General features: G+C 68.7%; 45 protein-coding genes and 1 pseudogene (1 of these 46 running past the window's edge). 15 read left to right on the top strand and 31 right to left on the bottom strand.

Annotated features, from left to right (window positions below):
• Positions 1-219: helix-turn-helix domain-containing protein (locus IG04_RS45965; protein WP_157513096.1), on the bottom strand; the 219-nt coding region annotated here is incomplete at its 3' end.
• Between the two features lie 65 nt (positions 220-284).
• Here IG04_RS45965 and IG04_RS0138535 point away from each other — a divergent pair.
• The gene (locus tag IG04_RS0138535; RefSeq protein ID WP_030481696.1) at positions 285-1,145 is read left to right on the top strand and encodes a TIGR03619 family F420-dependent LLM class oxidoreductase; all 861 of its coding nucleotides are present in this window, start codon (positions 285-287) and stop codon (positions 1,143-1,145) included.
• A 62-nt stretch (positions 1,146-1,207) separates the two neighbouring features.
• Positions 1,208-1,582: a nuclear transport factor 2 family protein gene (locus IG04_RS0138530; RefSeq protein ID WP_084400985.1), complete on the top strand. Its 375-nt coding sequence runs from the start codon at positions 1,208-1,210 to the stop codon at positions 1,580-1,582.
• A gap of 57 nt (positions 1,583-1,639) precedes the next feature.
• On the opposite strand, the gene IG04_RS0138525 is transcribed toward IG04_RS0138530, so the two are convergent.
• Entirely contained in the window at positions 1,640-2,866 is a 1,227-nt protein-coding gene (locus IG04_RS0138525) for a cytochrome P450 (RefSeq protein WP_030481694.1), read from the bottom strand.
• Between the two features lie 127 nt (positions 2,867-2,993).
• Between IG04_RS0138525 and IG04_RS0138520 the strand changes: the two genes are divergently transcribed.
• Positions 2,994-4,121 (top strand): steroid 3-ketoacyl-CoA thiolase, encoded by a 1,128-nt coding sequence (locus IG04_RS0138520; RefSeq protein ID WP_030481693.1) that lies wholly within the window; start codon positions 2,994-2,996, stop codon positions 4,119-4,121.
• On the opposite strand, the gene IG04_RS0138515 is transcribed toward IG04_RS0138520, so the two are convergent.
• The 5 genes and pseudogenes from IG04_RS0138515 to IG04_RS0138495 form a co-directional block, all read right to left on the bottom strand.
• Positions 4,105-5,055 (bottom strand): BUD32 family EKC/KEOPS complex subunit, encoded by a 951-nt coding sequence (locus IG04_RS0138515; protein ID WP_030481692.1) that lies wholly within the window; start codon positions 5,053-5,055, stop codon positions 4,105-4,107. The two genes, IG04_RS0138520 and IG04_RS0138515, sit on opposite strands and share 17 nt — an antisense overlap.
• A 162-nt stretch (positions 5,056-5,217) precedes the next feature.
• Positions 5,218-6,348 (bottom strand): acetyl-CoA C-acetyltransferase, encoded by a 1,131-nt coding sequence (locus tag IG04_RS0138510; protein WP_030481691.1) that lies wholly within the window; start codon positions 6,346-6,348, stop codon positions 5,218-5,220.
• 13 nt (positions 6,349-6,361) lie between these two features.
• Complete coding sequence (locus tag IG04_RS0138505; RefSeq protein WP_030481690.1) at positions 6,362-6,958, bottom strand: TetR/AcrR family transcriptional regulator; 597 nt, start codon at positions 6,956-6,958, stop codon at positions 6,362-6,364.
• A 15-nt stretch (positions 6,959-6,973) separates the two neighbouring features.
• Positions 6,974-7,526, bottom strand: a pseudogene (locus IG04_RS43335) (SDR family oxidoreductase); the annotation flags it as partial.
• A 223-nt stretch (positions 7,527-7,749) separates the two neighbouring features.
• Positions 7,750-8,145 carry a helix-turn-helix domain-containing protein gene (locus IG04_RS0138495; protein WP_030481689.1) on the bottom strand — a complete coding sequence of 132 codons (396 nt, stop codon included), beginning with the start codon at positions 8,143-8,145 and terminating at the stop codon, positions 7,750-7,752.
• A 42-nt stretch (positions 8,146-8,187) separates the two neighbouring features.
• Here IG04_RS0138495 and IG04_RS0138490 point away from each other — a divergent pair, with 42 nt between their 5' ends.
• The gene (locus IG04_RS0138490; RefSeq protein ID WP_030481688.1) at positions 8,188-9,000 is read left to right on the top strand and encodes a class I SAM-dependent methyltransferase; all 813 of its coding nucleotides are present in this window, start codon (positions 8,188-8,190) and stop codon (positions 8,998-9,000) included.
• Between the two features lie 153 nt (positions 9,001-9,153).
• On the opposite strand, the gene hsaB is transcribed toward IG04_RS0138490, so the two are convergent.
• From hsaB to IG04_RS0138450, 8 genes are read right to left on the bottom strand one after another with little or no spacing between them, the layout of a single operon-like run.
• Entirely contained in the window at positions 9,154-9,726 is a 573-nt protein-coding gene (hsaB, locus tag IG04_RS0138485) for a 3-hydroxy-9,10-secoandrosta-1,3,5(10)-triene-9,17-dione monooxygenase reductase subunit (protein ID WP_030481687.1), read from the bottom strand.
• Positions 9,690-10,592, bottom strand: coding sequence for an iron-dependent extradiol dioxygenase HsaC (gene hsaC, locus IG04_RS0138480; RefSeq protein ID WP_030481686.1), 903 nt, complete (start codon positions 10,590-10,592; stop codon positions 9,690-9,692). Before hsaC ends, hsaB begins: the two co-directional genes overlap by 37 nt.
• Positions 10,592-11,401: a 4,5:9,10-diseco-3-hydroxy-5,9,17-trioxoandrosta-1(10),2-diene-4-oate hydrolase gene (hsaD, locus tag IG04_RS0138475; RefSeq protein ID WP_030481685.1), complete on the bottom strand. Its 810-nt coding sequence runs from the start codon at positions 11,399-11,401 to the stop codon at positions 10,592-10,594. Before hsaD ends, hsaC begins: the two co-directional genes overlap by 1 nt.
• Before the next feature lie 10 nt (positions 11,402-11,411).
• The gene (gene hsaA / locus IG04_RS0138470; protein ID WP_030481684.1) at positions 11,412-12,578 is read right to left on the bottom strand and encodes a 3-hydroxy-9,10-secoandrosta-1,3,5(10)-triene-9,17-dione monooxygenase oxygenase subunit; all 1,167 of its coding nucleotides are present in this window, start codon (positions 12,576-12,578) and stop codon (positions 11,412-11,414) included.
• A complete protein-coding gene (gene dmpG, locus IG04_RS0138465; protein WP_030481683.1) occupies positions 12,575-13,600 on the bottom strand; it encodes a 4-hydroxy-2-oxovalerate aldolase in 1,026 nt (341 codons plus the stop codon). The genes hsaA and dmpG overlap by 4 nt, the downstream gene beginning before the upstream one ends.
• Positions 13,551-14,444, bottom strand: coding sequence for an acetaldehyde dehydrogenase (acetylating) (locus IG04_RS0138460; protein WP_051771682.1), 894 nt, complete (start codon positions 14,442-14,444; stop codon positions 13,551-13,553). The genes dmpG and IG04_RS0138460 overlap by 50 nt, the downstream gene beginning before the upstream one ends.
• Before the next feature lie 9 nt (positions 14,445-14,453).
• Positions 14,454-15,224, bottom strand: a complete 771-nt coding sequence (locus tag IG04_RS0138455; RefSeq protein ID WP_030481682.1) for a 2-keto-4-pentenoate hydratase — start codon at positions 15,222-15,224, stop codon at positions 14,454-14,456.
• Entirely contained in the window at positions 15,218-16,675 is a 1,458-nt protein-coding gene (locus IG04_RS0138450) for an FAD-binding protein (RefSeq protein ID WP_144065244.1), read from the bottom strand. The genes IG04_RS0138455 and IG04_RS0138450 overlap by 7 nt, the downstream gene beginning before the upstream one ends.
• Positions 16,676-16,789: 114 nt before the next feature.
• On the opposite strand from IG04_RS0138450, the gene IG04_RS0138445 reads away from it, so the two are divergent.
• Genes IG04_RS0138445 through IG04_RS0138425 form a run of 5 tightly spaced genes read left to right on the top strand, consistent with a single transcriptional unit; the run spans position 16,790 to position 21,526 of the window.
• Positions 16,790-18,361 (top strand): FAD-dependent oxidoreductase, encoded by a 1,572-nt coding sequence (locus IG04_RS0138445; RefSeq protein ID WP_030481680.1) that lies wholly within the window; start codon positions 16,790-16,792, stop codon positions 18,359-18,361.
• Positions 18,358-19,485 (top strand): 3-ketosteroid-9-alpha-monooxygenase, oxygenase component, encoded by a 1,128-nt coding sequence (locus IG04_RS0138440; protein ID WP_030481679.1) that lies wholly within the window; start codon positions 18,358-18,360, stop codon positions 19,483-19,485. The genes IG04_RS0138445 and IG04_RS0138440 overlap by 4 nt, the downstream gene beginning before the upstream one ends.
• Entirely contained in the window at positions 19,482-19,721 is a 240-nt protein-coding gene (locus tag IG04_RS0138435) for a hypothetical protein (protein ID WP_030481678.1), read from the top strand. The genes IG04_RS0138440 and IG04_RS0138435 overlap by 4 nt, the downstream gene beginning before the upstream one ends.
• Positions 19,714-20,682 (top strand): ferredoxin--NADP reductase, encoded by a 969-nt coding sequence (locus tag IG04_RS0138430; RefSeq protein WP_030481677.1) that lies wholly within the window; start codon positions 19,714-19,716, stop codon positions 20,680-20,682. The genes IG04_RS0138435 and IG04_RS0138430 overlap by 8 nt, the downstream gene beginning before the upstream one ends.
• Positions 20,683-20,692: 10 nt before the next feature.
• Positions 20,693-21,526, top strand: coding sequence for a MaoC/PaaZ C-terminal domain-containing protein (locus IG04_RS0138425; RefSeq protein WP_030481676.1), 834 nt, complete (start codon positions 20,693-20,695; stop codon positions 21,524-21,526).
• Here the strand turns inward: IG04_RS0138425 and IG04_RS0138420 are convergent.
• From IG04_RS0138420 to IG04_RS0138395, 6 genes are read right to left on the bottom strand one after another with little or no spacing between them, the layout of a single operon-like run.
• The gene (locus IG04_RS0138420) at positions 21,506-22,648 is read right to left on the bottom strand and encodes a lipid-transfer protein (RefSeq protein ID WP_030481675.1); all 1,143 of its coding nucleotides are present in this window, start codon (positions 22,646-22,648) and stop codon (positions 21,506-21,508) included. The two genes, IG04_RS0138425 and IG04_RS0138420, sit on opposite strands and share 21 nt — an antisense overlap.
• Entirely contained in the window at positions 22,645-23,028 is a 384-nt protein-coding gene (locus IG04_RS0138415) for a MaoC family dehydratase (protein WP_030481674.1), read from the bottom strand. The genes IG04_RS0138420 and IG04_RS0138415 overlap by 4 nt, the downstream gene beginning before the upstream one ends.
• The gene (locus IG04_RS0138410; protein WP_030481673.1) at positions 23,015-23,899 is read right to left on the bottom strand and encodes a bifunctional MaoC family dehydratase N-terminal/OB-fold nucleic acid binding domain-containing protein; all 885 of its coding nucleotides are present in this window, start codon (positions 23,897-23,899) and stop codon (positions 23,015-23,017) included. Before IG04_RS0138410 ends, IG04_RS0138415 begins: the two co-directional genes overlap by 14 nt.
• Positions 23,899-25,026 carry an acyl-CoA dehydrogenase family protein gene (locus IG04_RS0138405; RefSeq protein ID WP_030481672.1) on the bottom strand — a complete coding sequence of 376 codons (1,128 nt, stop codon included), beginning with the start codon at positions 25,024-25,026 and terminating at the stop codon, positions 23,899-23,901. The genes IG04_RS0138410 and IG04_RS0138405 overlap by 1 nt, the downstream gene beginning before the upstream one ends.
• Positions 25,016-25,978 (bottom strand): acyl-CoA dehydrogenase family protein, encoded by a 963-nt coding sequence (locus IG04_RS0138400; protein WP_030481671.1) that lies wholly within the window; start codon positions 25,976-25,978, stop codon positions 25,016-25,018. Before IG04_RS0138400 ends, IG04_RS0138405 begins: the two co-directional genes overlap by 11 nt.
• Positions 25,979-27,880 (bottom strand): acyl-CoA dehydrogenase family protein, encoded by a 1,902-nt coding sequence (locus tag IG04_RS0138395; protein ID WP_030481670.1) that lies wholly within the window; start codon positions 27,878-27,880, stop codon positions 25,979-25,981. It abuts the gene before it with no gap.
• Between the two features lie 159 nt (positions 27,881-28,039).
• Between IG04_RS0138395 and kstR the strand changes: the two genes are divergently transcribed.
• Together kstR and IG04_RS0138385 are read left to right on the top strand one after the other, a co-directional pair.
• On the top strand, positions 28,040-28,615 hold the full coding sequence (gene kstR, locus IG04_RS0138390; RefSeq protein WP_051771676.1) for a cholesterol catabolism transcriptional regulator KstR: 576 nt from the start codon (positions 28,040-28,042) through the stop codon (positions 28,613-28,615).
• Positions 28,616-28,691: 76 nt separating this feature from the next.
• Complete coding sequence (locus IG04_RS0138385; RefSeq protein ID WP_051771650.1) at positions 28,692-29,093, top strand: hypothetical protein; 402 nt, start codon at positions 28,692-28,694, stop codon at positions 29,091-29,093.
• A 7-nt stretch (positions 29,094-29,100) separates the two neighbouring features.
• Here IG04_RS0138385 and IG04_RS0138380 read toward each other — a convergent pair whose 3' ends face one another.
• From IG04_RS0138380 to IG04_RS0138355, 6 genes are all read right to left on the bottom strand, one after another.
• The gene (locus IG04_RS0138380; protein WP_051771648.1) at positions 29,101-31,911 is read right to left on the bottom strand and encodes an nSTAND1 domain-containing NTPase; all 2,811 of its coding nucleotides are present in this window, start codon (positions 31,909-31,911) and stop codon (positions 29,101-29,103) included.
• Positions 31,912-32,015: 104 nt separating this feature from the next.
• The gene (locus IG04_RS0138375) at positions 32,016-33,383 is read right to left on the bottom strand and encodes a cellulose binding domain-containing protein (protein WP_030481666.1); all 1,368 of its coding nucleotides are present in this window, start codon (positions 33,381-33,383) and stop codon (positions 32,016-32,018) included.
• Positions 33,368-34,789, bottom strand: coding sequence for a beta-N-acetylhexosaminidase (locus tag IG04_RS0138370; RefSeq protein ID WP_051771645.1), 1,422 nt, complete (start codon positions 34,787-34,789; stop codon positions 33,368-33,370). Before IG04_RS0138370 ends, IG04_RS0138375 begins: the two co-directional genes overlap by 16 nt.
• Positions 34,786-35,607 carry a carbohydrate ABC transporter permease gene (locus IG04_RS0138365; RefSeq protein ID WP_030481664.1) on the bottom strand — a complete coding sequence of 274 codons (822 nt, stop codon included), beginning with the start codon at positions 35,605-35,607 and terminating at the stop codon, positions 34,786-34,788. Before IG04_RS0138365 ends, IG04_RS0138370 begins: the two co-directional genes overlap by 4 nt.
• The gene (locus IG04_RS0138360) at positions 35,604-36,548 is read right to left on the bottom strand and encodes a carbohydrate ABC transporter permease (protein WP_084400983.1); all 945 of its coding nucleotides are present in this window, start codon (positions 36,546-36,548) and stop codon (positions 35,604-35,606) included. Before IG04_RS0138360 ends, IG04_RS0138365 begins: the two co-directional genes overlap by 4 nt.
• On the bottom strand, positions 36,545-37,780 hold the full coding sequence (locus tag IG04_RS0138355; RefSeq protein WP_030481662.1) for an extracellular solute-binding protein: 1,236 nt from the start codon (positions 37,778-37,780) through the stop codon (positions 36,545-36,547). Before IG04_RS0138355 ends, IG04_RS0138360 begins: the two co-directional genes overlap by 4 nt.
• A gap of 179 nt (positions 37,781-37,959) precedes the next feature.
• On the opposite strand from IG04_RS0138355, the gene IG04_RS0138350 reads away from it, so the two are divergent.
• Positions 37,960-38,721 carry a GntR family transcriptional regulator gene (locus IG04_RS0138350; RefSeq protein WP_084400982.1) on the top strand — a complete coding sequence of 254 codons (762 nt, stop codon included), beginning with the start codon at positions 37,960-37,962 and terminating at the stop codon, positions 38,719-38,721.
• Here the strand turns inward: IG04_RS0138350 and IG04_RS0138345 are convergent, their stop codons facing one another.
• The gene (locus IG04_RS0138345) at positions 38,722-40,419 is read right to left on the bottom strand and encodes a cation:proton antiporter (RefSeq protein ID WP_030481660.1); all 1,698 of its coding nucleotides are present in this window, start codon (positions 40,417-40,419) and stop codon (positions 38,722-38,724) included.
• 85 nt (positions 40,420-40,504) lie between these two features.
• Between IG04_RS0138345 and IG04_RS0138340 the strand changes: the two genes are divergently transcribed.
• Positions 40,505-40,972: a hypothetical protein gene (locus IG04_RS0138340; RefSeq protein WP_030481659.1), complete on the top strand. Its 468-nt coding sequence runs from the start codon at positions 40,505-40,507 to the stop codon at positions 40,970-40,972.
• On the opposite strand, the gene IG04_RS44610 is transcribed toward IG04_RS0138340, so the two are convergent.
• Positions 40,969-42,936, bottom strand: coding sequence for a WD40 repeat domain-containing serine/threonine protein kinase (locus IG04_RS44610; protein ID WP_144065242.1), 1,968 nt, complete (start codon positions 42,934-42,936; stop codon positions 40,969-40,971). The two genes, IG04_RS0138340 and IG04_RS44610, sit on opposite strands and share 4 nt — an antisense overlap.
• Before the next feature lie 123 nt (positions 42,937-43,059).
• Positions 43,060-43,686: a class I SAM-dependent methyltransferase gene (locus IG04_RS0138330; protein ID WP_144065241.1), complete on the bottom strand. Its 627-nt coding sequence runs from the start codon at positions 43,684-43,686 to the stop codon at positions 43,060-43,062.
• A 70-nt stretch (positions 43,687-43,756) separates the two neighbouring features.
• Here IG04_RS0138330 and IG04_RS0138325 point away from each other — a divergent pair, with 70 nt between their 5' ends.
• Entirely contained in the window at positions 43,757-44,677 is a 921-nt protein-coding gene (locus IG04_RS0138325; RefSeq protein ID WP_051771636.1) for an AraC family transcriptional regulator, read from the top strand.
• Positions 44,678-44,752: 75 nt separating this feature from the next.
• Positions 44,753-45,238, top strand: a complete 486-nt coding sequence (locus tag IG04_RS0138320) for a GtrA family protein (RefSeq protein WP_144065240.1) — start codon at positions 44,753-44,755, stop codon at positions 45,236-45,238.
• A 1-nt stretch (position 45,239) separates the two neighbouring features.
• Here IG04_RS0138320 and IG04_RS0138315 read toward each other — a convergent pair whose 3' ends face one another.
• Positions 45,240-45,270: the 3' portion of a VOC family protein gene (locus IG04_RS0138315; RefSeq protein WP_051771672.1), read on the bottom strand. 314 nt of this gene lie beyond the right edge of the window; 31 of the gene's 345 nt are visible here — the last part of the coding sequence; its start codon lies off the right edge, out of view — the gene reads right to left on this strand; its stop codon occupies positions 45,240-45,242.

The following is a 45,270-nucleotide window of genomic DNA, read 5'->3' as shown; positions in this document are numbered from 1 at the left end:
GGACACCTCCGACAGAAACGCGAGTTCCTCGGTACGTTTCCACCCGGTCAGCGCCGCATCGGTCTGCCGGTACGACGTGCGCACACCCTCCGCGCGGTAGCGGTGGTTCCGCTCGCTCAAGGTCTTGTTCCACACCAGACGCACACACCCGAACGTGCGGTTCAGCACCGCAGTCTGTTCAGGGGTCGGGTAAGCCCGGCATTTGTACGCCGTTCGCACGAACCACAACCTACCGGGAGCACCATGACGACCACGACGCAGGACTGCCTCCGCCGGAGGCCATGGTGAAGTTCACCGTTGGCATCGCCATGAGCCCGCTCGACCAGCTGACCGAGTTGGCCCGGTGCGCCGAGGAGTGCGGCTACGCCTCGATCGCGCTGCCGGACTCCCTGTTCTTCTCGGAGAAGGTCTCCGCGGACTACCCCTACACCCCGGACGGCTCCCGCATGTGGAACGCCGACACCCCGTGGGTGGACCCGTTCGTCGCCGCGGCCGCGATGGGCGCGGTGACGTCCCGGATCAACTTCTACACGCAGGTCCTGAAACTGGGCTCCCGCAACCCGTTGCTGCTCGCCCGCCAGGTCGGCTCGGTCGCGCACATGACCGGCAACCGCTTCGGCTTCGGCGTGGGCCTCGGCTGGTCGCCGGAGGAGTTCGAGTGGTGCGGTGTCCCGTACAAGAACCGCGGCGCGCGCGTGGACGAGATGATCGACGTGCTGAAGCTCGTGCTCGGCGGCGGAATGGTCGAGTACCACGGCGACTACTTCGACTTCGACCGGCTGCAGATGTCGCCGGCACCCACTTCGCCGGTGCCGTTCTACGTCGGTGGCCATTCCCCGGCCGCGCTGAAGCGTGCCGCCCGCGTCGGCGACGGCTGGACGTCGGCGATGATCAAGTTCGAGGAGCTGAAGTCGGTGATCGCCCAGCTCACCGATCTCGGCTGCTTCGAGCGGCCGTTCGAGATCCAGGCCGTGTGCATCGACCGCTTCGGGCTCGACGGCTACAAGCAGCTCGACGAGATCGGCGTGACCGACACGATCGTGGTGCCCTGGCTGTTCTACGGCGTCGGCTTCGACGGCAGCCTGCAGGCCAAGAAGGACGGACTTCGGCGCTTCGCCGACGAGGTGATCGGAGAGTTCGCGTGACCGCAGTCAGTTGGACGGCTTCCAAGACCGAAACCCCTGCCCGTGTGGCCTCCTGGCGTTCCATGGAGGCTGTCTCGAGCGGCAAGAAGGACGAGTGGCTGGCCCTGTTCGCCGAGGACGCCGTGGTCGAGGACCCGGTGGGCCCGTCGATGTTCGACGCCGAGGGCAAGGGCCACCACGGCAAGGAGGCGATCGCGGCCTTCTGGGACCTCGCGATCGCCAACGTCGAGCGCTTCGAGTTCGCGATGCACGACTCGTTCGCGGCGGGTTCGGAGTGCGCGAACGTGGGCACGATCAGCGCGTTCCTGCCCGGTGGGGCACGCGTGGACACCGAGGGCGTGTTCGTCTACAACGTGGGCGAGGACGGTCTGATCAAGTCGATGCGGGCGTTCTGGGAGACCGAACGCGCGCTCGCGACTCTGCGCGTCGAGGCCTGACGCCACACAGCATGAGGCCCCTCCATCCCGCAGGTGGAGGGGCCTCAGTCGTCTCTCTCACGCGTACTGGACGCGGAACTCCTTGATGCCGTTGAGCCAGCCCGAACGCAGCCGCCGCGGCTCCGCGACCTGCTTGATGTTCGGCATGGCGTCCGCGATCGCGTTGAAGATCAGGTCGATCTCCAGCCTGGCCAGGTTCGCGCCGACGCAGAAGTGCGCGCCGCTGCCGCCGAACCCGAGGTGCGGGTTGGGGTCGCGGGTGATGTCGAACTTCTCCGGGCTGTCGAAGACGTCCTCGTCGAAGTTGGCCGACGAGTAGAACATCCCGATCCGCTGTCCCTGCTTGATCTCCACACCGCTCAGTTCGGTGTCGGCCATCGCGGTGCGCTGGAACGACACCACCGGCGTGGCCCACCGGACGATCTCGTCGCCGGTCGTCGCGGGCCGCTGGTCCTTGTACAGCTCCCACTGCTCGGGGTGGTCGAAGAACGCCTTCATGCCGTGCGTGATGGCGTTGCGCGTGGTCTCGTTGCCCGCCACGGCGAGCAGCAGCACGAAGAACCCGAACTCCTCCGACGCGAGCCCCGCACCGTCCACGTCCGCCTGGACCAGCTTCGTGACGATGTCCTCGCGCGGGCACTTCCGCCGGTCCTCGGCCATCGTCCAGGAGTAGCCGAGCAGTTCCGTGGCGGCGGTGAGCGGTTCGATCTCGAACTCGGGGTCGTCGTAGGCGATCATCTGGTTCGACCAGTCGAAGATCTTGCGGCGGTCGTCCTGCGGAATCCCGATCAGTTCCGCGATGGCCTGCAACGGCAGCTCACAGGCGACGTCGGACACGAAGTCGCCGCTGCCCCTGTCCAACGCCTCCGCCACGATCCGCTCGGCGCGTGCGGCCAGCGCCTCACGCAGGCTGTTGACCGCGCGCGGGGTGAAGCCGCGGGAGATGATGCCGCGGACCTTCGTGTGCGTCGGCGGGTCCATGTTCAGCAACAACAACCGCTGCATCTCGATGTTGTCGCGCGGCATGTCGTCCTTGAAGCGGATGATCGCGGTGTTCTCGCGGCTGGAGAACAGCTCGCTGTTGCGCGAGATCTCCTTGACGTCGCGGTGCTTCGTCACCACCCAGAAGCCCTCGTCCGGGAACCCGCCCTCGCCCAGCGGCTTGGAGTTCCACCAGATCGGCGCGGTCTGACGCAGTTCGGCGAACTCCTCGAACGGCAGCCGGTTCGCGTACATGTCGGGGTCGGTGAAGTCGAAGCCATCCGGGATGCGCGGCTTGCCCACAGGAACCTCCTAGGTGGAACGCGTTCTATCCGATTCAAACACGCTTGCGGCTTGTGTTGAAGCCCCCACACGGCCAATCTGGAGGAACACAGGAACGTGTTCTAGTTTTCTGGCGAAGGAGGCTCGCGTGGGCAGTCCGGTGATCGTGGGAGCGGTGCGCACGCCCATCGGCAGGCGGAACGGCTGGTTGTCCGGCCTGCACGCCGCCGAGCTCCTCGGTGCGGCACAACGGGGACTGCTCGACCGGACGGGTGTCGATCCGTCCACCGTCGAACAGGTCATCGGCGGCACCGTCACCCAGGCGGGCGAGCAGTCGAACAACATCACCAGGACGGCCTGGCTGCACGCGGGCCTGCCACAGACCACCGGCTGCACCACCGTGGACGCCCAGTGCGGGTCGGCCCAGCAGTCCACGCACCTCATCGCCGGTCTGATCGCGGCCGGGGCCATCGACGCCGGCATCGCGTGCGGGGTCGAGGCGATGAGCCGCGTGCCGTTGCGCAGCAACATCGGCGAGACCGGCATGCCCCGCCCCGACTCGTGGACGATCGACCTGCCCAACCAGTTCGTCGCCGCCGAACGCGTCGCGGAACGGCGTGGCATCGGGCGGGAGGAGGTCGACCGGTTCGGCGTCCAGTCGCAGAACCGGGCGCGGGCGGCGTGGGCGGCGGGCCGGTTCACCGCCGAGGTCGTGCCGGTGAAGGTCGGCGAGGACCTCGTGGACACCGACCAGGGCCTGCGCGAGACGTCACTGGAGGCGCTGGCGGCCTTGAAGGCCGTCGTGCCGGACGGCGTGCACACCGCCGGAACGTCGTCGCAGATCTCGGACGGCGCGTCGGCCGTGATGGTCGTGGACGAGGAGTTCGCACGGGCTCATGGGTTGCGCCCTCGCGCACGGATCGTCACGCAGTGCCTGGTCGGGTCGGACCCGTACTACCACCTGGACGGGCCGGTCGACGCCACCGCGCGGTTGCTGAAGCGCAGCGGCATGAAGATGGCCGACATCGACCTGTTCGAGGTCAACGAGGCGTTCGCGTCCGTCGTGCTGTCGTGGGCGGCGGTGCACCGGCCGAACCTGGACCGGGTCAACGTCAACGGTGGTGCGATCGCTCTTGGCCACCCCGTGGGCAGCACCGGGACGCGGCTGATCACGACCGCGCTGCACGAGTTGGAGCGCAGGGACGCGACGACGGCGTTGATCACGATGTGCGCGGGCGGGGCCTTGGCCACCGGCACGATCATCGAACGGATCTGAGGTCCGCGGCCGGGTACGGGGTCCGCCGGCTCTCGTGCTGGAAGCGGCGGTAGAAGTCCTTCATCACGGCGGCCGTCGCGTTGTGGCGACTCAGGATCGCCGCAACCCGTGGCGGAACTCCCTTCGTGCGCGACGCGTACGAGAACCACATCACCAGGTGCGTCACGGTGTAGTGGCGGTCGTAGTCCTGGTTCTCGACAAAGAACGCGGTCTCCTCCTCGGACAGGTCGAACCGGGAGGAGATCGCGAGGCCGTAGTCCGCGAAGTACAGTCGCTCGCCGTCGGCCAGGACGTTCCGGAAGTGGCCGTCGAAGTGCAGCAGGCCACGGGAGTTCATGAACTCCACCCCGGCCGCCATCTCCCGTTCGACCATCTCGCAGGCACTTTCGAGGTCGTCCTGGCCGTTCAGCCAGTCGTGCAGGTTCTGCGGGACGTACTCCAGGAACAGCGCGATGCTCGCGGTGGAGTCGCGCAGCGCCTCGATCCGGGGTCCGATCTCCGGTCCCCAGTAGTCGACGGCCTGCTCCAGTTCCTCGGACAGCTTCTGGTCGGCCTGCGGCAGGACCCGCCAGTGGTACATCAGCGGGAAGCCCTCGTGCTCGCCCGCCAGCACCCAGTCCGTCGTCATGGTGTGCACGGCCAGCTCACGCCAGGCGCCGAAGCCCGCCGCACCGATCAGGCCGACGCCGTAGTGGGTGTGCATGGGCAGGTCGAAGAGGTTCGCCGTGGACCTGACGTTCTCCGGCCGCAGTTCCAGGTCGGTCAACGGGAGTCGCTTCACGAACACCGGAGTCCCGCCGACGTCCAGCAACGCCGTCGGCCCGCCTATCCCCGATCCACTCGGCTCGGCGCGTTCCACCAGGTCACCGAGTTCACGGTCGCTGAGCAGCGACAGGGTGGCCGAGACGGCGGCGTAGGAGGCCAGACGGGTCACATGATCGAACCTACGCGGCTCCGTAGACCGGGGTCGGATGATCGTCAGGGACGCGGGCATGCTCGCATCGGGTCAGGTTCGCCGGGCTGCTGGGCGACCTGCCGACGTGCGCGGACCTGATCGAGGGGATCGTCAAGGACGCCGAGGCGGCGATCGACCGGCTCAGAGACGTTCGATGATCGTCACGTTCGCCTGACCGCCGCCCTCGCACATCGTCTGCAGCCCGAACCGCCCACCGGTCCGCTCCAGCTCGTGCAGCAACGTCGTGAACAGCTTCGTGCCCGTCGCACCGATCGGATGGCCCAGCGCGAGCGCTCCCCCGTTGACGTTCACGCGGCCCATGTCGATCTTGAGCTCCTTGGCCCACGCCATGGCGACCGACGCGAACGCCTCGTTGATCTCGAACAGGTCGATGTCCGAAATGGACATCCCGGCGCGCTCCAGCGCGTACCGGGTGGCCCGGATCGGCGCGGTCAGCATGTAGATCGGATCGGATCCGCGGGCTGACATGTGGTGCACGCGGGCCCGTGGCGTCAGCCTGTGCTCGCGCACGGCCTGCTCCGACACGACCAGCACCGCCGCGGCACCGTCGGAGATCTGTGACGACAACGCCGCCGTCGTGCGCCCGCCCGGCCGCAACGGCTGCAGCTTCGCCATCTTCTCCGCGCTGGTGTCCGGCCGCGGGCACTCGTCGGCCGCGACGCCGTTGACCGGGGCGATCTCGCGGTCGAACCGGCCCTCCTTGATCGCGGTGATCGCGCGCAGATGGCTCTGCAGCGCGAACTCCTCCATCTCGCGCCGCGACAGGCCCCACCGCACGGCGATCAGGTCGGCCGCACGGAACTGGTTGATCTCCTCGTCGCCGTACCGGTGCTGCCAGCCCTCGCAGCCCTCGAACGGGCTGACCGTCATGGCCGATCCGATCGGCACCTGCGACATGTTCTGCACGCCACCCGCGACCACGACGTCGGCCGTGCCGCTCATCACCGCCTGCGCCGCGAAGTGCAGCGCCTGCTGGCTCGACCCGCACTGCCGGTCGACCGTCACGCCCGGCACCTGCTCCGGGAAACCCGCCGCCAGCCAGGACGTCCGCGCGATGTCACCCGCCTGCGGGCCGACCGTGTCCACGCAGCCGAAGATCACGTCGTCCACGTCCGTCGGGTCGACGTCGACGCGGTTGAGCAGCGCCGTGATCACATGCGCACCGAGATCGGCGGGGTGCACGTGGCTCAGCTCGCCACCACGCCTGCCCGCCGGGGTCCGCACAGCCTCGATGATGTACGCCTCGGCCACGAGGGCCCTCCTTCTACGTCTTGGAGTTATTCCGCCGGCCAGTGGCGATGCCGTCGAGCAGGATCGCGAGGTACTGGTCGGCCACCTCGACCGCTGCCAGGCCGCCGTCCGGCCGGTACCACCGCACGGCCACCCACACCGTGTCGCGGATGAACCGGTAGGCCACGTCGACGTCGAGGTCGGGGCGGAACACGCCCGTGCTCATGCCCTCCTCCAGCAACACCGTCCACAGCTTGCGGAACTCCGCGCTGCGGTCCTCGATGTAGGAGAACCGTTCGAGCGGCGTGAGGTGCTTGGCCTCGTTCTGGTAGATCGCGACGGCGGCGTGCCGGGTGTCGATCGCCTCGAACGACGCCACCACCAGAGCTTTCAACGTCTGCTTCGGGCCGAGGCCTGCCTCGACGACCTCCCGGTAGCGCGTGAACAGCTCGTCCAGGAACGTCCGCAGGATCTCGTCCACCATCGACTCCTTGGAGTCGAAGTGGTGGTAGAGGCTGCCGGACAGGATGCCCGCCGCGTCCGCGATGTCCCTGACCGTGGTCTGCCCGTAGCCACGCTCGGCGAACATCTTCGCGGCGAGCTCCAGCAGCTCGGCCCTCCGGCTACTCATCGGTCGTTCCCTTCCTCACGGATGCTGACTGCTCACCGAGACGACCTCGCCCGTCAGGTACGACGAGTAGTCGCTCGCGAGGAACACGATCACATTCGCGACCTCCCAGGGCTCGGCGGCGCGCCCGAAAACCTCGCGAGACCGCCAGTTCCGTCAGCAACTCCTCACTGATGACCTTGGCCAGGAACGGGTGCGCCGCCAAGCTCGGGGCGACCGCGTTCACCCGGATGCCGTGCTCGGCCACGTCCATCGCGGCGCACCTGGTCAGCGCCATGACTCCCGCTTTCGCTGCGGCGTAATGGGCTTGACCCTTCTGGGCCCGCCGGCCGATCACACTGGAGTTGTTAACGACGACACCGCTTCGTTGGACGACCATTTGGCGTAGCGCGGCCCTGGCGCAGCGGAAGGTGCCTTTCAGCGTGACGTCACACGGGACGGCATGGTCGGTGCCCAGCGCCTCGTGGGTCTCCTTGAGGCGGCGCTCGTGCCAGTCGCTGATGACCACCGTGGCGCTCATCGAACTCACCGACGAGGTTGGCGGACAACCATTCCCGCACCTCGCGCCGGAAGGACTCCATGGGCCCTACTCTAACCTGCCAAGCACTTGCTTTGGAGGACGTAGCGGTCAACGTTCCAAGCAGGCAAACGGTTTCAGCCGCGCTCGACCGTGCTGCTGCTTCGTACATCGACGCGGAGGCGTTGGTGGACGGGGCCCGCTGGGCTGCGGAAGCAGAACCGCCCCGGTTTCGGCTGGCTGACCTGCCGCTTCCGGCAACCTGCTTGGACAGCGCTCAACCGCCAGAACCAGCCTCACGCAGAATGCGTCGAAACGTCGGACACTCCAGGTGGCTGGCCGCCGGACAGACAGCAGCGTGCCTCAACCCATCCCGCATCACCGTCAGCCGCACGATCGTCGCGTCCAACTCGTCCGCCTTCCCGGCGAGCATCGCCCGATCCAGCCGCGGCCGCCCATCGGCAGCGAACATCAGCGCGATCTCGTCCAGCGAGAAACCGGCCGAACGCCCGACGGTGATCAACGCCAGCCGCTCGAAAACGGTCTCGTCGAACACACGGGTGAGCCCGCGCCGCCCGACCGAGCCGATCAGCCCCCGCTCCTCGTAGTAGCGCAGGGTCGACGCGGGCACGCCGGACCGCCGCACCACCTCGCCGATGCCGAGTTCCTGCATGACACTTGACCTCAAGTCGACTTGAAGTAGGACGGTACAAGCATGACATCAGAGGTCAACAGCGAGCAGGCAGCCTGGTGGGACGCCGCGGCGCAGGGCTGGGTGAACGCCCAGGACATCGTGAGCGTGATGCTCCGGCCCTTCCAGGACCTGCTCGTGCAGGCTGCGGTCGAACGACCGCGCGACAGGGTTCTCGACGTCGGGTGCGGCACCGGCGACGTCACGAGGGCGATCGCCGAGGCGACCGGTGCGGCCTGCGTCGGCGTCGACATCTCCGGGACGATGCTGGCCGCGGCCCGTGAGCACGGAAAAGCGGAGTTCGTCCAGGCCGACGCCCAGGTGCACAGGTTCGAGGAGAGCTTCGACCTGATCGTCAGCAGGTTCGGGGTCATGTTCTTCAACGACCCCGCAGCCGCGTTCCGCAACCTCCTGCGAGCGTCGGCACCCGGAGGCCAGCTGTGCTTCATCGCCTGGCGCACCGCCGACGAGAACCCGTTCATGACCACCGCGACCCAGGCCGCCGCGCCGCTGTTCCCGGACGCGCCGGCGCCGGATCCGGACGGGCCCGGACCGTTCGCACTCGCGGACCCCGACAAGACCCGCAAGATCCTCGAACAGGCGGGCTGGACCGGGATCGACATCCAGCCGATCGACCAGATCCGAAGTGTGCCCGAGTCGCTGCTGGTCCCGTACCTGAGCAACCTCGGCCCGATCGCCCGTGCGCTGCGGGAGGCCGACGAGTCTGATCGCCCCCGGATCATCGCAAGCGTCCGGGGTGCGTTCGACGGCTTCGTGCACGGTGACAAGGTGCGGATTCCTGGCGCCTGCTGGCAGGTCACGGCGCGAGCGCTGTGACCGTCTGCCTTCGCCCCGTCTGTCGACGGGCAGACGGGCGCATCGTGGTGCCGGCCCCGCGCCCTCGTACTGGTTGTACGGGGGCGCGGGGCCGGTGCCGCGAGGTGTCCTGCTGAGCGCCGACAGACGCGGTGAAGGCAGGCGGTCACGGCGCTAGCTCCACTCTGACTGGCGCTGCCAGGTCAGCAGGTTATCCAGGACCTCTCCGGACCAGCCGCGGGGGTCCAGCTCGGCGTGCGAGGCGTAGCGGCCGCGGTAGAACAGCAGCGGCTGCGCCTCGCGCACCGGACCGAGTTCCACGACCGAGCCGACGACCATGTGGTGGTCGCCTGCGTCGTGCACGACCGACACCTGGCAGTCGACCCACGTCAGCGCGCCGTCGAGCACCGGAGCGCCGGTCGGCGAAGGCGTCCACGACACGGTGGAGAACTTGTCGGTGCCCGCCTTCCCGAACACCGTCGACACCTCGCGCTGGTCCTCCGCCAGCACGTTCACGCAGAACGAGCCGGCCGAGGCGATCGCCGCCCAGCTGCGCGAGGTCCGTTGTGGACAGAAGACGACCAGCGGCGGATCCAGGGACAGCGCGGCGAACGCCTGGCAGGCGAACCCGACCGGGCCGTCCTCGGACATGCCGGTCACCACGGTCACCCCGGTGCAGAAGTGACCGAGAACGGAACGGTAGCGGGCCGTTACTTCTGGACGCCCACGCTGAAGTCGTGTCCCCACAGGCTCACCGCCGTGCTCTCGCGTGCGATCCAGTCCTCATCGTCGACCTGCAGTCCCTCACAACCGAACTCGACGTCGAACCCGCCGGGTGTCTTCATGTAGAACGACAACATCAGGTCGTTGACGTGCCGGCCTAGAGTCGCGGACATCGGCACCTTGCGCCGCGTCGCCCGGTCCAGCGTCAGACCCACGTCATCGGTGTTCTCGACCTCGACCATCAGGTGCACGATCCCGCTCGGCGTCGGCATCGGCAGGAACGCGAGGCTGTGGTGGCGCGGGTTGCAGCCGAAGAACCGCAGCCATGCGGGCGGTCCGTCGGCGGGCCTGCCGACGAACTGCGGGGGCAGGCGCATCGAGTCGCGCAGCCGGAACCCCAGCACGTCGCGGTAGAAGTGCAGCGCGGCCTCGTCGTCCGAAGTGGACAGCACGACGTGCCCCAGCCCTTGCTCCTCCGTCACGAACCGGTGCCCGTACGGCGACACGACTCGCCGGTGTTCCAAAGCCGCGCCGTGGAAAACTTCCAGCACGTTCCCGGACGGGTCCTCGAACCTGATCAGCCCGTTCACGCGCCGCTCGGCCAGGTCCTCGGGCGAGCCTTCGACGTACGCGACTCCGGCCGAGGCCAGCCGTTTCGCGACCTCTTCCAGCTCTGCCTCGGTGGCGGCCTCCCAGCCGGAAGCCTGCAACCGATCGGCCTCTCCGGGCACGATCACCAGCCGCGCCGGGAAGTCGTCCATCCGCAGGTACAAGGCGCCTTCGACGGAACCCTTGCCCTCCACCATGCCGAGGACCTTCAAGCCGAACTCGCGCCACCGGTTCATGTCGGTGGCTTCGATCCGGAGATACGCCAGCGACCGAATGCTCATCACGCCTCCGTCAGGAAATCGAGGGCGAGCCTGTTGAACTCGTCGAACTTCTCGAGCTGCGCCCAGTGCCCGCACCCGCCGAACACATGCAGCTGTGCGCGGGGGATCAGCTTCGTCGCCAGCAACGCGCCGTCCAGCGGGTTCACCCGGTCCTCGCGGCCCCACACCAGCAACACGCGCTGGCGCAACCGATACGCCTCCCGCCAGAGCATGCCCTGCTCGAAGTCCGGGCCGGAGAACGACCTGCCCAGCGCGGCCATGGCGCGCAACGACTCCGGCTTCGACGCGGCCTCGAACCGTTCGTCGATCAGCTCGTCGGTGATCAGCGACTGGTCGAACACCATGATCCGCAGGAACTCCTCGATCTTCTCCCGCGTGGGTGTGCGAGCGAACGCGCTGAGCTTGCGCACGCCCTCGGTGGGATCAGGCGAGAACACGTTCAAAGACAGTCCTCCAGGCCCCATCAGGACCAGACGCCCGGCGCGTTTACCGTGGTCCAGAGCGAACCGGACCGCGGTGCCGCCGCCGAGCGAGTTGCCCAGGATGTGCGCCTGCTCGATCTCCAACGAGTCCAGCAGGTCCTTCAAAGCCCTGGAGGCGAAGGAGAAGTACTGGTCGTGCTCGGCCGGCTTGTCCGACTGGCCGTAGCCGGGCATGTCGACCGCCAGCACCCGGAACGACTTCGCGAACACCGGGATGTTCGCCCGGAAGTTGCTGAGAGCCGACGCGCCAGGCCCGCCGCCGTGCAGCAGGACCAGCGTTTCCGCGTTGTCGGTACCGGCTTCGTGGTAGTGCAACCGCACACTCATCAACGCCCCCTCAGAACAAGCCGTCGCGGACCTGGATGCCGAGCTCGTTCTTGCCGTACAGCACAAGGACGCGCTCCGGATCGTTGGCAGCGTGCACGCGTGCGGCGTGCGCGTCGCGCCAGAACCGGGGCAACGGCAGGCCTGCGTTGATCGCCTTGCCGCCCGCGCTCTCGAAAAGGCGATCGATCGCGGAGATCGCCCGCGCGCTGCCGAGCACCTGGTCGCGCCGGGCCCGCAGCCGCATCTCGATCGGGATCTTCGTGCCGGCGACGGCGTGTTCCCACTCGTCGTTGATGTCCTTCTCCAACTGCCACCACGCGGTGTCGATGTCGTTGGCCGCCGTGGCGATCCGCACCTGGGCGAACGGGTCGTCGACCGACTTCTCGCCCAGGTAGGCGGCCCGGACGCGCTCGCGGGTGGCGGTCACGTGCAGGTCGTACGCGCCGGTCGCCATGCCGATCATCGGCGCGGTGATCGCGTACGGGTGGATCGTCCCGTACGGCATGCGGAACAGCGGGCCGGGATTGACCTCCTGGCCAGGACACTTGCACCGCGCGGTGTGCGACATGCTCAGCGCCCGGTACTCCGGCACGAACACGTCGTCCACCACGATGTCGTTGCTGCCCGTGCCGCGCAGACCGACCGTGTCCCACACGTCGTTGATCGTGTAGTCGGCGATCGGCAGCAGGAACGTGCGGAAGTCGATCGGCTTGCCCTCGTCGTTCATCACGAGGCCGCCGAGCAACACCCACGTCGCGTGGTCACAGCCGGACGAGAAGCTCCACTTGCCGCTGAACCGGAAGCCGCCCTCCACCGCGGTCGCACGGCCTGTCGGCGCGTAGGAAGACGAGATCCGGGTGTCCTGGTCGTCGCCGAACACCTCGTCCTGCGCCGCCACGTCGAACAGGCCGACGTGCCACGGGTGCACGCCCAGCACGGACGCGACCCAGCCCGTCGAGCCGCACGCGCTGCCGATCATCCTGACCGCGGTGTAGAAGTCGAGCGGGTGCGACTCGAAGCCGCCGTACCGCACGGGCTGCAGCATCCGGAAGAACCCGGTCTCCTGCAACGACTTCACCGACTCCGGCGGCACCCTGCGCAGTTCCTCCGCCTCGGCCGCGCGGTCGGCCAGCGCGGGCAGCAGTTCCCGCACCTTGCCGAGGATTTCCTCGCTCATCGGACTTTCTCCCTGCTCAGCTCCAGTGCGATGTCGATCAGCTGGTCCTCTTGCCCGCCGACGAGCTTGCGTTCGCCTGCCCTCACGAGGATCTGCGCGCCGGACACGCCATAGCGTTGTGCCTGCGTGTACGCGTGTTTGAGGAAGCTGGAGTAGACGCCGGCGTACCCCATCATCAGCGCCATCCGGTCGAGCAGGCACTCGTCGGGCATGACGGGCCGGACGACGTCCTCGGCCGCGTCCACGATCTTGAAGAAGTCGACGCCGGTGTCGAAACCCAGCTTGTCGCAGACCCCGACGAACGCCTCCAGCGGTGTGTTTCCTGCGCCTGCCCCGAATCCGCGGACACTGCCGTCGATCTGCTTTGCCCCGGCCCGTGCGGCAGCAACGGAGTTCGCGACGCTCAGCCCGAGGTTCTCGTGCCCGTGGAAGCCCACCTGGGCATCCGAACCCAGCTCGGCGACCAAAGCTTCCACCCGCTCGGATACCTGTTCCAGCACCAGGGCGCCGGCCGAGTCGACCACGTAGACGCACTGGCACCCCGCGTCCGCCATGATGCGGGCCTGCTTCGCCAACGCCTCCGGTGGCTGCGAGTGCGCCATCATCAGGAAGCCGACGGTCTCCAGGCCACGTTCGCGAGCCAGCGCGAAGTGCTGCACGGAGACGTCGGCCTCGGTGCAGTGCGTGGCGATCCGGACGATCGAGGCGCCGTTGTCCTGCGACACCAGGATGTCGTCCTTCACCCCGACACCCGGCAGCATCAGCACAGCGATCTTGGCCTGCCGAGCCGTCTCGACGGCGACCTTGATCAGTTCCTGCTCGGGCGTGTGGCTGAAGCCGTAGTTGAACGACGACCCGCCCAGCCCGTCGCCGTGCGTCACCTCGATCACCGGTACCCCGGCGCCGTCGAGTGCCGCCACGATCGAGCGCACGTCCTCGGCCGTGAACTGGTGTCGCTTGTGATGCGAGCCGTCACGCAGTGACGTGTCGGTCAACCGCAGTGTTGGATTCTTTTGGTGCACGGGCGATCTCCTCCCCCACCTTGGTCGCGGCGGCCGTCATGATGTCGAGGTTCCCGGCGTACTCGGGCAGGAAGTCGCCCGCGCCCGCGACCTCCACGAAGATCGCCACCCGGCCGGCGTCGAACTGCGGTTCGCGCAGCAGCCGGAATCCCGGCACGTACGAACGGATGTCGGTCTCCATCCGGGCGATCGAGTCGGTGATCGGATCCGGATCGGTGTCCTCGGGAATCGCGCAGAAGATCGTGTCGCGCATGATCATCGGCGGGTCCGCCGGGTTGAGCACGATGATCGCCTTGCCGCGCCCCGCCCCGCCGATCGCCTCGATGCCACGACTGGTCGTGCGGGTGAACTCGTCGATGTTGGCCCGCGTGCCCGGCCCCGCCGACACCGACGCGACGCTCGCGACGATCTCCGCGTACGACACCGGAACCACCCGGGAAACGGCGTGCACCATGGGAATCGTGGCCTGACCACCGCACGTGATCAGGTTGATGTTGGGCGCGTCCTGGTGCTCACCGAGGTTCACCGGCGGCACGACGTACGGCCCGACCGCGGCCGGTGTCAGGTCGATCGCCCGGATGCCCGCCTCGGCGTAGCGCGGGGCGTTGGCCCGGTGCACCGCCGCGGACGTCGCCTCGAAGACGATGTCCGGCAGCTCGTCCTGACGCAACAACCACTCCGCGCCGTCGACCGAGACCTCAAGGCCCAGCGAAGCCGCGCGCTTGAGTCCCTCGCTGGCCGGGTCGATGCCCACCATCCAGCGCGGTTCCAGCGCCGGCGAGCGCAGGAGCTTGTAGAGCAGGTCGGTGCCGATGTTGCCGGAGCCGACGATGGCCGCCTTCACCCAGTCACCTCACTCGAATTTCAGGTCGACAGAACCGAGTCCGGCGAACTCGGCGCGGAACTCGTCACCCGGCCGGGCGTCGATGGCGCGCGTGCACGAACCGGGCAGCACGATGTCGCCGGCCAGCAACCGGACGCCGAAGCTCGCGACCTTCGCGGCCAGCCATGCGACCGCGATCGCCGGATCGCCCAGCACGGCGTCACCGCGTCCTTCGGCGACCAGCTCGCCGTTGCGTCGCAACGTCGCGGCGACGGCGCCGATGTCCAGTTCGGACGGATGGACGCGTTCGGAGCCGAGCATGAACCCGGCCGACGACGCGTTGTCGGCGATGGTGTCCTGCAGGCCGATCCGCCAGTTCTCGATCCGGCTGTCGATCAGCTCGATGGCCGGCGCGACGAACTCGGTGGCCTCCAGCACGTCCTCGACCGTGCAGCCCTCGCCGGGCAGGTCGCGGGCCAGCAGGAACGCGATCTCCACCTCTACCCGCGGGTAGAGGTACGCCGACGCGTCCGCGGTGCCGGCCAGCTGCATGTCGTCGAGCAGGTGGCCGTAGTCGGGTTCGTCGACGCCCATCATCTGCTGCATCGCCAACGACGACAGGCCGACCTTGTGGCCGATCACGTCACGGTTGCGGTGGCGGACGTTGAGCAACTGGATCTCGTACGCGTCGACCACGTCGATCTCGGGATACAGCTCCACCAGCGGTTTGATCGGCACGCGGTCGCGTTCCGCCGCCCGCAGCAACTCGGCGGCCGCCTCCCTGGACTGGATCGTCAGCACCTGGCCTCCTTCGCTGCGTGTTGCCCTGCGCGGCGGCCCGAGAAGACGCAGTCGGCGAGCGCGAGGCCGCTGACGTAGGACTCCGAGCACACCCCGACCGCCGACCGGCCCGCCGCGTACAGGCCTGCGACTCCTTGCACCTGACCGGTGTCCTCGTCCACGACGAGCCCGCCGAGCGTGAGCATCGGGCACGGGTAGCCGAACCCCGCGCGCACCGACACGTTGATCAACGAATAGGGCGGCGTCCCGAACGGTTCGGGCGGCGAGATGCCTGCCTTGGCCGCGACCTCCTCGATCGTCGGCGCGGTGACCAGGCCGCGTCCCAGCAGGTAGCGGACCTGCCAGCGCTGGAACGGCGCCGTCTGCGTCTTCACCTGGGCCCGTGCGGCCTGGAGGATCTCGTCGTCGATCAGCAGCCAGGCCTTGCCGCCGCGTTCGACGATCGCGCCACCGTTGGCGGCGCCGTACAGGGTCGCGTCGCCGAACCGCTGCCCGTCCGAGTCGACCAGGACCCCGCGCTGCAACGCGCTGGGCGGCGTGATGAACCGCCAGACCGAGATCTTGTCCATGCGCGCGGTCCTGCCACCGGCGGCGACGCCGAGCCGGATGCCGCCACCGTCGTCGCCGGGCGTGCCCAGCGCGAGGCCGCCGCGGTAGGCCGGGGCGTGCTCGTGGACCAGGGCCCGATCGGCGATGAAGCCGCCGGCCGCGATGATCACGCCCTGCCCGGCGTGGACCACCAGCGGCCGGCCGTACCTTTCGAGCCACGCTGCCAGCCCGAACAGCTTCCTGCCCAGTGGCGGGTAGTAGAGCCAGGGTTTGGCGCCCACCTTGGACAACGCGCTGTGCACGGCGCGAGGAAGACCGGTGAGTGTCCGGCACCGCACGCCCGTCACCCGGCCGTTCGCGACGATCAGCTCGACCGCGCGGGTCTGCGGCATGACCCGCACGCCCGCGCGCCGGACCGCCTCGGCCAGACGAGTGAAGAAAACCCTGCCCGACGTGCCTTTCGCCCTGGTCCGATGCCCGCGCGGCGCCGGATCGGGCCAGGCGTCCTCACTACCCGACAGGTACAGGTAGTGGTCGTCGGTCGGGTACGAGGTCTTGAACGGCGACACACGCGCGTCGAACGGGACGCCCTGGTCCTCCAGCCAGGCCAGCATCTTCGCGCTGTCCTCGCAGAACCGCCGCAGGGTCTCCGGGGACACCGCGTCCCGGACCTCGTGCCTCAGGTAGGAGTACATCGCGTCGACCGAGTCGGTGACACCGGCCTCGACCTGCTGCCGCGTCCCGCCGCCCGCGTAGACGACGCCGCCGGACAACGCGGTCGCGCCACCACCGGTGAACCGGTCCAGTACCACCACGGACGCACCGGCCGTCGCGGCCTCGACGGCGGCGCACGCGCCGGCCGCGCCGAAGCCGATGACGACCACGTCAGCGGTGACTTCCACGCAACCCTCCAGAAACAGGTTCTTGGTGAGTCGACTTGCCTGGAACTCCTACACCATAGCGCCAAACCGCCTCAGAACTATAACCTGTTCTAGTCTGGACTCCGGGGAGGTGCGATGTACGACGTGATCGTCGTCGGCAGCGGCGCGGCGGGCATGACAGCCGCGCTCTGCACCGCTCGAAACGGCCTGCGGACCCTGATCATCGAGAAGGCCGCGCACTACGGCGGCTCGACCGCGCGGTCGGGCGGCGGCATCTGGGTGCCGAACAACGCCGTGGTCGCCGCCAACGGCATACCCGACTCGCCGGAGCGGGCCAGCACCTATCTCGCGCACATCGCGAGTGAGGTCCCGGCCGAACTGCGGGAGGCGTTCCTGGACGCCGGACCCGACATGCTGGCGTTCGTCTGCGCCCACACGCCGCTGAAGTTCCGCTGGGTCCGCGAGTACTCCGACTACTACCCGGAGGCACCCGGTGGGCAACCACGTGGCCGCTCGGTCGAGCCATTGCCGTTCAACGCGGCGCTGCTCGGCGACGAGATCAAGGACCTCGAACCGCCATACGTGCCGACGCCCGCGGGCATCGTGATCACCCAGACCGACTACAGGTGGCTGACTCTGATCGGCAGACATCCGCGCGGCATCGTCACCGCCGCCAAGGTCTTCGCACGCCGGTTCCTGCCGGGCCGCAGGCTGACTATGGGCCAGGCGCTCTCCGCAGGGCTGCGCGCCGGGCTCACAGCACTGAACGTCGAGGTCAGGCTCAACACCGCGATGACCGACCTGCACTACGAGAACGGTCGCGTCGCCGGAGTTCTCGTCGGGGAGAAGCTGATCCTGGCGAAGCACGTGGTGCTGGCGTCCGGCGGGTTCGAGAACAACGAACGGATGCGCAAGCAGCATCAGGACATCGGTACGGAGTGGACAGTCGGCGCCAAGGCCAACACCGGTGACGGCATCGAAGCCGGTCAACGAGCCGGAGCGGCCGTCGGGCTGATGGACGACGCGTGGTGGGGCCCGTCGGTTCCGCTGCCGCGCGGCCCGTTCTTCCTGCTCGCGGAACGGTCCCTGCCCGGCTGCGTGCTGGTCGGCAGGACCGGCCGCCGGTTCGTGAACGAGGCCGCGCCCTACATCGACGTGGTCAACGCGATGACCGGCGACACCTGGCTCGTCTTCGACCACTCCTACCGCAGCCGCTACCCGTTCTGCGGCATCCCGCCCCGGCGGCCGCTTCCCCGGCGCTGGAAGGACTCCGTGCTCACGGCGCCGAGCCTCGAAGAACTCGCCCAGGAAGCCGACCTGCCGGAGTTGACCGAGACCGTCCGGCGGTTCAACACACTGGCCGTGGACGGCAAGGACGTCGACTTCCACCGCGGTGACAGCGCGTACGACCGCTATTACGGCGATCCGCGCAACAAGCCGAACCCCAACCTCGCGCCGCTGACCACCGGTCCGTTCTACGCGGTCAAGATCGTGCCCGGCGACCTCGGCACCAAGGGCGGCCTGCGCACCGACGCCCGCGCGCGCGTGCTGCGCGAGGACGGTTCGGTGATCGACGGCCTGTACGCGGCGGGCAACACCAGTGCTTCGGTCATGGGCCACACCTATGCGGGCGCGGGCGCCACCCTCGGACCGGCGATGACGTTCGGATACCTCGCCGGCCTCGACATCTCTGGAGGAGAGCGATGACGCAGGACAGCGTGCGGACGATCGACGCGGGCGCGCCGCCGGCACGGTTCGCGCGCGGCTGGCACTGCCTTGGTCTGGCCAGCAGCTTCCGTGACGGCAAACCCCACGCCATCGAGGCGTTCGGCACGAAGCTCGTGGTGTTCGCGACCGAGGACGGCAAGATCAACGTCCTGGACGGGTACTGCCGGCACATGGGCGGCGACCTCACCCAGGGCACGATCAAGGGCAACAACATCGCCTGCCCGTTCCACGACTGGCGCTGGGCGGGCAACGGCAAGTGCGTCGACATCCCCTACGCCAAGCGGGTCCCGCTGCGGGCGCGCACCCGGTCGTGGATCACGCTGGAAGAGAACAAGCAGCTCTTCGTGTGGAACGACCCGCAGGGCAACCCACCGCCCGAGCACATCACGATCCCGCGCATCGAGTCGGCGTTCAGCGACGAGTGGAGCAACTGGACCTGGGACTCGGTGGTGATCGACAACGCGAACTGCCGCGAGATCATCGACAACGTCGTCGACATGGCCCACTTCTTCTACATCCACTTCGCGTTCCCCACGTACTTCAAGAACGTGATGGAGGGCCACGTCGCCTCGCAGTACCTGACGACGCGCGGCCGTCCGGACGTGGCGATGGGCTCGAACTACACCGGTGACGTCGAAGTCCGGTCGGAGGCCGCGTACTACGGGCCGTCCTACATGATCGACTATTTGTGGAACGACTACAAGGGCATCGAGATCGAGACGGTGCTGATCAACTGCCACTACCCGATCTCGCCGACCTCGTTCAAGCTCCAGTGGGGCGCGATCGTGAAGAAACTGCCTGGTGTGGACGACATCCACGCGGACAAGATCGCGGCGAAGTTCGCGCGCGGCATCGGGGTCGGGTTCCTGCAGGACGTGGAGATCTGGCAGAACAAGTCGCGCATCGACAACCCCTTGCTGTGTGAGGAGGACGGGCCGGTGTACCAGCTGCGCCGCTGGTACGAGCAGTTCTACGTCGACGTCGAGGACGTCAGCGACGACATGGTCCGGCGCTTCGAGTTCGAGGTCGACACGAGCCGGGCGATCGAGGTGTGGGAGAAGGAGGTCGCGGAGAACCTCGCGCGCCAGGAGTCGGCGACGTGAGCGAGCGCGACGAGTTCCTCGCCGGTGGCATGGTGCCGGTGGGGTGCGACTGCGGGAACCGGGTGCTGGTGAAGAAGAACAGTCCACAGCACACGAGCGTGCAGTGGCTGTCCGACACCCGTGACTGCCCTGAACTGTGCGGTGCGCGGGCGGCGCTCGTGCCGACGTGCCTGCGGTTGCGTGACAGCATCGAGAAGGCCGTGCGCGAGGGAACGCTGGAGGTCGCCGATGGCTGAGGTGCACCGGCTGCGGGTCGACGCCGTGATCGAGGAGACCCCCGACGCGCGCTCGTTCGTGTTGTCGGGTGTGGACTTCGCGGTGAGACCCGGACAGTTCCTGACCGTGCGGGCCGGTGACGTGGCCCGCTGCTACTCGCTGTCCAGCGCGCCGGGTGAGCCGTTGAAGATCACGGTCAAGCGAACGCCGGACGGGTACGGGTCGCATTGGATGTGCTCGGCGCTGGCCGCGGGGATGGAACTGGACGTGCTCGCCCCGGCCGGGGTGTTCACGCCTTCGTCGCTGGACGGGTCGTTGCTGGCGTTTGCGGCGGGCAGCGGGATCACGCCGGTCATGTCGATCATCAGGGCAGTACTGACGTCCGGGTCAGGCCGGGTGTTCCTGGTGTACGCCAACCGCGACGAGGCGTCGGTGATCTTCGCGCGCGAGCTTTCCGACCTCGCCCGCTCGTACCCGGACCGGCTGACCGTGGTGCACTGGCTGGAGTCGGTGCAGGGTCTGCCCTCGGTGGCGGGTCTACGGGCGTTCGTCCGGGACTGCGACGAGGCGTTCGTGTGCGGGCCCGGACCGTTCATGGAGGCCGCGCGCAAGGCGTTACACGACGTGTCGGTCGTGCACGTCGAGAAGTTCGTGTCGCTGTCCAGTGATCCGTTCTCGACCGTGGTCCCGGTGATCGACGACCGGCCGGACGCCGTCGTCGAGGTCGAGCTCGACGGTGAACAGCACCGGTTTCCGTGGCCCGCGCGGACGAAGCTGCTCGACCTGTTGCTGGAGAAGGGACTCGACGCGCCATACTCGTGCCGCGAGGGTGCCTGCAGCGCGTGCGCGTGCCGGCTGGTCGAGGGCGAGGTCAAGATGCTCAACAACGACGTGCTCGACTCCGAGGACATCGCCGAGGGCATCGTGCTGGCGTGCCAGTCGGTTCCGGTCACCGACACCGTGAAGATCACCTACGAGTGAGGGGCGCCTGATGCCGATCGATCCTTCCGTCGCCGTCGGGGCGGAGCTCCCCGAGATCAAGTTCTCCTGGACCGAGTCCGACGTGCTGCTCTACCACCTGGCGCTGGGGGCCACCGAGCTCCGTTACGTCTACGAGCAGGGCTTGCGGGTGCTGCCGACGTTCGGCGTGGTGGCGCCGCGCTTCCACGAGACCGCGCCGCCCGCCGTGTCGTTCCCCGGTGTCGACATCGACCTGGCCCGGGTCCTGCACGGCACGCAGGAGATCACCGTGCATGCTCCTCTCCCCGCCGAGGGCGAAGCGGTGTTGCGGACGCGGATCGCGGATGTGTGGGACAAGGGCAAGGCCGCGGTGATCGTGCAGGAGTCGACGGCCGTGGCGCCGGACGGCACCGCGCTGTACACGACCCGGTCCAGCATCTTCGCTCGCGGCGAGGGCGGGTTCGGCGGCGACCGGGGGCCGTCGGGCAAGGTGGAGGTGCCTGAACGCGAGCCGGACTTCGTGATCGAGACACCGACTTTGCCGCAGCAGGCTTACCTGTACCGGCTTTGCGGTGACCGCAATCCGTTGCACGCCGATCCGGAGTTCGCACAGCGGGCCGGGTTCGACGCACCGATCCTGCATGGGCTGTGCACGTACGGCGTGGTGTGCCGGGCCGTGATCGACGCCGTCCTCGACGGGCCGGAGCAGGTGGCGTCGTTCGGGGCGAAGTTCGCGGGCGTGGTGTTCCCCGGCGAGACGCTGACCACGCAGGTGTGGCGGGACGGGCCCCGGCTCGTGCTGACGACTTCGGCCGGAGACCGTCCCGTTCTCGCTGACGCGGTGCTAACCCTGACCGAGGACTAGGCCGCTGGTCGGGACGCCGGTGCCGGCGGTGACCAGGACGTGCTCGACGTCGGCGACCTGGTTCACCGCGGTGCCGCGGATCTGGCGCACTCCCTCGGCGATGCCGTTCATGCCGTGCAGGTAGGCCTCACCGAGCTGGCCGCCGTGCGGGTTGAGCGGGAGCGTTCCGTCCAGTTCGAGGGCTCCGGACGCGACGAAGTCCTTGGCCTCGCCCCGTCCGCAGAAGCCCAGCTCCTCGAGTTGGACCAGGACGAACGGCGTGAAGTGGTCGTAGAGCACGGCGACGTCCACATCGGACGGACCGATGCCCGACCTCTCCCACAGTCCCCTGGCCACCACGCCCATCTCGGGCAGCCTGGTCAGGTCGTCGCGGTAGTAGCTGGTCATCGTGAACTGGTCCACGCTGCTGCCCTGCGTCGCCGCCCTGACGTGCGCGGGCCTGTTCGGCAGGTCGCGGGCACGTTCCGCCGACGTGACCACGAGCGCGACCCCGCCGTCGCTTTCCTGGCAGCAGTCCAGGAGCCGGAGTGGTTCGGCGATCCAGCGCGACGACTGGTGGTCGTCCAGGGTGATCGGCCGGTCGTGGAACCATGCGTGCGGGTTCGTGGCGGCGTGCTTGCGGTCGATCACCGCGATCCGGCCGAAGTCCTCGCTCGTGGCGCCGTACTCGTGCATGTACCGGCGGGCGAACATGGCGACCATCGCGGCCGGCGTGCCCAGGCCCATCGGGTACGACCAGCTGTTGTCGATGTTGGCCGCGGCCGCCGTCTGGACCTGCCCGAACCGGTGCCCGGAGCGTTCGTTGAAGGCCCGATAGCAGACGACGACCTTCGCCGCGCCCGTCTCGACGGCCATCGCGGCCTGCTGGACCGTCGCGCACGCCGCCCCGCCGCCGTAGTGCACGCGGCTGAAGAAGGTCAGCTCCGGGATGCCCAGTTCGCGCGCGACCGCGATCTCGGCGTTGGTGTCCATGGTGAAACTGACCAGTCCATCCACATCGGACGGTTCGAGGCCGGCGTCTTCGAGAGCGGCCCTGACGGCCTCGGCGGCGAGCTGGAGTTCACTGCGGCCCGAGTCCTTGGAGAAGTCGGTCGCGCCGATCCCGACGATCGCGGCGTTCACGCGGGCACCTCGATCTTCACGGTTCCGGTGACGTGGTCGCCGTGCGCGGTGCGGCCGACGACCTCGATGGTCAGGTCCTGCTGTTCGCGTTCGATGACCTGACCGAAGAACTTCAGCGTGTCGTAGGCGAAGCAGGGCGCGCCGAGCTTGATGTTCACCTGCCGCACCAGCACCTCCGGGCCCGCCCAGTCCGTGACGTAGCGCTGCACCAGGCCGGTGGTGGTGAGGATGTTGATGAAGATGTCCTTCGAGCCGCGCTGGATCGCGAGGTCACGGTCGTGGTGCACGTCCTGGAAGTCGCGGGTGGCCAGCGCGGTGCTGATCACGAACGTCGGGGTGGCCTCGACGTGCCACTCTGGCAGGGAATCACCGATCCGCACGGGGCCTCCAGCTCGGCATCGTCAGCTCGTCGTCGACCTTGGTGAACACGACCTCGACCGGCAGCCCGACGCTCGGCTCGCCGTCCAGTTCGCCCAGCATCCGCACGCCCTCGTCCAGTTCGACCAGGGCGATGACGAACGGTGTCTGCTTGCCCGGCACCTGCGGGTGGTGGTGCACGACGTAGCTGTAGACCACGCCATAGCCCTCCGAGACGAGGTACTTCGGCTTGGTGGCACCGCATTCCGGGCACATCGGGCCCGGCGGGTGGCGCAGCAGGCCGCAGCCGCCACACCGCTGGATGCGCAACTCGCCCAGCCGGGTGCCTTCCCAGAAGTACTCGGTGTCGCGGTTGACGGACGGCCGGATCGCTTGGGCTTTCGGGACTTCCTTCGGAGGTTCGGGCTTCTGCGCGGGCTTGAACTTCAGCACCCGGAACCGCATCTCGGCCACGGCCTCGTCCCCGACCCACCAGGTGCTGCGGGTCGTCACGAACCAGCCTTCACCCAGCCCCGTCTTCTTCGGCCCCGTCACGTCCTCCAGGCTCGTCGTCACCGACAGGTGCTCGCCGACCTTGAGATAGCGGTGGTAGGTCTGGTCACTGTTCGTCGCGACCACGGACGTGTACCCGGCTTCGTCCAGGATGGCCATCATCGCGCCGAGCGGGTCGTCCATCGCTCGTTGACCGTGCAGCCCAGCCATCGTCCACACCTGGACCATCGCGGGCGGCGCGACCTCGGTGTAGCCGGGGTGCTCGTCGCCGATGGCCTCCAGCCAGTTGTTGATCATCGGCAGGTTGACCGCGTCACGCGCCAGCCGCGGTGCGCTTTCGCCCTGTTCGGCGATGCGCGCGGCCTCCTTCTCGATGTCGATCATCGCACCACCCGCGGCAGACCGAGTCCGATGTTGGCGATCAGCTCGCGCTGGATCTCCTGCACTCCCCCGCCGAACGTCAGCACGAGGTTGCGCCGCGCCTGGACGTCCAGCCACCTGACGAGTTCCGTGTCCGCGCCGTGCCGTCCGACGAGCTCTTCCAGCAACCGGCCGATGTGCTGGGTCCGGTCGGCCGCGAACACCTTGGTGGCGCTTGCGTCCGCGACCTCGACCTCACCACTGGCGACCTGCCAGTTCAGCAGCTCGTTCACGCGGTGGACCGCCCGTGCCTCGGCCAGCGCCCGCCGCACGTCCGGTTCGTCGAGGAGCCGGCGTTCGGACGCCCAGCCGTGGACCCGCTCGACGAGCGCGCCGAGCCGGCCGGACGGGCCGAGCATCACGCGTTCGTGGTTGAGTTGGGTGGTGATCAGCCGCCAGCCCTTGTCCTCCTCGCCGACCCGGCGGGCTTCGGGCACGCGGACGTCGTTGTAGTAGGTGGCGTTGACGTGGTGCGCGCCGTCGCAGGTGATGATCGGCGTCCAGGAGTAGCCGGGGTCGGTGGTGTCGACGATCAGGATCGTGATGCCCTTGTGCCGCGAGTCCGGCGCTCCGGTGCGGCAGGCCAGCCACACGTAGTCCGCGTCGTGGCCGCCGGTCGTGAACGTCTTCTGCCCGTTGACGACGTAGTGGTCGTCCTCGCGGACGGCCTTGGTGCGCAACGCCGCCAGGTCCGTGCCCGCGTCGGGTTCGGTGTAGCCGATGGCGAAGTGCAGGTCGCCGCTGAGGATCTTCGGCAGGAAGAAGTCCTTCTGCTCCTGGGTTCCGTACGTCTGCAGCGTCGGGCCGACGGTCTGCAGCGTCACGTACGGCAGCGGGACGTCCGCGCGGGCGGCCTCGTTGACGAAGATCTGCTGCTCGACCGGCCCGAACCCCAGGCCGCCGTACTCCTTCGGCCAGCCGACGCCCAGCCTGCCGTCGCGGCCCAGCCTGCGCACGAGTTCGCGGTAGGTGGCGCCGTGCCGTTCGGTGAGCATCGCCTCGCGTTCGGCGTCGGACATGACGGTCGCGAAGTACTCGCGGAGCTCGTCGCGCAGCCTGCGTTGCTCCGCGGTGAGGTCAATGAACATCGATGGCTCCCAAGCGGTGCTCCACTCCGCCGACGAACCGCGTCAGCTCCTTGGCCATGCCGTAGTAGCGGTGCATCGGGTAGGTGATGTCGAGCCCGAGGCCGCCGTGCAGGTGGTGACAGGTGTGCACGGCCGGCAGGGTTTCCGCCGCGAGCCAGTAGGCAGCCGTGTCCAGGTCGTTGTCGTCGAGGCTCCAGGCGGCGGTCAGCGCGGCCAGATGCAGGGTGCGCGAGGCGATGTAGACGTCCGCGACCAGCAACGCGGCGGCCTGGAAGGTGGCCAGCGGTTTGCCGAACTGGTGGCGGGTGCCGACGTGCTGCACGGTGAGGTCGAGGGCTCCGGCCAGGACGCCGTCCGCGACCGCGCAGGCACCGGCCAGCGCGAACCGGCGGATGCCTTCCGCCGCGCCTTCCAGCAGTTCACCGCGGGCGCCTTCGAGTCGCACGGTTCCGTCCGATGTGGACACGCCGGGCTGTGCCGGGTCGACAACGAAGACGCCGTTGTTCGTGCTGACGAGGATCCTGGAAGCCTCGGCCACGTACGGCACGTTGATCTTCACGCCGAAGATGCCGTCCGGACCTGCTGTGGTGGCTGGCTCTGCCGGCAGGGGTCGCGACGGCTCGCTCAGTGCCGCCGTCAGCACCCCGTGCTGTTCGGTCACCAGCGGCAGCAACGCGTCCTGCTGCTCCGGCGTTCCGTACCGCACGATCGGCAGCACACCCAGCGCGAGCGTGGCCAGCGCCGGGACGTCCACCGCCCGCCGACCGACCTCGGTGAGCAGCACGGCCGTCTCCAGCACGCCGAGCCCGTCACCACCGAGCCGTTCCGGAACGGCCAGGGCCAGCAACCCCGCCTCTCCCAACGCCTTCCAGGGGGTGGCGCTCTCCCTGCCCAGCACGTCGGCCGCCAGGGTGGCGATCTCCTGCTGGGTCTCGTCGAGCTGGAAATCCATCTATGGCTCCCTCGGTAGACCGAGAATCCGCTCGCCTGCCAGGTTCATCAGGACTTGAGTCGTTCCGCCCGCGATGCTCAGGCACCTCGAAAGCAGGAACTCGTACATCAGTCCGTTGTCGGTGGCGCCGTCCGGCCCGAGCAGCTCGACCGCGAACTCGGCCACATCCTGCCGTTGCCGCACGCCGAGGAGCTTGCGCACGCTGGACTCCGCGCCCGGCTCCTGCCCGCTCAGCACTCGCAGGCTCGCCCGCAGGTCCAGCACCGAGACCGCGAGTCCCTGCGCCACCAGGGCGCCCAGCCGTTCGGCGTGGTCAGGAGCGGCCGGAGACTTCAGGACGTTCTCCAGGGGTTCGCCGAGCGACGAGCCCATCGCGACGCGTTCGTTCGCGAGGGTCGTGCGGGCCAGGCGCCAGCCGTCGTTCACCGCGCCGACCACGCAGTCGTCCGGCACGAACACGTCGTCCAGGAAGACCTCGTTGAACCGCGCGTCGCCGGTGATCTCCCGCAACGGCCGCACGTCGATGCCCGCAGACCGCATGTCGACCAGGAAGTACGTGATGCCCTTGTGCTTCGGCACGCTCGAATCCGTGCGGGCCAGGCAGATCGCCCAGTCGGCCTGGTGCGCGAGCGACGTCCAGACCTTCTGCCCGGTGAGCTTCCAGCCGCCGTCGACCTTGAGAGCCTTGGTGCGCAACGACGCCAGGTCCGAACCGGCCTCGGGTTCGCTGAACAGCTGGCACCAGGTCAGCTCGCCGCTCAACGTCGGTGGCACGAACCGTTCCTGCTGCTCAGCGGTTCCGTGCCGGAGGATCGTCGGCCCCGCCCAGCCGCCGATGATCAGGTCCGGCCTGCGCACCCCGGCGCGGGCGAACTCGCTGTCGATCACCAGCTGCCGCGCCTGGCCTGCGTCCTGCCCGTACGGCTTCGGCCAGTGCGGCACCAGGAACCCGCTGCTCGCCAGCCGTTCCCGTTGAGCGACGGGGTCGAGTCCGGCGATCTCCTCCGCGAACGCGCGCACCTCCGGATCGGACTCGACCTGGACGGCGAGCGACCGGCGTGCACCGGCCAGCGCCAGCTCGGCGACTCGCCGCCGCCACCGCGCGACACCGCCCGCGAGTTGCTGCAGCGCCAATGCCCGGCGCAGGTAGCGGTGCGCGTCGTGCTCCCAGGTGAAGCCGATGCCGCCCAGCACCTGGATGCAGTCCTTGGCGTTGCGGACCGCCGCGTCGAACGCGACGGCGCCCGCCGCCGCGGCCGCCAGCGGATGTTCGTCGTCACCGACCGACCGGGCGGCGTCCCAGGCGACCGACGAGGCCTGCTCCGCGCGGCACAGCATCTCCACGCAGAGGTGCTTCACGGCCTGGAACGACCCGATGACGCGCCCGAACTGCTGACGCTGTTTCGCGTACTCCACAGCGGTGTTCAGGCACCACGCGGCGACTCCGCTCGCCTCGGCGGCCATCAGCGTCACCGCGAGATCGGTCGGGTCGGCCACCGCCTCGCCCGGCTCGCCGACCACCACCGACCCGAGCGAACGTGAGTGGTCCACGGCTTCCAGCGGGGTGACGGCAACCTGCCCGGCGGGCACGAGCATCCAGTTGTCCGTTTTGAGCAACAGATGCGTCGCTTCGGCGGCACCGACCACGTGCCGGGACGAGAATCCGAACCCGGCGATCCCCTCGAAATCCGGGAACAGCACCGACACCAGCGCCGTGGGCAGCAACGGTCCCGGCACGAGGTTCTCGGCCGCCCGCTCCAGCATCACCGCGAGATCGGCGACCGTGCCGCCCTCCCTCGTCACCTCGAAGAACCCGACCTTGACGAGATCTGCCCACTCACCCCTGGCGGCGTCGACGCTGTCGCGCAGGGCGCGTTGTTCCCCGGTCGTGGCGATCGGCATGCGGCCTCCTCCAGTACATGAAGAAGTTTATAGAACGTGTTCTATTTCCGGCAACAGATCATGGCTGCGAAACCGATCGAGTATGATGCGAAGGCAGCTGCAACACGTTCCAGGAGGATCATCTCCGTGTCACCTTCGAAGTCGCGCACGGACGCGCTCATGGCGGGCGACGAGCTCAGCTCGGCCGCCCAGCGCGAGCGTCGCAAGCGGATCGTCGACGCGACCATCGCGCTGGCGTCCAAGGGCGGGTTCGACGCCGTCCAGATGCGCGCGGTGGCCGACCGGGCGGACGTCGCGCTGGGCACGTTGTACCGCTACTTCCCCTCGAAGGTCCACCTGCTCGTGTCGAGCCTCGCCGTGGAGCTGGAGCGCGCGCAGGAGAAGATGGACCGCACCACCGTTCCCGGCGATTCGCCGTACGAGCGCGTGCTGTTCGTGCTCGGCCGCATCACCAGGGGCCTGCAGCGCAACCCGCATCTCACCGAGGCGATGACGCGCGCGTTCACCTTCGCCGACGCCTCCGCGGGCGCCGAGATCGACAAGGTCTCCTGGCTGATGGAGAGCATGTTCACGAAGGCGATGAGCGACGACGCGCCGACGGACGAGCAGAAGGCCATCGCCCGCGTCATCGGCGACGTGTGGCTGTCGAACCTGGTCGCCTGGGTCACGCGCCGCGCCACGGCCACGGACGTCGCGAACCGCCTCGAACTCACGGTCCGCCTGCTGCTGAAGTGAGTCGTCCTGCGGGATGACCCGCGAGTCACACCGCCGAACGATGCAGGCGCACACGCCCACCACTACCGTCTGTCCTATGAAGACGCTCGTGGTCGTCCTCGCCGTACTGGCCGTGGTGGGCGGCGGAACCGTGCTGCTGGTGAACCACTACGGCGGCTGGAAGACGCTGACCGGCAAGGCCTGGGCCATCACCTACGAGGTGTCGGCGGAGCCCGCCGAGACACTCGTGGAGGTGACGTACTCCGAGTCGGCCACGCGCTACCGCAACGAGACACCGCAGGTCATCACCACCGAGAAGCCGCTGCCGTGGACGTTCGAGGTCGTGATCAACGCCGGCGAGAGGGCTCAGGTCTCCGCCACGCCCAAGGCCGGCCAGGTGCTGACGTGCCGCATCCTGCTGGACGGGGTGAAGGAGCTCGCGTCCGCGACCGGGAAGCCCGGCGAGACGGTGAGCTGCGATTCCGTGACCGGTACCTGATCCAGGCTCAGTTGCGCGCTGTCGTCGTGGGCAGGACGAGGTTGCCCGGGCAGGGCGACGTCAGGTGTGGCCAGCCGTCGAGGTACCGGTTCCACTCCTCGCGGGAGATCCGGAGGCCGGAGACCTCGTTGCACACGGCGTAGGCCGCGTTCTGCGGGTCGAGGTGCCATTGCCTCAGCGTGGTGTCCTCGCCGGCGGTCATCAGCGACGTGCCGCGGAACTCCATCTTCACGATCTTGTCGCTGGTGAACTCGGCGCCCTTCTTGAACAGGTCCCACACGAAGACGCGCCCGTCGTCGCCCGTGCTGGCCCACTGACGTTGCCCGTTGGCGGCGATGGCGGTCACCGGACCGCTGTGCGCGACAGCGGCGTGCCGCTCCCGGCCGTCGTGCAGGCTCCAGACCCTCACTTCGCCTGCGGCACCACCCGTCAGGAGGAATCCGGGGCTGCCGGTCAGATGCCCGAAGCTGACCGGTGCTCCGCCGGAATGGGCGATGTCCCGCAACGGTGCCGAAAGATCCGCAGTCCTCCAGACGTGGATCACCGCGCCTTCCACGGTGATCAGCATGTCCGAGACCATGGTGTCCGAAGTGGACAGGACACCGCGGCCACCCGGCACCGTGGCGAGGAGCCGGGGAGCACGGGGATCCGCCACGCTCCACAACGCGGTCGAGGTGTCACCGGAGGTCAGGAGCGTCTGCCCGTCCAGGCTGAAAGCGGTGCTGGAGAACCGTCCAGGAAGCGTCGCGAGCTCCCCGCCCGAAGACCACAGCCGGACGACCTGCTCACGATCGACGGTCGCGAAGTGCTTGCGCTCCCGGTCCGCGCTCGCCTGGACGCCCCCGCGCAACGGTTCCCCGAGGCCGGGAACCCGCGTGGTGTCCGCCGCCTGGTTCGTGAGCACATCGGCGGGAGCGACGCCGAGGGCCACGTTCTGCCGCACGGAGGGCGTGTTCGGCATCTCGGCGACCGTCTCACCGTCCTTTCCGGCCACGACGCCTGTCGCCATGGCGGTGGACTGGATGAGCGCGTCCTGCGTCGCCGGCGACTTGTTCAGCTGGTATCCGGCGAGCGCGACGTGCGCGGCCAGTTCGGGGCTGGTGCCGGCGAGCTGCATGGCCTCATTCGCGGCCGTGTTCGCCCGCGCGACGGTCCCCGCGCGTTCGTCGGAATAGCTCCTGAAGGTGAGCAGGCTCAGCAACACGACGATCAGCAGCGCCAAAGCTCCCTGGAGCAGCATGAACGTGCGCGACCGCCGAGCAGTGCGCTGCGTGCGCGAGTACTCCTCGTCGTCTGCGGCAACGCTTTCATCGAGGAACGTCTGCTCGTTGCCGTTCAGTGGCGGATTGCTCTCCCACGACCAGTCCGCCAGCACTTCGAGCCGTGCGCCGCGCAGCAGCGAACCGCGATCACGTCCGTGCCGTTCCCACGTCGCCGTCGCCTCCGTCAGCTCGCGATGCAGCCGTTGTCCGTCACGGTCGTGCGCCAGCCAGTCGCGCAGCCGGGGCCACGAGCGGATCAGCGCCTCGTGCGTGATCTCGACACCTTCACGGGTGCGGGTCAGGAGCCGTGCGGCGGTCAGGCTTTCCAGGACGGTGGTCATGGCGGCGTCGTCGTCGATCTCGGCCATGGTGACGCGGCGTTTGGTGTCCTCGGTGCCGTCGCCGAGGGCGGACAGCCGCAGGAACAACGCCCTGGCGATCTCCTGCCCCTCCTCGTCGAACCGGTCGAACACCGCGTCGGCGCTCTGTGCCAGAGCGCCTTGCAGGCCGCCGGCGTGCTGGAAGGCGGCCGTGGTCAGCGCGTTGCCCTGACGCCTGCGCCACGTCTCCAGCAGCGCGTGGGACAGCAACGGCAGCATGCCCGCGTGGCCGTGCACCTCGCTGACGAGCGTGGCGACCAGGGCGTTGTCGACCGTGCACTGCGCGGCGCGGGCGGGCTGGACGATGCAGCGCCGCAGTTCGTCCGGTGTCATCGGGCCGACCGTGACCATCGCGTCCTGCATGGCCTCGACCAGTCCGGCGTGGACGCCGCAGCGGGCGTAGAAGTCGGCTCGCACGCCGATCAGCACACGGGCGCTCGTCCTCGCGGCCAGGAGCACGGTCAGGAACCGTTCCCGCTCCTCCTGGTCCTGACACAGGGTGAAGACCTCCTCGAACTGGTCGACGACCAGCACCGGTTCGCCGTCGAGCTGCCGCACGAGCAACGCCACGCCGTCCGGATGGGCGACGAGATCGCCGTGGACGGACGGCGCGCTCAGGCCTGCGGCGCGGGCCAGCTGCACGGCCAGTTCTTCGAGAGGGTGCGCTCCCGGTGTGAAGAGCAGGACGGGGCCGGGCAGCCGGGGAACGAGGCCTGCCCGCAACACCGACGACTTGCCCGATCCGGACGGGCCGAACACGGCGAGAAATCGGTTCCGCGCCAGGCGGAGTTCCAGATCCGCCACCAGTTTCTCGCGTCCGAAGAACCGTTCGGCGTCCGCGACCCCGTAGGCGGGCAAACCGCGATAAGGCGGTTCTCCGCTCTCCTCGGAAGGAGCGGGAGTGGCGTTCCTCTCCTCGGCCGCCAGCGAATGCCAGCGCTGCTCCCATTCATCCTCGTCGCCGCCGCAGGCCTGCACGAACGCCCGCGTGACCGCGAGGCTGGGCAGCCTTTTCCCGCCGGCCGCGTCGGACAGGGCCGATGCCGAGTAGTGCGTCAGCCTGGCCAGTTCCCGATAGGTCGGGGCGTTCGCCTTGTCTCTGAGCAACCGCAGGTCGACCGCGAAATCGACGAGAGAGGACCCATCACGTTCCAGCGGACTTTCCCGGCGCGGCACTGCACTCCTTCGAGAGATGAACGGCGCCGATTGTCCGGAAATAGTTGTCAGGTGTCCAGGACCGCGACGGGCCCCAGGCACACGTGCCTGGGGCCCGTCGGTGGTCAGACGTTGTCGGTGTGCGTGACGCCCGCGTTGCGGTAGTCCTGCACCGCCGTCCTCACCTGGGCCGGGCTCAGCACCTGGTCCTTGGCGAAGTACACGTAGTCGACCTCCTGCTGGTAGGCCCGCTCGGCACTGCTGCCCTGCAGGCCGCCCGAGATGAACCACAGGTTGAAGTTGATCGACATCGGCGTCTCCGGGTAGTACTTGTCGCCGTGGTCGGCGACCAGGTTGCCGTCGATGTAGTACTTCACCCGGCCGTTCGCGACCTGGAAGACGAGGTCGTGCCAGCCGTGGTAGCTCTGCCGCTGTTCGTTGTGGATGTTGTCGGCGACCCACGGCTCGTTCTGGTAGGTCTCCCACGTGGTCTCGAACATGACGTTGGCCGGCTCACCCCAGCCGCCGTTGGGCAGGTACTCGAAGTCGATCTCGCCGTAGTTCGGGGCCATCGGCGCGTCGAGCGGGGTGATGGTGAAGAACGTCTGCACGACGTGGTCACCGTCCGGGCCGAACACCGGCGCGTCGCTGAACTTCACCCTGGACGCGTAGGTGCCCTCGAAGAACTTGCGCTGGTGGTACATCTCGGTCTGCTTCGCCGCGGAGCCGTTGTTCCACGAGTCGAGGCGCATGACCTTCTGGCCGTCGACCGTCGGGAACGTGACGCGCGAGGCGTCCCATTCGGCGCCGGGGACACCGGGGCCGCCACCGCCCGACCGGACGGTCCAGCCGCGCTGGCCGATCCGCGAGTCGCTCGAGTTGTTGTAGGAGAAGTCGTCGAACAGCTTGGGGCCGTTGGGGTTCGGTGCCGTCGTCGTGGTGGTCGTGGTGGTGGGCGGGCTGCCGCCGGGCGGGGTGCCCCACAGCAACGTGCTGCCGCGGTAGACCGTGATGTTGTTCCACGCCGAGTAGGAGCTCTGGTTGCGGAACGAGTAGTCGTCGGACTGGGCGATCGGGCCCCAGTTGGTGCGGTAGAAGCGGAGTTGCAGGTCGCCGGAGTCGGCGCCGGGGTTCAGCGAGCCGGCGCCGGAGGTGAAGCCGACCTCCAGGTAGCGGTCGGCCGGGCCGCCGGTCAGGGTGCCGAACTGGCCGGTCACGTTCCCGCAGCCGCGCACGGCCCACGAGCAGGCGAACCGGTAGCCGACGTCCGGGGTGTCGCTCTTGAAGTAGTAGCGGATCTTCACGTCGGACAGCGGCACGCTGGTGCTGCCCGAGTTGACCAGCTTGAACCACGGTTCGGCCTGGTCGGTGGTCGCACCGGACGCGCTGGTCCGGTACTGGGCGGTGATCGCGTCGGCGGCGAACGCGTTCGGTGCGACGGCCAGCGCGGCCACCGCCAGTGCCGCGCAGGACGCGGCTAGGAGTGCTCGCAACGTTCTCTCCTCATTTCGGCAGGGACGGACAAGGCGGCGAGCCTGGACGAGTGGAGGCGCATCCGGGTGGTGAAGCCCTCCCACTCGGGGCGCTGGGACCACAGGGTGTCGGCCAGCGCGGCAAGACGGGGAAATGCCAGGTACTCCAGGTGGTCACGGGAGCGAACGTGCTCGGTCCACAGCTGGCACTGGGCGCCGAGCACGCCGTCGGGCAGCGGCACGTGGTAGACGTCGCGAGCCGTCACGACGAACCCGGGCTGGCCGGGTGGTTCGTGCGGGCCGTCCGACTGCGGGTAGTCGAGGTAGGTGGAGGTGTGCGGGGCCATCACGACGGGCTGGCCCTGGTCCAGTGCCTTGACCGCCTGGGTTTCGTCCTTCCACGGCATGAGGACGCAACGTTGGTCGCCGCTCGGTTCCCACGCGGCCGGCACGCGGCCCCGGTCGAGCAGGTAGTTGCTCGCCTGACGGAGGAACTGGCCGTGCACGTCCTCCGGTAGCAGGCATTCGTCACCGCCGAGGTGAACATGCTCGCTGGGGAACACCTCCAGCACCTCCGCCAGCACCTCGCGGACGAAACCGATCGCGTGCATGCCGAACGCCGCGTCGCTGATGCCCCATCGGGTCCACACGGGCAGCGGTTCCGGCGCTGTGCCGAGGTCGGGATAGGCGGCCAAATGGGGATAGGCGGCCAGTGCCGCGCGGGCGTGGCCGGGCATCTCGATCTCCGGCATGATCCGGATGCCGCGTTCGGCCGCGTGCGCGACCAGCCCTTCCAGCTCGGTGCGGGTGTAGGTGCCGCCGTGCGGGACGCCGTCGCCGTTGGTCTCGGTGCGCCAGCCGCCGATCGAGGTCAGCAGTGGGTGCGCGGGCACCGGCATGCGCCAGCCCTGGTCGTCGGTCAGGTGCAGGTGCAGGACGTTGAGCTTGTGGAACGCCATCAGGTCGATGAACCTGCGCAGCACGTGCACCGGCTGGAAGTGCCTGGCCACGTCGAGCATGAACCCGCGCCACGGCAACCTGGGCAGGTCACGGATGTCGACACCGGGCAGCGTCCACTCCACATCGGACACCCTGCCCGGCCGGAGTGCCTGCGCCGGCAGGAGTTGCCGGATGGACTGCACGCCGTGCGCCAGGCCGTTCGGTGTGCCGGCGCGCAGGAGGACGCCGTGTTCGGTGACCGTGAGCGCGTAGCCCTCCGCGCCGAGTCCGACGAGCTTGGCGTCCAGGGCGATGAAGATCTGGCCGTGGCCGGCGATCGGCAACGGGAGTCCGGTGGCGGGTCTGAGGAGTGCGCGCAGGAGTCTCGCCGCGGGTTCGGCTCCGGGTGTGACGCGCACGCTCGTGCCGTCGTCCAGCGTGAACCCCTTGCCGCGGCGCACGATCCTGGTCGGGAGTGGAACGATCACCCTTTCACCGCCCCTCCGACGATGCCGGTGGTGACCCGGCCCTGCAACACGATGAAGATCAGCAGCACCGGCAGCATGAACAGCGTCGACGCGGCCATGGTGGCTCCCCAGTCGGTGCCGAAGGTGTTGTTGAACGAGGACAGCCAGACCGGCAGCGTGCGGTCGTCCTGGTCCTTGATGATCAGCACGTTGGCGAAGGCGAACTCGTTCCACGCGGTGATGAACCCGAACAGCGAGGTCGCCAGCAGACCGGGTGCGAGCAGCGGGAACACGACCTTGCGGAACGCCTGCGCGCGCGTGCAGCCGTCGACCTGCGCCGCCTCCTCCAGATCGGCCGGGATGGCGGCGAGGAACCCGCGCAGCGTCACGATGGTGAACGGCAGCGTCATCATGAAGTAGACGAGCGTGAGGATCCAGAGCGTGTCGAGCATGCCGGTGTCCCTGGCGATCACGTAGATCGGGATGAGCAGCGCCTCCCACGGCGTCATCTGCGCGACGAACACCATCAGCACGAACGCCCTGCGGCCCTTCCACTGCAGCCGGGCGATCGCGAACGCCGCCAGCAGGGCGACCAGCAGCGCCAGGAGCACCGCCCCGCCCGCCACCAGGAGGCTGTTGCGCCAGAACGAGAAGAACCCCTTCGCGGCGATCGCCGTGCCGAAGTGGTCGAACGTGATCGGGAGGGGCAGGAACGTCGGTGTCGCGCTCTGGATGTCCTTGGTGGGCTTGAACGCGGTGAGCACCATCCAGTAGACGGGGAACACCGAGAGGACGAACACGACGAGCGCCGCCGTGGTGCGCGAGATCCGGCCGATCATGCTTCCCGCTCCTGCCGGTAGAGCTGGCGGAAGTACGCCAGCAGTGCGAGCACGAGCAGCAGCACCATGAGCATCGACACGGCCGCGCCGAGGTCGTAGCGCTGCAACGACTGCGCGACCTGGAAGGCGTAGACCGGCAGCGTCGTCGTGGCCTGGCCCGGACCGCCCTGGCTGATCACCCAGATCTGCACGAACGCCTTGACGACCCAGATCACCTCCAGGCACGTGATCAGCCCGAACATGGCGCGCAGCATGGGAAAGGTGATGGTCGAGAACACCCGCCACGCGCCGGCGCCGTCCATGCGCGCGGCCTCGTACAGCTCCTGCGGCACGGTGATCATCGCCGCGTACAGCGACAGCGCGGCGAACGGGATCGACTGCCAGACGATCAGCGTCACGAGGATGCCGAACGTCGCCTCGCCGTCCGCGAACCACGTGTAGTCGCGGTACTCCTCGAAGCCCAGCGCGACCAGCGCCCAGTTCACGACGCCGAGGCGGGACTGGAAGAGCCACTGGAACACCGTGGTCGCCGCGATGCTCGGCGTCGCCCAGGTGAGCACGAGCCCGCCCATCACGAGGAACCTGAGCCACTTGCCGAGGCGGACGAGCAGCAGCGCTACCAGCGTGGACAGCACCATGATCAGCACGACGTTGATCGCGGTGAACCACAGCGTCCGCCTGACCACGGCCCAGAACTCGGGGTCGGACAGCACCTTCACGTAGTTCGCGAGACCGACGAACTTCGCGTCGCCGCGGACCAGCTGCGGCAGCCCGAACTCCTGCAGCGAGATGATCACGTTGCGGATCAACGGGTACACCAGCAGGTACGCGGTGGTGAGCAGGGTGGGCGCGATCAGGAGGTACGGCAGGACCGGTCGTTTGCGGCGCTTCGGCGGGGCCGGCGCAGTCTCCTGCACCGGCCTCTCGGCGAGGAGCGTCATTTGCCGGAGTTGAGGGCTTGGGTGATCACTTCGTCGGCCTTCGCCGCTGCCGTGCGGGGATCGGCGCCGGTGAGGACCGCGGTCTGGAACTCCTTGATCGGGTTGCGGGCCTCGACCGCGGCCCAGTTCGGCGAGTTCGGCGTGGCGAACCCGTTGGCCGCACCGGCCGCCATCGCCGCCGTGCCGGGATCACCGGCCACCGAGGACGCGAGCGACTTGCGGTTCGGCACGTAGTTCATCGCCTTCGCGAGCTCCACCTGCCACTTCTCGCCGGCGAGCGCCTTGACGACCTCGTACGCGCCGTCCTGGCGTGAGGACGCCAGCGGGACGATGAGGTCGGAGCCGCCGGTGAACACCGCGCCGGGCTTGTCCGCCGACCTGCCGGGGATCGGGAAGAAGCCGATCTTGCCCTCCAGCGCCGGGTTGGCCTTCGTGACGAGCTTCGCCGCGCCGGGCACCGCGATGAACTGCGCGACCTTGCCGCCCGCCACGACGTCCGTCTGCTGCGGCTTGGCCTCGTCGGAGTCCTTCGGACCGTCGCCGAGCGCCTGGAGCTGCTGGTAGAAGTCCATGCCCGCCAACGCCTCCGGCGTGTTGAGCGAGCCCTTCCACCTGTCGCCGTCCTGCTTCGCCAGGTCGCCGCCCTCGTCCCAGACGAATCCGGACAGCGTGTACCAGTTCTGGCCGGGCAGGTAGATGCCCTGCTGATCCCCCTGGTCGAGCTTGGCGGTGGCGGCGAGCCACTCCTCGCGCGTCTTCGGGGGCGTGACCTGGGCGGCCTCGAACAGGTCCGTGCGGTAGATCACGACCCGGTTGGCCGCGTAGAACGGGATCCCGAACTGCTTGCCGTCCACCGAACCGGGCTCGCTCAGCCCCGGAATCCAGTCGTCGCCCTGCAGCTCGGCCTTCTTGGCGGACAGGTCCGTGACACCCTTGCTGGCCACGTACTGGGCGACCTGGGTGTTGCCGACCTCGATCACGTCCGGCGGATCAGTGCTGGCCAGAGCACTGGTCACCTTCTGCGTGATGCCGTTCCACTCCTGGATCTGGATCTTCAGGTCGAGGTTCGCGTGATCACGTTCGAACTCGCTCTCGAACTTCGACACAAACTCCTCGGTGGCCGTGTCCTTCATGAGCCACACGGTGATCTCCTGCTTCTCACCTCCGCCCGCGGACGAACCGCAGGCGGACAACGTGAGCGCCAGGACGAGTAAGGCAGCGGAGCGCGACACGACTCACCTCTCGCTGAGATGTGACCAATTGGTCAGGTCCGATGGGAGTGGATAGAAAGTGGCATAGACCACTTCTCAGGTCAATACCCTGGTTGGACGCGTGGGAGCGCTCTCGATCTTCACCAGACCGGTTACTTACCAGTGGTATGCCATACTGGCCGCCGACCGAGCGGAGGGGCATGGCCGAAGCGATCCTGAAGCGCGAGCGCGTCCGCGACTACCTGCTCGAGCTCATCGAGACCCATCCGGCGGGCGCCCCGATCCCCGCCGAACGCGTGCTGTGCCAGCAGCTCTCGGTCTCCCGCCCCACCATCCGCTCGGCCGTCGAGGAACTGGTCAACACCGGCCTGCTCGTCCGCCAGCACGGCCGGGGCACCTTCGTGGCGCGCGCCAAGATCACCCAGGAGATGGTCTCCGACACGGGATCCATGTCCCTGCCCCAGGCCGGCGGCACGTGGTCGTCCCGCGTGCTCGAACACGCCCGCATCCCGGCAGGCGCCAGGGTGGGCCGCCGCCTGCACCTCTCCCCCGCCGCCGACATCCACTACATCGCCCGCCTGCGGCTGGTCGACGGCGAGCCGATGGCGTTGGAGTACCTGCACGTGCCCGCTCAGGTCGCGCCCTCGTTGACGTTGCACGACATGGAGTCCGGCGACTTCTACGAACGGCTGCGCGAGCACGGCGTCCACGTTTCCGAGGCCGTGCAGTCGATCGAGCCCACCGTGGTGAACGACTCCGAGGCCTCGCTGCTCGGCGTTCCCGTGCTGGCACCGGCTTTGCTGTTCGAGCGGCTGACCACGGACGCCGAGGGGCGGCAGGTCGAGTACGTGCATTCGATCTACCGCGGCGACCGGTACCGGATCGTCTCGCGGCTGACGCTCGGGGCCTCGCCGCGCAACACCGTGGACGTGCAGGCACGGGTCAGCGGCAATCCGTTCTGATCACATGAACCGGGTGCTCTGGCTGTCGACGAAGTTCTGCGCCTTCTCCAGGGTGTGCGAGGCGTAGGTGCCACTGGCGCGCGCGTCCAGCAGGGCGTTCTGCTGCGCGTCCGCCATCATCCGCTGCAGCTCGAAGCGTTGGTGCATCGACATGTCCGGGTCCTGCTCGGTGAGCTTCTTCTCGATGCCCTCGCTCATCGCGATGATCCGCTCGAGCGTCTGTTCCAGCAGGTGCTCGTCGAACGGCTCCCCGTTCTCGCGGCACAGCGTCGAGCTCTCCAGCAACGTCCGGCTCGCCGTCACCAGCTCACCCGCCAGCCGCGCGTACTCGCGGCGTTCGTGGTCCTGGTCGTTGCCGCGGATGCCCAGCCACCTGATCACCAGCGGCAACGAGCCGCCCTGCACGACGAGCGTGAGGATCGCGACGGTGAAGGCGATCAGGATCAGCTCGGAACGGTACGGCAGGTCCTCGGGCAGCGTCTGCGCGGCCGCCACCGTCACCACGCCGCGCATACCCGACCAGGCGAGCACCGCGCCACCGCGCCAGCTGAGGCCTTCGCTCGCGTAGAACGCCACGTCGGCCTGCTTGCGTTGCAGCATGCGGATGCCGCGGTCGTACCGCTTCTCCTCACCGGGCGTGGGACCTCGCGCGGTGAAGCGATCCACAAAGGACTCCAGCTTACCGGTGAACGCGTCCGCGCGGCGTTGCTGGCTGCGCAGCAGGGCGATCACCGGGATCGTGAACGCCACGCGCAGCACGACCAGCGCCACCGTGGCCAGCGCGCCGAGCACGAGCGTCCGCGCCATCTGGTCGTCCGCCACGGCACCGATGACCGACGTGAGCTCGAAGCCCATCAGCAGGAAGACGCCGTTCTCCAGCAACAGCTGGATCGTGCGCCAGTTCGTTCGTTCGGAGATGCGGTCGTGCGCGGTGAACCTGCGCGCGCTCTGGTGGCCGGTGATCAGCCCGGCCACCACGACGGCGATCACGCCGGACGCGTGCACCTCCTCGGCCGGGATGAACGCCAGGAACGGCACCACGTAGGAGATCGCGGTGGTGAGCACCGGCTGGCCCTGGATCCGCGCCCGCGCCCACACCGACACGATGCCGACGGCGGCACCGACCGCGACGCCCACCGACACGGCATAGGCGAAGTCACCCAGCGCACTGCCGAACGACACGCTGGCGGTGATCGCGACGATGGCCGTGCGCAGCAGCACGAGCGCGGTCGCGTCGTTGACCAGCCCTTCGCCTTCGAGGATCGTGACAAGGCGGGGCGGCAGGCCGAGCTTCTTGCCGATCGACGTGGCGGCGACCGCGTCCGGCGGGCTGATCACCGCGCCCAGCGCGAGTGCGGCGGCGAACCCGATCTCAGGCAGCAGCCACCAGATCAGCAGGCCGGTGCCGAACGCCGACACCACCACGAGCAGCACCGACAACGCGCCGATGGTCGCGAAGTTGCGTCTGAAGTCGACCACCGGCACGTTCACGGCCGCCGAATACAGGATCGGCGGCAGCACGACCACCAGGATCCACTCCGGTTCGACGAACAGGTGCGGCGCTCCCGGCAGCTGACTGCAGCCCATGCCGACGAGCACGAGCAGCACGGGTGCCGCCACGCCCAGTTTGGGCGCGACGTACGACACCACCACGATGATCAGCACGGCCGCGACGGCGAGCAAGGCCCATTCCTGCATGGCGTGCAGTTTGTCTGATCGGGACGGACCCCGCCCGCGCAGCCACGCCGATCCGACGACGGCGGGTGTCCTATATTCACCGATCATGGATGATCTCGTGACGTTCATGAAGCAACGCAAGCTCGACGACGAAGAAGCCGCCGAGATGTGGGCCGCGAGGTCCGCGACCATCTCCGAGTGGGCGCGCAAGGTCGTGGTCCTGCTGACGAACCACCAGATCCCCGCAGAGCACACGCTGCACGACACGGTCGGTGGCCAGAAGGTGCGGATCGCGTCCGGCTGGCTCGTGCTGGCCGCCAGGACCCCGAGCGCGACCCACCCCGGCGTGTTCAAGGAGGCCGGGATCTTCCTGACCCCGGCCGCGGAGCTGTGGCAGTACGACAACGAGTGGCCGACGGCCGCCCGTCTCACCGCGACCATTCCCGCGTTCAGGACGCCGGACGGCGCGGTCATGCGGGCCCGCTGCGAGTGGATCCTCGACAACGTCATCGAGGCGTTCGCGGACACGCTGGAACGCCACGGCATCGACGTCTTCGAGCTGGAAGGCGTCTAAAGCTTCCAGATCCGGACGGACTTGTCGTCGCCACCCGCCGCGATCCGCCTGCCGTCGGGCGAGAACGCCACCGTCTGGATCTGGCCGCCCGCACCGATCACCGTGGCGCGGACCTTCTTGGCCGCCACGTCCCACAGCTGCACGAAGTTGCCCTGTCCCCAGGTCGCGACCGTCCTGCCGTCCGGGCGGAACAGCGCGCTCGAGATGGTGAGGCCGTCGTCGGCGCGCGGGAACACCGCCTTGCTCTGGCCGGACTCCACGTCCCAGAGCTGCATGCTGTTCCTGCCGTCGCCGTCGACGACCGCCAGGCTCTTGCCGTCGGGCGAGAACGAGCCGCCGTCGCCGGTCGAGTCGTTGATGGTCTTGACCGTCCTGCCCGTGGCGGGGTCGACGATCTTGATCTCCTGGTACTTGGTGCCCGCGTAGGCCAGCAGCTTCCCGTCCGGGCTGAACGACAGCTCGCTGCTGCCCTTGGCCTCGGTCAGGCCGATCTTGACCTTGCGCGTCGCCACGTCCCAGACCAGCAGGCGGCCGGTGTGGGTGATGCCGACGAGCGTCTTGCCGTCGGGGTGGAAGCGCAGGGTCTTCATGATGGAACGGCTGTCGTCCAGACCGCCGATCATCGAGCGGTCGGCGATGTTCCACAGGTACGTGGTGAAGCCGCCGGTGCGGTTGCCGCCCGCCGCGAGGATCTTGCCGTCCGGGCTGATCGCGACCGCGCACGCCGACGCGCCGCCGGGGCCGTCCGGGTTCTGCACGGTGCCGATGAGCTTGTTCGTCGTGGTGTCCCAGATGCGGACGAGGGCACCTCCGGCACCCAGGCCGTCCTCGGCGCTGGCGAGGATCCTGCCGTCCGGGCTCCACGCGACCGACGACACCGATGCCTTGTGGTCGACCAGCTGGACGTGCTCGGTGAACTCCTCCGGCCGTCCCGGCTCGGTCACCGACGAGGTCGCCGACTGCTCGGAGCCGCCCTCCTTGTCCGAGGCCGCCTTGTTGTCGCCGGTGGACGGCAACTGCGCCCCCTCACCGTCGTCCTTCCTGGTACCGAGCCACCACGCGGTGCCGCCGCCGGCCGCCACGACCACGCCGACCCCGGCCAGCAGCGCCGTGCGCCTGCTGACGCCGGACTTCGCCGCGACGGGCAGCACGACCGGCACGCCGGCGAGCATCGCGAGAGCCTGGTCGACGGAGGCTCGGTCGGCGGGGTTCTTGCGCAGCAGCCCACCGAGCAGCGACGTGAGGTGCCCGGCGCGTTGCGGGGGTGGCGGCTCCTGGGTGAGCAGCATCGACAGGGTCGTCATGAAGTCCTGGCCCTGGTACGGCGGCCTGCCCTCGACGGCGGCGTAGAGGGTCGCGCCGAGCGACCACATGTCCGTCGCCGGGGTGATCGCCGCGCCGGTGCCCTGCTCGGGCGCCATGTACGCGGGCGTGCCGACGATGGAACCGTCGGTGGTCAGCGGGACGTCGCCGGTGAGCCTGGCGATGCCGAAGTCGGTGATCACGACCCGGTCGCCGGACAGCAACACGTTGGCGGGCTTGAGATCGCGGTGCACGATCCCGGCCTGATGCGCCACCCGCAGCGCGCTCAGCATCGACGTGGCGATGTAGGCGACCTGGTCCGGGGGCAGCGCGCCCTGCGACCTGATGGCGTCGGACAGCGACCCGCCGCGGACGAACTCCATCACGATCATCGGGGTGCCGTTGTACTCGACCACGTCGTGCACGGTGACGATGCCGGGGTGGTTGAGCTGGCCGGCGAGCTGCGCCTCACGCATGGCGCGCTGGCACAGCAACGCCCGCTGCTGCGCGTCGAGCCCGGCGGGCAGCAGCAGTTCCTTGATGGCCACCTCACGGCCGATGACCTCGTCACGGCCGAGCCACACCCGGCCCATGCCGCCGGTGCCGATCACCTGAACGAGCCGGTAGCGCTGCGCCACCAGACTTCCCGTCGCATCTGTCACGGCGCGCAGCCTAGATGGGAGAACACGCTCCCACCACGGCGACCGGCAAGTTCGTAATCTACTGGAACTGTTGGCAGCAAAGAAACATCGTGCGCAGTCAATCGGTCGACAATGGATCTGTCCCTAGTGGACTCTCGCGACCTCGATTCCGACCGCGCCGAACATCCGCAGCTTCCGCCTCCTGGTCGGCTCGGTGGTGAACCCGGCCTCCGCGATCCGCTTCGGCACGGCGTCGCCGACGTTGTCGCGCAGGTGGTCCTTCGTCGGCCCGTGGTCGTGGAACACGGCGTCGGCGAGCACCAGCACGCCGCCGGGCCGCAGCACGCGCCGGACCTCGGCGAGCATCTCGTCCTTCGACGCGGTGTCGAGGTGGTGCAGCATCAGGCTGGAGAAGACGGCGTCGAACGAGGCGTCCGGGAACGCCAGCTCCTGCGCGAACCCCTTGTCCAGCCTCGCGCGCAGCCCCGCACGACGCAGTTTGCGCTCCGCCCGCGCGAGCATCTTCAGATCGGGGTCCACGCCGAACAGTTCGACGTCCCGATGGCGCTTTCCGGTGGTCCGCAACAGGTTTCCGGTGCCGCAGCCGACGTCCAGCACGCGCTGCCCGCTGCGCAGCCCGGCCGCCGCGACCATCTCGTCGTGCACACCGGCGAGCCCGGACACCAGGTGCACCACTTCGTAGAGGGGCAGGAGGTAGTGCTTGCCCATTCCCGGCAGGTAGTCCCGCTCCTGGGACGATACTTCGGTCATGCTTCGATTCTGACTGCTGTCAGGGCAGTATTTCTGTGCCGATCCACGGTTTGAATGGGATGATTTGACGGTGCGAACCCAGCGAACACCCCTGAAGGGCGCCGAGCCCGCGCAGTACGCCTGGCAGCCGGTTCCCGGTGAGCTGTCCGTGGCGGTGGTTCCACTCGGGCACGGCGCGGACTTCGACGGCGCGCACGAGGCCCACTCGCACGACTTCCCCGGCATCGCCTACTTCTCCGCCGCGGGCGGCGTGGTCCGCCACGGCCGGCAGGTCAGGCAGGTGGAGGCCGGCGACCTGTTCGTCATCGCGCCCGGCGACGTGATGGGCCAGGCCCGCAGCGACGACCTCCTCGGCGCCCACGGCTGGAGCGTCTTCTTCACCGCCGACGCGCTCGGCCCCGATGCTCCCGGCGCACACCTGGCGTGGCGCACGCACCCGTTGCTGTTCCCGTTCGTCCACGGCGGCGCGACCGGTGCGTTGCGACTCAAGGTCCCCCAGGACCAGCGCGCCGAGTGGACCGCTCGCATCAAGGCGCTGCACGACGAACTGCGGCACCGCCGCGACGGCTACCGAGAGGCCGTGTCGGCGCATCTGACGCTGCTGCTGGTCGCGGTCTCGAGGCTCGCCGCGGACGTCGTCGGCGACCTGCGCGAGAACGCCGAACCACTGCTGGCCGAGGTGTTCGACGTGATCGAACGGCGCTACCCGGAGCCGTTGTCGCTGCGCGAGGTCGCCGCCGCGGTCAGCATCTCCCCCGGCCACCTGACCTCGACGGTGCGCAGGCGGACCGGCCGCACGGTGCAGGAGTGGATCACCGAGCGCCGGATGGTCCAGGCGCGGCGACTGCTGGCCGTCACGGACCTGCCGGTCGGCGACATCGGGCGGCAGGTGGGCTTCTCCGACGCGGGCTACTTCGCGCGGACGTTCGGCAAGCTGCACGGGATGAGCCCCACGCGCTGGCGGCGGTTCAACCACCTGAACGCCCGCTGAACTCCTGTGGACGGCCTGTCGATCATCAGGCGTTTCGCCGGATTCGTCCCTCTGCGCCGTGGCACTGTCGTGACCATGACCGGCGGGACACCCACGATGAACGACAAAGCCCTCGGCACGAGGTTCCACGACCTGATGGAAGTCGTGGTGAGGTGGCTGCCGTTCGGCCTGTCCCGCGTCGTGGCGCCGAGCCTCCTCGGGTTCGCCCTGATCAACGGGTTCACGTTCGGCATCGACCTGCTGCTGCTCACCGCGTTCCGCAGTGGTCTCGGCCTGCCGGTGCCGCTCGCGTTCACGATCGCCTACGTGCTCGCGTTCGGCCTGAGCTTCGTGCTCAACCGGGCACTGAACTTCCGCTCGCACGCGCCAGTCGGACCGCAGGCGGGCCTGTACGCCGTCGCGATCGCGATCAACTACCTGGCGTTCATCCTCGGCGTCGGCAGCGCGCTGACCGAGATCGGCCTGCAGTACCACCTGTCCCGGATCGTCGCCGGCGCGTGCGAGGCCGCGTTCATGTACAGCGTGATGCGCTGGATCATCTTCCGCGACAGCAAGAACTGACCTACGGCAGCGCCGCCAGCGACAGGCTGTTG

Source organism: Lentzea albidocapillata, from assembly GCF_000719115.1.
GTDB classification, from domain to species: Bacteria; Actinomycetota; Actinomycetes; order Mycobacteriales; family Pseudonocardiaceae; genus Lentzea; species Lentzea albidocapillata.
Note: the sequence above shows the minus strand (reverse complement) of the source record. Positions and strands in the feature narration are given on the sequence as shown.

Coding starts and splice junctions, on each gene's coding strand:
- kstR (WP_051771676.1), top strand. CDS start 28,040: ATGGCGGGCGACGAGCTCAGCTCGGCCGCCCAGCGCGAGCGTCGCAAG.
- IG04_RS0138405 (WP_030481672.1), bottom strand. CDS start 25,026: ATGTTCATTGACCTCACCGCGGAGCAACGCAGGCTGCGCGACGAGCTC.
- IG04_RS0138365 (WP_030481664.1), bottom strand. CDS start 35,607: ATGATCGGCCGGATCTCGCGCACCACGGCGGCGCTCGTCGTGTTCGTC.
- IG04_RS0138530 (WP_084400985.1), top strand. CDS start 1,208: ATGGAGGCTGTCTCGAGCGGCAAGAAGGACGAGTGGCTGGCCCTGTTC.
- IG04_RS0138395 (WP_030481670.1), bottom strand. CDS start 27,880: ATGCCGATCGCCACGACCGGGGAACAACGCGCCCTGCGCGACAGCGTC.
- IG04_RS0138445 (WP_030481680.1), top strand. CDS start 16,790: ATGTACGACGTGATCGTCGTCGGCAGCGGCGCGGCGGGCATGACAGCC.
- IG04_RS0138345 (WP_030481660.1), bottom strand. CDS start 40,419: ATGCAGGAATGGGCCTTGCTCGCCGTCGCGGCCGTGCTGATCATCGTG.
- IG04_RS0138350 (WP_084400982.1), top strand. CDS start 37,960: ATGGCCGAAGCGATCCTGAAGCGCGAGCGCGTCCGCGACTACCTGCTC.
- IG04_RS0138340 (WP_030481659.1), top strand. CDS start 40,505: ATGGATGATCTCGTGACGTTCATGAAGCAACGCAAGCTCGACGACGAA.
- hsaC (WP_030481686.1), bottom strand. CDS start 10,592: ATGAGCATTCGGTCGCTGGCGTATCTCCGGATCGAAGCCACCGACATG.
- hsaD (WP_030481685.1), bottom strand. CDS start 11,401: ATGAGTGTGCGGTTGCACTACCACGAAGCCGGTACCGACAACGCGGAA.
- IG04_RS0138400 (WP_030481671.1), bottom strand. CDS start 25,978: ATGGATTTCCAGCTCGACGAGACCCAGCAGGAGATCGCCACCCTGGCG.
- IG04_RS0138505 (WP_030481690.1), bottom strand. CDS start 6,958: ATGAGTAGCCGGAGGGCCGAGCTGCTGGAGCTCGCCGCGAAGATGTTC.
- IG04_RS0138360 (WP_084400983.1), bottom strand. CDS start 36,548: ATGACGCTCCTCGCCGAGAGGCCGGTGCAGGAGACTGCGCCGGCCCCG.
- IG04_RS0138430 (WP_030481677.1), top strand. CDS start 19,714: ATGGCTGAGGTGCACCGGCTGCGGGTCGACGCCGTGATCGAGGAGACC.
- IG04_RS0138425 (WP_030481676.1), top strand. CDS start 20,693: ATGCCGATCGATCCTTCCGTCGCCGTCGGGGCGGAGCTCCCCGAGATC.
- IG04_RS0138385 (WP_051771650.1), top strand. CDS start 28,692: ATGAAGACGCTCGTGGTCGTCCTCGCCGTACTGGCCGTGGTGGGCGGC.
- IG04_RS0138495 (WP_030481689.1), bottom strand. CDS start 8,145: ATGCAGGAACTCGGCATCGGCGAGGTGGTGCGGCGGTCCGGCGTGCCC.
- hsaA (WP_030481684.1), bottom strand. CDS start 12,578: ATGAGCGAGGAAATCCTCGGCAAGGTGCGGGAACTGCTGCCCGCGCTG.
- IG04_RS0138320 (WP_144065240.1), top strand. CDS start 44,753: ATGACCGGCGGGACACCCACGATGAACGACAAAGCCCTCGGCACGAGG.
- IG04_RS0138490 (WP_030481688.1), top strand. CDS start 8,188: ATGACATCAGAGGTCAACAGCGAGCAGGCAGCCTGGTGGGACGCCGCG.
- IG04_RS0138330 (WP_144065241.1), bottom strand. CDS start 43,686: ATGACCGAAGTATCGTCCCAGGAGCGGGACTACCTGCCGGGAATGGGC.
- IG04_RS0138440 (WP_030481679.1), top strand. CDS start 18,358: ATGACGCAGGACAGCGTGCGGACGATCGACGCGGGCGCGCCGCCGGCA.